Annotated in this window: 48 protein-coding genes and 6 tRNA genes (2 of these 54 only partly in view); 15 read left to right on the forward strand and 39 right to left on the reverse strand. The window is 42.8% G+C overall.

All coding sequences use genetic code 11. The features are described from left to right. A protein-coding gene (locus tag ACLD71_RS16845) for an efflux RND transporter periplasmic adaptor subunit (protein ID WP_411991421.1) crosses the window boundary here: on the reverse strand, nucleotides 1–108 show its start. 1,056 nt of this gene lie to the left of the window's left edge; the window shows 108 of its 1,164 coding nt (coding positions 1–108); it begins with the start codon at nucleotides 106–108; its stop codon lies off the left edge, out of view. Between the two features lie 213 nt (nucleotides 109–321). On the opposite strand from ACLD71_RS16845, the gene ACLD71_RS16850 reads away from it, so the two are divergent. After that, nucleotides 322–825, forward strand: coding sequence for a DUF3087 family protein (locus tag ACLD71_RS16850; RefSeq protein WP_137674568.1), 504 nt, complete (start codon nucleotides 322–324; stop codon nucleotides 823–825). On the opposite strand, the gene ACLD71_RS16855 is transcribed toward ACLD71_RS16850, so the two are convergent. Next, nucleotides 822–1,436: a single-stranded DNA-binding protein gene (locus ACLD71_RS16855; RefSeq protein ID WP_137674567.1), complete on the reverse strand. Its 615-nt coding sequence runs from the start codon at nucleotides 1,434–1,436 to the stop codon at nucleotides 822–824. The genes ACLD71_RS16850 and ACLD71_RS16855 overlap by 4 nt on opposite strands. A gap of 86 nt (nucleotides 1,437–1,522) precedes the next feature. Here ACLD71_RS16855 and ACLD71_RS16860 point away from each other — a divergent pair, with 86 nt between their 5' ends. Beyond that, nucleotides 1,523–2,221, forward strand: coding sequence for a pseudouridine synthase (locus tag ACLD71_RS16860; protein ID WP_411991422.1), 699 nt, complete (start codon nucleotides 1,523–1,525; stop codon nucleotides 2,219–2,221). On the opposite strand, the gene ACLD71_RS16865 is transcribed toward ACLD71_RS16860, so the two are convergent. Next, on the reverse strand, nucleotides 2,208–4,070 hold the full coding sequence (locus tag ACLD71_RS16865; protein WP_411991423.1) for a diguanylate cyclase: 1,863 nt from the start codon (nucleotides 4,068–4,070) through the stop codon (nucleotides 2,208–2,210). The genes ACLD71_RS16860 and ACLD71_RS16865 overlap by 14 nt on opposite strands. A 186-nt stretch (nucleotides 4,071–4,256) precedes the next feature. Between ACLD71_RS16865 and malZ the strand changes: the two genes are divergently transcribed. Next, on the forward strand, nucleotides 4,257–6,089 hold the full coding sequence (gene malZ, locus ACLD71_RS16870) for a maltodextrin glucosidase (RefSeq protein WP_411991424.1): 1,833 nt from the start codon (nucleotides 4,257–4,259) through the stop codon (nucleotides 6,087–6,089). Here malZ and rmuC read toward each other — a convergent pair. After that, the gene (gene rmuC / locus ACLD71_RS16875) at nucleotides 6,086–7,501 is read right to left on the reverse strand and encodes a DNA recombination protein RmuC (RefSeq protein WP_411991425.1); all 1,416 of its coding nucleotides are present in this window, start codon (nucleotides 7,499–7,501) and stop codon (nucleotides 6,086–6,088) included. The genes malZ and rmuC overlap by 4 nt on opposite strands. 116 nt (nucleotides 7,502–7,617) lie before the next feature. Between rmuC and ACLD71_RS16880 the strand changes: the two genes are divergently transcribed. Beyond that, nucleotides 7,618–7,902 (forward strand): HlyU family transcriptional regulator, encoded by a 285-nt coding sequence (locus ACLD71_RS16880; protein ID WP_303516483.1) that lies wholly within the window; start codon nucleotides 7,618–7,620, stop codon nucleotides 7,900–7,902. A 2-nt stretch (nucleotides 7,903–7,904) separates the two neighbouring features. On the opposite strand, the gene ACLD71_RS16885 is transcribed toward ACLD71_RS16880, so the two are convergent. Beyond that, nucleotides 7,905–8,705: a response regulator gene (locus ACLD71_RS16885; RefSeq protein ID WP_137674561.1), complete on the reverse strand. Its 801-nt coding sequence runs from the start codon at nucleotides 8,703–8,705 to the stop codon at nucleotides 7,905–7,907. Between the two features lie 146 nt (nucleotides 8,706–8,851). Between ACLD71_RS16885 and ACLD71_RS16890 the strand changes: the two genes are divergently transcribed. Further along, nucleotides 8,852–9,709 carry a tetratricopeptide repeat protein gene (locus ACLD71_RS16890; protein WP_411991426.1) on the forward strand — a complete coding sequence of 286 codons (858 nt, stop codon included), beginning with the start codon at nucleotides 8,852–8,854 and terminating at the stop codon, nucleotides 9,707–9,709. 74 nt (nucleotides 9,710–9,783) lie between these two features. On the opposite strand, the gene ACLD71_RS16895 is transcribed toward ACLD71_RS16890, so the two are convergent. The 4 genes from ACLD71_RS16895 to ACLD71_RS16910 all read right to left on the reverse strand — a co-directional run bounded on the left by ACLD71_RS16895 (nucleotide 9,784) and on the right by ACLD71_RS16910 (nucleotide 17,362). Next, complete coding sequence (locus ACLD71_RS16895; protein ID WP_411991427.1) at nucleotides 9,784–11,154, reverse strand: glycoside-pentoside-hexuronide (GPH):cation symporter; 1,371 nt, start codon at nucleotides 11,152–11,154, stop codon at nucleotides 9,784–9,786. Nucleotides 11,155–11,381: 227 nt separating this feature from the next. Next, nucleotides 11,382–11,783: a nitrate/nitrite transporter NrtS gene (gene nrtS / locus ACLD71_RS16900; RefSeq protein ID WP_137674558.1), complete on the reverse strand. Its 402-nt coding sequence runs from the start codon at nucleotides 11,781–11,783 to the stop codon at nucleotides 11,382–11,384. A gap of 51 nt (nucleotides 11,784–11,834) precedes the next feature. Next, on the reverse strand, nucleotides 11,835–15,647 hold the full coding sequence (locus tag ACLD71_RS16905; protein ID WP_411991428.1) for a translocation/assembly module TamB domain-containing protein: 3,813 nt from the start codon (nucleotides 15,645–15,647) through the stop codon (nucleotides 11,835–11,837). Next, nucleotides 15,644–17,362 carry an autotransporter assembly complex protein TamA gene (locus tag ACLD71_RS16910; RefSeq protein WP_137674556.1) on the reverse strand — a complete coding sequence of 573 codons (1,719 nt, stop codon included), beginning with the start codon at nucleotides 17,360–17,362 and terminating at the stop codon, nucleotides 15,644–15,646. Before ACLD71_RS16910 ends, ACLD71_RS16905 begins: the two co-directional genes overlap by 4 nt. 98 nt (nucleotides 17,363–17,460) lie before the next feature. Between ACLD71_RS16910 and mobB the strand changes: the two genes are divergently transcribed. Beyond that, nucleotides 17,461–17,985: a molybdopterin-guanine dinucleotide biosynthesis protein B gene (gene mobB, locus ACLD71_RS16915; RefSeq protein WP_411991429.1), complete on the forward strand. Its 525-nt coding sequence runs from the start codon at nucleotides 17,461–17,463 to the stop codon at nucleotides 17,983–17,985. A gap of 52 nt (nucleotides 17,986–18,037) precedes the next feature. Continuing rightward, on the forward strand, nucleotides 18,038–20,176 hold the full coding sequence (locus ACLD71_RS16920) for an FAD-dependent oxidoreductase (RefSeq protein WP_411991430.1): 2,139 nt from the start codon (nucleotides 18,038–18,040) through the stop codon (nucleotides 20,174–20,176). A 23-nt stretch (nucleotides 20,177–20,199) separates the two neighbouring features. Here ACLD71_RS16920 and ACLD71_RS16925 read toward each other — a convergent pair whose 3' ends face one another. The 7 genes from ACLD71_RS16925 to bioB all read right to left on the reverse strand — a co-directional run bounded on the left by ACLD71_RS16925 (nucleotide 20,200) and on the right by bioB (nucleotide 28,508). After that, entirely contained in the window at nucleotides 20,200–22,692 is a 2,493-nt protein-coding gene (locus ACLD71_RS16925; RefSeq protein WP_137674553.1) for an EAL domain-containing protein, read from the reverse strand. Then, a complete protein-coding gene (locus tag ACLD71_RS16930; protein WP_137674552.1) occupies nucleotides 22,685–23,662 on the reverse strand; it encodes an ABC transporter substrate-binding protein in 978 nt (325 codons plus the stop codon). Before ACLD71_RS16930 ends, ACLD71_RS16925 begins: the two co-directional genes overlap by 8 nt. A gap of 211 nt (nucleotides 23,663–23,873) precedes the next feature. Next, nucleotides 23,874–24,746 carry a protease HtpX gene (htpX, locus tag ACLD71_RS16935; protein WP_137674551.1) on the reverse strand — a complete coding sequence of 291 codons (873 nt, stop codon included), beginning with the start codon at nucleotides 24,744–24,746 and terminating at the stop codon, nucleotides 23,874–23,876. Nucleotides 24,747–24,837: 91 nt separating this feature from the next. After that, nucleotides 24,838–25,533 carry a dethiobiotin synthase gene (gene bioD / locus ACLD71_RS16940; RefSeq protein WP_411991431.1) on the reverse strand — a complete coding sequence of 232 codons (696 nt, stop codon included), beginning with the start codon at nucleotides 25,531–25,533 and terminating at the stop codon, nucleotides 24,838–24,840. Next, complete coding sequence (gene bioC / locus ACLD71_RS16945) at nucleotides 25,526–26,302, reverse strand: malonyl-ACP O-methyltransferase BioC (protein ID WP_137674549.1); 777 nt, start codon at nucleotides 26,300–26,302, stop codon at nucleotides 25,526–25,528. Before bioC ends, bioD begins: the two co-directional genes overlap by 8 nt. Then, complete coding sequence (bioF, locus tag ACLD71_RS16950) at nucleotides 26,299–27,462, reverse strand: 8-amino-7-oxononanoate synthase (protein ID WP_411991432.1); 1,164 nt, start codon at nucleotides 27,460–27,462, stop codon at nucleotides 26,299–26,301. Before bioF ends, bioC begins: the two co-directional genes overlap by 4 nt. Continuing rightward, complete coding sequence (bioB, locus tag ACLD71_RS16955) at nucleotides 27,462–28,508, reverse strand: biotin synthase BioB (protein ID WP_137674547.1); 1,047 nt, start codon at nucleotides 28,506–28,508, stop codon at nucleotides 27,462–27,464. Before bioB ends, bioF begins: the two co-directional genes overlap by 1 nt. Before the next feature lie 97 nt (nucleotides 28,509–28,605). On the opposite strand from bioB, the gene bioA reads away from it, so the two are divergent. After that, nucleotides 28,606–29,874 carry an adenosylmethionine--8-amino-7-oxononanoate transaminase gene (gene bioA, locus ACLD71_RS16960; RefSeq protein ID WP_411991433.1) on the forward strand — a complete coding sequence of 423 codons (1,269 nt, stop codon included), beginning with the start codon at nucleotides 28,606–28,608 and terminating at the stop codon, nucleotides 29,872–29,874. On the opposite strand, the gene ACLD71_RS16965 is transcribed toward bioA, so the two are convergent. Then, nucleotides 29,875–30,243, reverse strand: a complete 369-nt coding sequence (locus ACLD71_RS16965; protein ID WP_411991434.1) for a hypothetical protein — start codon at nucleotides 30,241–30,243, stop codon at nucleotides 29,875–29,877. Nucleotides 30,244–30,398: 155 nt separating this feature from the next. On the opposite strand from ACLD71_RS16965, the gene asnS reads away from it, so the two are divergent. Further along, the gene (asnS, locus tag ACLD71_RS16970; RefSeq protein WP_411991435.1) at nucleotides 30,399–31,799 is read left to right on the forward strand and encodes an asparagine--tRNA ligase; all 1,401 of its coding nucleotides are present in this window, start codon (nucleotides 30,399–30,401) and stop codon (nucleotides 31,797–31,799) included. Between the two features lie 190 nt (nucleotides 31,800–31,989). Then, entirely contained in the window at nucleotides 31,990–32,670 is a 681-nt protein-coding gene (locus ACLD71_RS16975) for a DUF3334 family protein (RefSeq protein ID WP_137674543.1), read from the forward strand. On the opposite strand, the gene ACLD71_RS16980 is transcribed toward ACLD71_RS16975, so the two are convergent. The 3 genes from ACLD71_RS16980 to ACLD71_RS16990 all read right to left on the reverse strand — a co-directional run bounded on the left by ACLD71_RS16980 (nucleotide 32,667) and on the right by ACLD71_RS16990 (nucleotide 36,066). Beyond that, the gene (locus ACLD71_RS16980; protein ID WP_411991436.1) at nucleotides 32,667–33,287 is read right to left on the reverse strand and encodes a DsbA family protein; all 621 of its coding nucleotides are present in this window, start codon (nucleotides 33,285–33,287) and stop codon (nucleotides 32,667–32,669) included. The two genes, ACLD71_RS16975 and ACLD71_RS16980, sit on opposite strands and share 4 nt — an antisense overlap. A gap of 1 nt (nucleotide 33,288) precedes the next feature. Beyond that, a complete protein-coding gene (locus ACLD71_RS16985) occupies nucleotides 33,289–33,828 on the reverse strand; it encodes an NAD(P)H nitroreductase (RefSeq protein WP_303554093.1) in 540 nt (179 codons plus the stop codon). A gap of 216 nt (nucleotides 33,829–34,044) precedes the next feature. Next, nucleotides 34,045–36,066 (reverse strand): FAD-dependent oxidoreductase, encoded by a 2,022-nt coding sequence (locus tag ACLD71_RS16990; protein WP_411991437.1) that lies wholly within the window; start codon nucleotides 36,064–36,066, stop codon nucleotides 34,045–34,047. Nucleotides 36,067–36,222: 156 nt separating this feature from the next. On the opposite strand from ACLD71_RS16990, the gene sppA reads away from it, so the two are divergent. Together sppA and ansA are read left to right on the forward strand one after the other, a co-directional pair. Further along, nucleotides 36,223–38,049 carry a signal peptide peptidase SppA gene (sppA, locus tag ACLD71_RS16995; protein ID WP_411991438.1) on the forward strand — a complete coding sequence of 609 codons (1,827 nt, stop codon included), beginning with the start codon at nucleotides 36,223–36,225 and terminating at the stop codon, nucleotides 38,047–38,049. Nucleotides 38,050–38,133: 84 nt separating this feature from the next. Continuing rightward, nucleotides 38,134–39,144 (forward strand): asparaginase, encoded by a 1,011-nt coding sequence (gene ansA / locus ACLD71_RS17000; RefSeq protein WP_411991439.1) that lies wholly within the window; start codon nucleotides 38,134–38,136, stop codon nucleotides 39,142–39,144. Here the strand turns inward: ansA and ACLD71_RS17005 are convergent. After that, nucleotides 39,141–39,422 (reverse strand): YeaC family protein, encoded by a 282-nt coding sequence (locus ACLD71_RS17005; RefSeq protein ID WP_137674537.1) that lies wholly within the window; start codon nucleotides 39,420–39,422, stop codon nucleotides 39,141–39,143. The genes ansA and ACLD71_RS17005 overlap by 4 nt on opposite strands. Before the next feature lie 171 nt (nucleotides 39,423–39,593). Between ACLD71_RS17005 and ACLD71_RS17010 the strand changes: the two genes are divergently transcribed. Beyond that, nucleotides 39,594–40,421 (forward strand): DUF2989 domain-containing protein, encoded by an 828-nt coding sequence (locus tag ACLD71_RS17010; RefSeq protein ID WP_411991440.1) that lies wholly within the window; start codon nucleotides 39,594–39,596, stop codon nucleotides 40,419–40,421. A gap of 10 nt (nucleotides 40,422–40,431) precedes the next feature. On the opposite strand, the gene msrB is transcribed toward ACLD71_RS17010, so the two are convergent. The 4 genes from msrB to malQ form a co-directional block, all read right to left on the reverse strand. Then, nucleotides 40,432–40,824, reverse strand: a complete 393-nt coding sequence (gene msrB / locus ACLD71_RS17015) for a peptide-methionine (R)-S-oxide reductase MsrB (RefSeq protein ID WP_137674535.1) — start codon at nucleotides 40,822–40,824, stop codon at nucleotides 40,432–40,434. Then, nucleotides 40,821–42,920, reverse strand: coding sequence for a glycogen debranching protein GlgX (glgX, locus tag ACLD71_RS17020; protein ID WP_411991441.1), 2,100 nt, complete (start codon nucleotides 42,918–42,920; stop codon nucleotides 40,821–40,823). Before glgX ends, msrB begins: the two co-directional genes overlap by 4 nt. Before the next feature lie 47 nt (nucleotides 42,921–42,967). Continuing rightward, nucleotides 42,968–45,178: a 1,4-alpha-glucan branching protein GlgB gene (glgB, locus tag ACLD71_RS17025; RefSeq protein WP_411991442.1), complete on the reverse strand. Its 2,211-nt coding sequence runs from the start codon at nucleotides 45,176–45,178 to the stop codon at nucleotides 42,968–42,970. A gap of 170 nt (nucleotides 45,179–45,348) precedes the next feature. Next, nucleotides 45,349–47,547: a 4-alpha-glucanotransferase gene (malQ, locus tag ACLD71_RS17030; RefSeq protein WP_303554082.1), complete on the reverse strand. Its 2,199-nt coding sequence runs from the start codon at nucleotides 47,545–47,547 to the stop codon at nucleotides 45,349–45,351. 316 nt (nucleotides 47,548–47,863) lie between these two features. Here malQ and gap point away from each other — a divergent pair, with 316 nt between their 5' ends. Together gap and ACLD71_RS17040 are read left to right on the forward strand one after the other, a co-directional pair. Then, complete coding sequence (gene gap / locus ACLD71_RS17035) at nucleotides 47,864–48,859, forward strand: type I glyceraldehyde-3-phosphate dehydrogenase (RefSeq protein WP_303516520.1); 996 nt, start codon at nucleotides 47,864–47,866, stop codon at nucleotides 48,857–48,859. A gap of 65 nt (nucleotides 48,860–48,924) precedes the next feature. Then, nucleotides 48,925–49,773, forward strand: coding sequence for a D-hexose-6-phosphate mutarotase (locus tag ACLD71_RS17040; protein WP_411991443.1), 849 nt, complete (start codon nucleotides 48,925–48,927; stop codon nucleotides 49,771–49,773). 57 nt (nucleotides 49,774–49,830) lie between these two features. On the opposite strand, the gene ACLD71_RS17045 is transcribed toward ACLD71_RS17040, so the two are convergent. The 14 genes from ACLD71_RS17045 to tolQ all read right to left on the reverse strand — a co-directional run. Continuing rightward, complete coding sequence (locus ACLD71_RS17045; protein WP_411991444.1) at nucleotides 49,831–50,880, reverse strand: GMP reductase; 1,050 nt, start codon at nucleotides 50,878–50,880, stop codon at nucleotides 49,831–49,833. Nucleotides 50,881–51,030: 150 nt separating this feature from the next. Then, complete coding sequence (gene nadA / locus ACLD71_RS17050) at nucleotides 51,031–52,089, reverse strand: quinolinate synthase NadA (RefSeq protein WP_411991445.1); 1,059 nt, start codon at nucleotides 52,087–52,089, stop codon at nucleotides 51,031–51,033. Between the two features lie 109 nt (nucleotides 52,090–52,198). Then, nucleotides 52,199–52,274 (reverse strand) — tRNA-Lys (locus ACLD71_RS17055). A 24-nt stretch (nucleotides 52,275–52,298) separates the two neighbouring features. Further along, nucleotides 52,299–52,374 (reverse strand) — tRNA-Lys (locus ACLD71_RS17060). 30 nt (nucleotides 52,375–52,404) lie between these two features. Next, nucleotides 52,405–52,480 (reverse strand) — tRNA-Lys (locus ACLD71_RS17065). Between the two features lie 17 nt (nucleotides 52,481–52,497). Further along, nucleotides 52,498–52,573 (reverse strand) — tRNA-Lys (locus ACLD71_RS17070). Nucleotides 52,574–52,593: 20 nt separating this feature from the next. Next, a tRNA-Lys gene (locus ACLD71_RS17075) sits at nucleotides 52,594–52,669 on the reverse strand. A gap of 28 nt (nucleotides 52,670–52,697) precedes the next feature. Next, nucleotides 52,698–52,773, reverse strand: a tRNA-Lys gene (locus tag ACLD71_RS17080). Nucleotides 52,774–52,970: 197 nt separating this feature from the next. Then, nucleotides 52,971–53,738: a tol-pal system protein YbgF gene (ybgF, locus tag ACLD71_RS17085; RefSeq protein ID WP_411991446.1), complete on the reverse strand. Its 768-nt coding sequence runs from the start codon at nucleotides 53,736–53,738 to the stop codon at nucleotides 52,971–52,973. 25 nt (nucleotides 53,739–53,763) lie between these two features. Next, nucleotides 53,764–54,327: a peptidoglycan-associated lipoprotein Pal gene (gene pal / locus ACLD71_RS17090; protein WP_411991447.1), complete on the reverse strand. Its 564-nt coding sequence runs from the start codon at nucleotides 54,325–54,327 to the stop codon at nucleotides 53,764–53,766. Between the two features lie 30 nt (nucleotides 54,328–54,357). Further along, nucleotides 54,358–55,704: a Tol-Pal system beta propeller repeat protein TolB gene (gene tolB, locus ACLD71_RS17095; protein ID WP_411994874.1), complete on the reverse strand. Its 1,347-nt coding sequence runs from the start codon at nucleotides 55,702–55,704 to the stop codon at nucleotides 54,358–54,360. 8 nt (nucleotides 55,705–55,712) lie between these two features. After that, nucleotides 55,713–56,690, reverse strand: coding sequence for a cell envelope integrity protein TolA (gene tolA, locus ACLD71_RS17100; protein ID WP_411991448.1), 978 nt, complete (start codon nucleotides 56,688–56,690; stop codon nucleotides 55,713–55,715). 13 nt (nucleotides 56,691–56,703) lie between these two features. Beyond that, complete coding sequence (gene tolR / locus ACLD71_RS17105; protein ID WP_137674524.1) at nucleotides 56,704–57,141, reverse strand: protein TolR; 438 nt, start codon at nucleotides 57,139–57,141, stop codon at nucleotides 56,704–56,706. A 12-nt stretch (nucleotides 57,142–57,153) separates the two neighbouring features. Further along, nucleotides 57,154–57,671, reverse strand: partial view of a protein TolQ gene (tolQ, locus tag ACLD71_RS17110; protein WP_411991449.1) — the 3' portion only. The gene runs 166 nt beyond the window's last position; 518 of the gene's 684 nt are visible here — the last part of the coding sequence; the start codon falls outside the window, past its right edge; its stop codon occupies nucleotides 57,154–57,156.

Genomic DNA, 57,671 nt, shown 5'->3' on the forward strand with positions numbered 1-57,671 from the left:
TTCTGGAGGAGGTGGTGGTGCAGTGTCACACGCACTTAATAATGAAAGTGAGGCTAGCGTCAATCCTAACGCTTTAGCCACACGAGCTACAACAGGTGTGCGGTTCATAAACGATCCTTGTGTTTATTAATGTGTACCTAGTTAAATCAATTGTAATGATAGACCGTAAACAGTTACATGAAAACCAATAGTCTAGTTTTAACTGTACATTTTTTTAAATAGTAAACAACAGCTTACTTTACATACAATCATGCTGTTTTCATTTACCCACATTAATACACTTTGTTACTATTACTCCACTTGTTTTAGCTAGGCAGCAATATGCAACTCAAACCCGTAAATAAAGACATTTATCAAACACGCTCTCGTTACAGCTATATTGGTATTTCAGCCTTGTTGATCCTATTCACCTTAGCATGGTCAACATTTTTCATAGCCCTATTCTCTATAGGTTCAGATAACTTTTACCTCAATTTAATGGGCGTTGTAGCGGCAGTATTGTCGATTGTGCCTGTAGTACTTTTTTGTAAAACAAAGCCATGGTTTGCTGAAGTCATTTATGTCTGGGAGCTGAAACAAGAATTAAACAAAATTAACCGTAAAATGGCTGCGCTATCAACAGCCACAAAACACGGTGATGCGATAGCGTTCAGTATTATTAAATTTAGCTATTTAGGCAGCAGGCAGATATGGGAATTAGATGACAACACCTTAATGCTGAGTGAACTGGCGCTAAGTGAACAAAAGCTAGATGAACTAGCTCAAGCTCAAGGGCTTGTTATTGACACAAGCCAATACCATCAGACTCAACTAGCAAAGTATTAGTCGAGAAAGTGTAAGCAGGTGTGCCCATCTACCAATATAGGTGAGACTTTCTGGTCATCGGCAAAAGCCTTTTTTAGGCTCCCTTCAACCACCAGCTTATCGCCTAACTTTGCTTTTTTAGCTATTAGCTCTGCTGGGTAAGCCCATAAGTTACAGTTTACTCGATGCTGGGTGTCACTAAGGTCTGTAGCAAGTTGCAGTTTAATATAGCTTTGGTCGTTGACACTTTTACGTAAAGTAGAAGCATGAGCGATTTCACCAATTAATGTGACTTTATTCCAATAAAGCTGAGTTGGTCGACCTACAAAACTAAGTTGTTCAGCGTCTATAGCGCTAACAATCTCCCCAGCGGAATCTCTCTGATTTCTTAGCCGACCATTAATTACCACGCCATCCCCAGCTTTTGCGTAGCGTTTAAGTCGCTCAGCTTGCTCCCCCCGAACAGTAATTTGAAACACTTCAACCTGTTCTTTCGCTGATGATTTGGTTTTCTTTTTTACTAATACTTCAAACTGAGTGATCGCAGTTCCATCACTAAAATAGCGAAGCGTGACATCTTTAGTCACAAGGTTGCCAAGTATTTCAATATTTGAACGACAAATTACCTGCAAAAATCTTACTCCACACTGCTATATAGGGTTTGTTGAAGCATTCAGATAACGTTACTATCTGTTTTTACCTTCTGTACTAGGCCATTATGAAATACCCTTGTCGATTAGACAAATACCTTTCGAAAGCAAAACTGATTTCTCGTAGCGATGCCAAAAAGCTAATAAAAAGCAATAGACTTAAAGTAAATCAACAACTTGCTAAAAATGCACAGTTAGCCATAAAGCAAGATGACAGCGTATTTCTAGACGACCAACTACTTAGTCTACAAGAGCACTGTTACTTTATGCTAAATAAACCCAGTGGGTATTTAAGTACAGAAGCAGAAGCTAACCACCCTAGCGCATTATCGTTAATTACAGAGTTAAGCAATCCACTACATTCTGCCGGAAGGCTCGATGTTGATACGACCGGATTATTACTGCTAACCAACGACGGCCAATGGTCACACCGAGTGACTAGCCCTCGCGCAAATAAATTTAAGCAATACAGAGTGGATTTAGCGGATGCAATCGGCGAACAAGAACTACAGCAATTACGCGATGGTTTAATGCTACGCGGCGAAGACAAACCAACTAAACCGGCTCTGGTTGAGTACATAAACGCCACCCAAATAGTTTTGCAGATTAGTGAAGGGCGCTATCACCAAGTAAAACGCATGCTGGCCGCAGTGGGTAACAAAGTTGTGGGTTTACACAGAGAAAAGATAGGCGACATAGGCATAGACGCTTCGCTAAAGCCAGGTGAATATCGCGCTTTAAGGGCCGAAGAAATTAGCTGTTTTTAGCTTCCTCTACATACAACACAACTTGATTTCGACCCTGTGATTTAGCTTGATAAAGGGCACTGTCTGCTTGCTTATACAGTTTTGCAAAACTACTGTCTTTTTGATTTTCACTTAAGCCAAAACTACAGGTAAAACTCGGCTCATTGCGATCATTTTCAAAAGACAATCGTAAACGTTCTGCCAAATTCAATGCTTGAGAAACGTCAGTTTCAGGCAATAACATAATGAACTCTTCTCCCCCCCAGCGAGCCAGCAAGTCTGTCTCGCGTTTCAGTTCATTTACTTTCTCTACCAATCTAATCAAACACAAATCACCCACGTCATGACCATGTTTATCGTTTAGTTGTTTAAAGTGGTCTACATCCAACATCAAGATGGTAAAGCGCGAACCATTGCGATCGCTGCGACTTTGTTCTAAATATACTGAGTGTTCAAAGTGTCTACGGTTCGACACACCCGTTAACGGGTCAGTATTCGCTAGGCGCTGCAATTTTCGTTCTAAAGACTTTTGCGCACTAATGTCGATACTAGAGCAAACATAATTTTTTATTTCTTGATCGGCATATACCGCAGTAACCGTCATTTGCTGAATAGAAGTTACACCGTTTGAATCATGAATAGATATCTCACCTAACCAACTACCTTGTTTTTTGGCCGATTGTAAAATGGATTCAAAGCTAGGAGAGGAATGACCAAAATCAGTCATCTTTTTACCCACCATGTATTCAGCAGAAAGGCCTATTTTTCCAGCTAGGTAGCGATTCACCTTTACAATAACACCGTCAACATCAGTAATAAGCTGAGAAAACTCCCCTTCAAAAGCAGCCTGCCTCAGAGCATTAAGTTTTCGAACCACTGCTTTTTCACGGCGAATGACCTCGGTGAGGTAAGAGCCAATAAAACAACTAAACAGCGCGGCAATGTATACAACAGCGAAAAACACTAACCAATACTTACTATCTGTTATCAAATCGCGGTAGGAAATGTAGAGGAACGTTAAGTTGGGATCGTCTTCTTCTATTCCCGTTTCTTTGGTGAACATTAGCCCACCACTCACGGAGTAAGGGTCTTTTTTGTTAACAAAATCGCCTCTTAAGAAATAACTTTGTGTCAACTCATAATCGATACGGCCAACCAATTCGATTAACTTATTGTAAGTAGGTTTACTATAGTCTCCCTCAATGATGACACCTTCTTCGGTTAAGATTATCGCTCTCTCTACAAGCTGTGGTCGCCCTACAAAATGAACCGTTTGATTGATTGCTTGCTGGTCGTATTCGTTTACCATCCAACCCACCAATTTTGACCATTTATCAAACACCGGTATATAAAGAAGGTAGAAGTAAGTATTAGAAGACCTATCTAGCAATGCTTTTGAAGAAATCACACCCTCGCCGCGCCATACCAACTCTTTAAAGTAATGAGTAATGAGAGGGTTAACTTCGCTATTCCATTTTAGTTCGTGGCCTTGCTTATTTTGGTCTAAAACTAAATCAACGCGACCGTCTCGATGAATATAATAGAAATTACCTTCTAGATTAACGTCTTTAGCAATACGCTGCCATTCAGTTGCTAAAGACACCAAAGTGAGCTCATTTTCATCGTTAACGTAGTTAAGCAAACCTAAGGTACGAGTGAGTAAAGATAAACGTTGAGATAACAAACTCACCAAATGTTTGTTTGCTGTACTAAAGCCACGAAAAGACAGCTCTACCTCTTCGTCGATTTGATGCTTAACGGTGTGATAGCGATGAGAAACGACAGCAGAGAACAACAAAGTCACCAATAGTGCCCATAATGAGGCGCGTTTTTTCCATGACCAGCTATTTAGAAGAGTTGATTGCTTCAATTGCACACTTTAAGAAAATGTTTTAGTTACAACCTATTATTAAACATTTAAACAGTTTTTGCTGTTTTTTTAACTTCCACCAATGCACATAATTGCACATTAAAACAAATAATGGCTTTTTCAGTTTTCATACTTGAATGCCACAACTGAGCCAACGATACTGGTGAAAAACATAAAGGTAAATTCATGACTGATTTTCGTTTCCATCCACAAAGTCAGGTTGTTCAACAGCAAGACAGCTATTTAATTACTCTATACACCGCTATTAATCACCCTTACTCTCAAATTTTTGTGCGTGTAGAGCCTGATCATGAAGAATGGTTAATTGAGCTAAAAAAGCCTAAACAAGAAGGAAACTGGTTAAAGTGGCAAACCAAAATCCCCGTTAGCCCTCATAGCCCGTTAACCTTGTATTGCTTCAAGTTCTTATGCCAAGACCAGCAAGTGTTTTTGCATGCCGCTGGCGAATCATCTAGGCTTCCTCAAAAACATTTCCATTTTAAGATTAACCACAATGCAAAACCGCCAGCGTGGGTAAAACAGCAAGTATTTTATCAAATATTTCCAGAGCGTTTCGCTAATGGAGACCCAAATCTAACGCCAACAGATGACAGTTATAGCTACCATCGCGATGGCCGTGCGGTGGTTCAAAAGAAATGGGGGGAACCGTTAGCCAAATCTCATTCAGGAACCGGAGCAACAGAGTTTTATGGTGGTGATTTAATAGGTATCGAACAAAAGCTCGATTATTTAGACGAGCTAGGGGTTACCGCCATCTACCTCAACCCCATTTTTTGCTCGCCAAGTAATCACAAGTACGACTGTAGTAACTACTTTAAAGTAGAACCTCATTTTGGCGGGGACGATGCGCTAATTAGCTTATCTGCGAACATGAAGCAACGTGGTATGAAGTTAATGTTAGATGCGGTAGTAAACCACACTTCTAATCAACACCATTGGATGGACTACTACCAGCAAGGAATGGGCGGTGCTTATCACAACAGTGACTCTTTGTTTAAAGATTGGTACCACTTTGACAACAGCGGTAACTATTGGTCTTGGAAAGGTGTAGAGACCCTGCCTAAACTTAACTTTGCCAACCTAGAAGTACAAAAAGCGATTTACTCAAGTGAGCAATCGGTACTTAAACATTGGTTAAAGCCCCCCTTCTCTATCGATGCATGGCGCTTTGATGTGATTCATATGCTGGGTGAACATAACAGTGCACAAAATAATGCCCATTACGTAGCAGAATTTAGAAAGTCGATTAAAGAAACTAACCCTGACGCATACATGATTGGCGAGCACTTTGCCGAAGCAACTCAATGGTTACAGGGTGACCAAGAAGATGCGGCAATGAACTATTACGGTTTTAACCAACCAATTGTTGCCTTTTTAGCCAAAATGGATGTTCCGCGTTATTCGCCAATTAAACTTGATGCAAAAGGATTAGCAGAGTGGTTAGCCGAGTCTCGCGGTTCAATTCCTTTTGCTAATCAACTAGCCCAATATAACCTCTTAGACAGTCACGATACTCCCCGCTTTAGTCACTTAGTTAATGATGGCATAGATCTCAATAAAGTGGCCGCCACGCTATTACTCACCTACGTAGGCGTACCGTCAATTTATTATGGTGATGAGGTGGGTGTAACCGGCGCTAACGATCCAGATTGTCGTCGTTGTTTCCCATGGGATGAATCGCAGTGGCAGCAACCATTGTTAGCTCATTACCAGCAGTTAATCGCGTTGCGCAAACACCGAAAAGAGTTTCAAGAAGGCGATATCATTAGTTTGCTTGAAAGTGATGATGTGTGGGCATTTATACGTTGGTTACCAAAACACCATTCTATTGTGGTAATCAATCGCGGAGATGCTGCCAATATCACCTTAAACCTAAGCAATATGCAGCAATTGGCGCGTTATAGATTGATGGGAAGTATTGAAGAACTGCAGCCCAACCAACAACAACTTTCATTGTCGTTGGAAGCGCAATCGTCGTTGATATTAAGCAGTATCTAAACTGGCTCATGTTGCTGGCTATCAGCCAGCAACTTATTGTCTAAAGATTTGCTGGTATTAACCTGCAGATCTTTTAACTGCTGGGCTTGTCTAACTAAATTCCCTTTGCCAGTACTCAGTTTGTTCATCGCGCTATTGTAGCTATCAGTTGACCGCTGCAACTGTTGACCGTGATTCTGCAAATCTTCAGTAAATGCCACAAACTTATCAAACAACTTACCAGCGCGTTGCGCGATAACTTGCGCGTTTTGCTGCTGATGTTCGCTTCTCCACAAATTTTGAATCGTTCGCAATGCCACCATTAAACTACTTGGGCTAACCAGCAAAATATTCGCTTCTACACCAAACTGAACTAAAGAGGGATCTTGCTCCAGCGCACTCAAGTATGCACCTTCAATCGGCACAAATAACAGTACATAATCTAAAGACTCTAGTTGATAAAGAGTGTGGTAATCTTTCTTGCCTAAACCAATGATTTGATTACGTAAACTTTTTGCGTGCTCTTTTAGGGCAGTTTTCTTAACTTCTGTATCGTCACTGTTGAAGTAACGCTCGTAAGCCACCAAATTCACTTTAGAATCAACAATTACTGCCTTATCACCTGGCAGTTTAACCACTACATCTGGCTTTATTGTTTGTCCATGCTGATTCACACCCACTACTTGAGTTTGATATTCATGCCCTTCTCTCAATCCAGAAGATTGAAGGATTTGCTCTAGGATTAACTCGCCCCAATCCCCTTGTTGCTTGTTGTCACCTTTTAGAGCCTTAGTTAAACGCAACGCGTCATCACTCATCTGTTGGTTGAGCTGTTGTAAGGTCACTATTTGATCTTTTAGAGAGTGTCTCTGTTTAGCTTCGTTCTCATAACTCTGTTGAACTTGCTGTTTAAATCCGTCTAATTGCTGCTTTAACGGCTGCAACACAGTTTCTATGCTTTGTTTACTTTGTTGCTGTAGTTCCAAGCCTTTTTCAGAAAAAATTCGGTTAGCCAATAATTCAAACTGGGCATTTACCCGTTCTTCACTTTTTTCTAGGTAAGTAATGCGCTCTTGCAAGGTAAGATCTTTTTGTTGAAGCAACGCGCACCGCTGTTGCTCACGTTGTAACAATTGCTGGCTAGTTTCAAATTGCTCTTTAATTTCACGTAAGTATTCAACTTCATTCCGTAAACCAGCATTGCTGATCAGCTGCTCTTGCAAACTTTGTTGAGTATTGTCGAGGTTTAGTTTTAGCTCAGCTTGCTCTTGCTGTATCCGGTCAATCTGCATATCAAGCGCGGCCTTTTGCTTGTTTGCTTGACTGCCCTTTATGCTATTTATCAGCAACAGTAATAAAATAAGAATAGCGAGAGATAAGGTAATTAAAGCGCTAACTTGGTTAAATTGAGAAGAAATAAGCTCTAAGTTCACAGTAATTCCATTGCGGTTAGGGTGTTTTGCTCGTTATCATGCATCATACCGTAAACAGCTCGTTAAGCTCGTGGCTGTTTCGCATGTTTTAGCTTAAATTTAGGAAAATCATTAAGATGAGTATCTTTTCAGCTTTAAAGAAAATGTTTCAAGCCGCGCCTGTTCAGGCAAAAAGCTATCCAGAAGAGTTATACAATGAGTTTACTATTACCCCTAGCCCTCAGTCGTCAAATGGCCAGTACCGAGTGGCAGCGGTAATTAGTAAAACAATAAATGGCGAGTTAAAAGAACATACATTTATTCGTTCAGACACTTGCGCTAGCTCAGACGATGCCGCCGAGCTAGCAATGCATAAGTGCAAAACCTTTATTGATCAGATGGGCGATCAAATCTTCGACTAAATTTACACGTTTTCAAACAGTCGAGTAAGCACCTGTTTCACTGCGTCAATATCAAAGGGTTTATCCACTAAAGCAGAAACACCGCTTTGGCGAACCCCATCTAACTTGGCGCAGTTATTTTCCGATGTCACCATCAAGGCTGGAATATCACAAAATTTAGGGTGTTGCCTTAAGGCTTCGATTAACGCTGCACCATCCATAACCGGCATGTTGTAGTCGGTAATGACCAAATCAACTTCATTCTGCTCCAAAATAGCTAGCGCTTCTTGGCCATGTTCAGCCACTAGCAAATTAACCAATCCAATATTTTCAAGCACCTTAGAGATGTGTCGACGCGCAGTTTGGCTGTCGTCAACGACCAAAATGGTTTTATCGGAAATGTCCAGATTATTAATCACTTGGCTGTCTGGCTCAATGTAACTAATCGTAGCCTGTAAAGCCGCTAACAAGTGAGTAAACTCAAAAGGCTTTGGCAGCATGGCAATTACACCAGCTTGCTTTATCGCGTCTAGAGTATGGTGACAAGCCTCACTAGAAATAAGCATAAATGCAATATCTCGGCTTAAGTCGTTTGCGCGAAGTTGTTGCACTAAATCCGTAGCGGTACCATCGCTAAAGTACATCGAACTTACCACCAAATCTGGTGCCGTTTTAATCGCGAGTTCCAGCGCTTGTTGGCAGTTCTCTGCCATTAAGAAGTTATCAATGCCTGCTTCGTGTAAGCGAGTGCGAATGATATTACGCTGCATGTTTGAAGGCTCTACCAATAAGATCGTAAGATCTGCTAACGACAATGATTCCATAACACCCTGTTTGAACTTTCAAATGATGATGTAGTTTACTCCTTTAAAGCCCGCTTTTTTATCGCTAATTTGCTAATCTAGAACTCTTACTTGAAAAACATGCATTTAGTCACCAAATTAAGGCTAAACAATTAACGGAAAACACTATGCAGCCTACACCGTCTGTTATCGATATTAGTTTTGAGAATGCCCAACAGGTACTTATTGAAGGTTCACTAAACCAACCTGTGGTCGTCCACTTTTGGTCTCCTTCTAGTCCGCAATGTGAACCGCTATTTGGCTTGTTGCAGCAAATCCACCAGCAAACCGGTGGTAGTTTTGTTCTTGCTAGAGTGAATATGGATGAGCTTGCGCCCTTAGCGCAGCAACTTGGCGTGACTCAAGCGCCAGCCGTCGTCATTCTTAAAGAAGGTCGCCCAGTTGACGGATTTGCCGACATCCCATCTCCTGAAGACGTGATGCAAACTATTGTGCGCCATTTACCGCCACCAGAAGAGCAACTTTTTGCTAAAGCAAAAGCCTTGCTGGAAGCTGACCAACAAAGTGAAGCCTTAAGTGCCATTAAAGAAGCACACCAACTAGCACCGCAACGCAACGATATTATTTTGGTGCTGATCCAGGCCTTGTTAAATAACCAACAAGCCGCTGAAGCAGAAACTTTGCTTAATGCCTTGCCACTTGAAGAACAACAAGCTGATTACCATGAGCTGAAAAGCCAATTAGAGTTATTACAAGCTGCTGCTGAAAGCCCAGAGATTAAGGCTTTGGAAGAAAAGCTTAATGGCAGTGAAGATAGCCCAGAGCTACGCGTAAGTTTAGCCATCCAATACTCACAAGCAGGCCGTAATCAAGAAGCTTTAGAGTTGCTGTATGCGATTTTACAAAGCAACCTAGAGGCTGCAGACGGCCAAGTTAAGAAAAACTTCTTAGATATACTGGCGACCTTAAACGGTGACCCACTGTCTTCGCAATTTAGACGTAAGTACTTTAGCTTACTGTATTAAGCGAACATCAAAGCGCGCCAAACTAAAAAAGCCAATATCACTGATATTGGCTTTTTTTGGATACTCAAAACAGATTAAACAACTTGAGCTTGTAACTTGGTTTCCGCTTGTTCATTTTGTTGTTTTATCAATTGCAGTTTATTCTCGTCTAAACGATAAAAGTGCATAACAAAAACTAACGAGATAAAGAACACACCAGGGATAAAGGTATACAATAAGTTGATCCATGTAATTGCTTGGTTAGATTGTAATTCCGCTCCGCCAACGTAACCGGCTCCAGCTAGTATCCAACCTACCATTGCGCCACCTACTGCAATACCGGCTTTAATCGCAAACAAGTTAGTTGAAAATACCATTCCACTTAGCGAGCGACCGCTGCGCGATTTCTCGTAATCAACAACATCACTCATCATGCTCCATAACAATGGCGTGGTACTCATTTGAACCACACTTAGCACAATCATCACCACAAAGATCAACATGATGTTAGTGGGTTCAATAAAGAACATCGACGCCGATAAAATACCAGAAATGCCAATCAGCACTTTATAGGTTTTTATTTTGTCAAAACGCCCTAGTACTGGTGCAGAAGCCAGCGCACCAACAATATTAGCGAGCATACCCGCCACCATCATCATTGTCGCCAGATCAGGGCGCCCCATTACACTATTTACGTAATACATAGTTGAAGCTGCTTTAAGCACAATGCCAGTTAGCAGCACAATATTTAAAATAAATAATACTCGCCATTGGGTGTTTTTCCACAGCAGTTTTACATCGCTAAACGTTGAACCTTTCTTCGCTTCACTAAGCTCTGTTGTGTGGTGTTCTTTTGTATTGGCAAAGCAATAGAAAAATAACAACATTGCGCCAATGCCCATTATGATCATGGCGCCTAAATAGCCTTTCTGCTCATCTCCTTGCCCAATGTAGTCAACCAAAGGTAAGGCCACTAATGCCACTACTAAACCGCCCGCAGTGCTTAATCCAAAACGATAAGACTGCAATGAAACTCGCTGCTTAGGGTCGTTAGTCATAGCGTTAGCCATAGCGCAATAAGGCACGTTAATCGCGGTGTACATTAAGGTAAGCAGAATATACGAGCAGTATGCGTAAATAATTTTGCCAGTAGAGCCTAAATCAGGCGTGTAGAAAGTGATCATGCACGCCACGCCAAACGGCACCGCCATCCAAAGAATATAAGGACGAAATTGTCCGTGTTTGGTTCGAGTGCGGTCAACCAACGAGCCCATTAAGGGATCAGTGACAGCGTCGATAAACCGAACCAATAAAAACATAGTTCCCATATGGATAGGTGATAAACCATAAACATCGGTGTAGTAATAAGCCAAAAATAGCATGACAGTTTGCCATACAAAGTTACATCCCGTGTCGCCCAAGCCGTAGGCAATTTTTTCCTTAACCGTTAGGTTAATTGTGCTCATAAAATCTCCGCAATAAAACATGTTGTGTCGAGTGGTATTCTCTTTTACGAACAATTAGCAGACTATTATGTTAAGGGTTGCGGATATTACGATATATATCTAGTGTGAGGTACAGCAAGCTATAAAAAAGTTTTTGTTATTTAATAAACTGAAACACAAGGTCAAATTAGCGACTTTGGTTAAAGCGAGCAGCTTGTTAGATGAATAAGAGGTTTCAAGAAGTTACTTTATTGTGACGGCTTAGACGACTTAATGACCGCTAACAGCGCTTGTTGTTGGGTTTGTAAGTCTTCAATGGTTTCTTTAGCATTGTTGGCGAGTGTTTCGTAATCACCGGTATCGTTGATAGAACAACGTAATTTTTGACCAATTTCAGACAACGACTGGTTAATTTGGATTAATGCAGTTTCTGCTGGTGGCTGTTTAGAGATATTACTATTAGCAGCAGGTGCTTGATTAGCCATAACACCACTAAAGTAAGAAACGATAAATGGTACACAGTAAGTAAATAGCAACGCTCCCCAGTTAGCCGCAGCGCCATTAATAACATCCCACTGGTTTATTAGGTTTAATAAAGACCCGACTATTAACGCTACCAACAGCGCCCGTTTAGCAATTTTTTTGTTCATGTGCTCTTCATCCCTCACCCGATATAACCGAGACCACGCTAATGCTAACACTTAATCTAAATAGAACTCGTAATAAACATCTAACGCACTATGCAAGCCAGAAAATGCCTCAATAAACAGTTTAGGTAAAATCTCATATTTCACGGTTAATTCATTAACCGGATCAAATACCCCCATGCCATAACGAACTTGTACGCCAGGTAATACATAGGCACTCACCTCAACTTGAGTCGTGCTGCCAGAACCCGCGGTACTTAAGGCCAAATCGTTTAAACCTAGGGTACTTCCCACGTTACCGACTAACCCTTCTGCCCTGCCTATTCCCGCGCTAAGTAACATAGAAGAAAGTGCATTATCATCCTGTTCGCTGTCGCTTAAGGCCCGGCCGCGCAATAAGTAAGACAACATTTCGTTTTGCGACATAGATGGGTCTGAAAATAACGTTACCTGAGGGGCATCAGCTAAACCTACAACTTTAACGCCCACAGTTACACTGTCTGAAATAGTATCTGGGTTTCTTACCGCTTCAAAATCTAAATAGGGTTGCTCTAAAGGTCCGGTAAACATTAACCAACCTTTTTCTATCAATAAGTTTTGTCCGTAGGCTTTAAAGCTACCATCAACCAATTCAATCCGACCATTGGCGCGCAACGGCTCTAAAGGTTGTTGTTTTAAGTTTAAATGGCCTTTAAGGTTAGTATTAAGGCCTAAGGCTTCTAAGGTGATGGTTTCCGATAATGTGACATTTAGGTCAATCTTGGTTTTCTGTAAGGCAACCGTTTCCGATTGCTCTTCAATCACAATGGCGTCAGATGATTCTGATACGGCTGACTCGGGTAGCGACTTCACTACGATAGCTCCGTCTTCTACCGCAATGGTGCCACTTACATCAATCAGATTATCAGCAAACTTAATACTCACATCTGGAGAAACGGATAAACTGGCATAAGGGTCTACGTTAATGGGGAGTTGACTAGCATCTATATCTAGTTGACCAAACAACTGATTATTAGGCCAACTAAACTCACCAGTCCACTGAGCAGTTTTCCCATCGCTATTAAAGCCACCGTTTAAACGTGCTAATTGGTTATCGAAACTCAACTCGGTGTGCAATTGCTCTATCGTAAGGGGCACATCTGGACCCGATACCAAACCATTTTCCAATTTAACTTCGCCGAGCAATACCGGTGTCTTTAGCTTGCCCGATACCTTTACCAAACCATTTATGTCACCATCCAGCTCATCTAACACATTAACAAAAGGCAGTAACGGCGATAAGGTAAGATTATTTAACTGTAACTCACCATCTATACTTCCCCCTTTATCAATTGAAGCGGCTCCAGAAGTGCGTAATTCACCCAGTTGCTTTGAGCTAAACAAAGCCTGCCAATGTAGTTTTTCATTTTTAATATCTGCGTTTAAATCAAGGGATTCGTAAGCCAAGGTTATCTCGCCGCTCTCGGCATCTTGGGTAAGTGAACCAGGGCTTAATTTAAGCGCTAAACGGGCTTTTTCAGGGGACCACTGATTTAGTTTTGCAAAAATCTCTGCCGATGCTTGCCCATCTAGATGAAGGTCCTCTGGAATGAGCTTGTTTAACACAGTAAAATCGAATTGTTTAACGGTAAGAGCTACCTCGCTGTTTCCGTCACTCACAAATGGAGATAACAAACAGAATTCGCTCTGCTCTCTAGACCAACAGTGTGTTCCGATAGTGGCTACCGCTTGCTCATAATCTATATCGACGGCGTTAGACAGCGACCAATTGCCTAGCTCGGCGTTAAGGTCAGCTTTGGCTAACTGCCCTTGCCAGCTTTCTAAACCGCCACTACCCGCAAGTTTAACATGGGCACTTCGTTGAGCTTGTTCAACGTTAATCGCTAACTGTTGTTTTGTATCTTTGCTGAAATAGTTCAAATCAGCTGTTTGAATAGTTTCTCCGGCCACCAATAATTGCGCTACCGCTAAATCAATTTGACCAGTAAAAGCCTCGTCCAAGGATAGATTTCCCTGGGTATTGAGCTTAACTAAAGTGAAATCTTGGTTAGTTAACTCGTCACCCGCAATACGCCAAGTGAATACTGGATTGTCAACTACGCCAGTTACGCCTATGTCCGCATCCAACAAACCGCTGTCTAGCCAAGGGAGCTCTGCCAAGTTCTTAGCGTCAACATTAACAGTTACTTCTACATTTTCAGCATTCGTGTTTGCGTCTGCCTTAACTTGAGTATTAGCCAGATTGAGGTTTAACTTCGCTTGGTGAGCCTGCTTATCTAAATCCCCCTTGCCCACTAGCTCGATGTTAAGCGGCAAGTTTAACCACTCTCCGCTTAAATTAGCTTGCTGTAATTCCCAGAGGTTAGCCACTAGTTTGGCTTTAATGTCACCGTCTAAATCAGGCAACGCCATTTCCTCACCTAAGTCTGCCCAATGACTGAGTTGTAAGTTATCTAAACTGATAGTGATCTCAGCGTTCAACTCAGGTTGCCATGCCGCAGAACCGGAAATATTAAATCCACCAATCGCTTGTTGGTCGCGAACTGCTGTTTGCTCGACAACTAAAGCGGTAGCTTCAATTTCATTTACTTTGCTAGCCTTTTCTTCACCATTCTTTTGACTACTGTCCAATAGGGTCTTGGGTTTTAGCAGTTCACCCTGAATGGCCAGTTGCTCAATTTGCGATAAATCGCCATTAAGTTGTGCGTTTAACCATAGATCTTGCAAGCCAGATAAATCACTTTGCAGCTGCATTTGGTAACTAGACAAATCTCCATCGGCATGCAAGTTAAGCGCATTAACCGAAAGCTGTTCAGGTAAAACATTAAAAGCTTGCTTTAGCTCTGTGGTTATTTCGAAGGGAATGTTGGTTTTCTGCCAAGCTATATTTAACGCGATTTCTGAAGCGATGAATCCGTCGCTCGACAGCTCGGCATCTAGCTGCTTGCCATCACCTATCAGTTGGAAGTCTAAACCTAAGGGCTGCTCGTCAACTTTCATATCCCAACGACCAACTAAATCAGACGCGTAAAGCTTTTGGAAACCTTGGCTCCCCTTTAGTGCTAACTCTCCCCAAGGAGTTATTGCATTTAGCTTTTCTAATTCCAGATAAGAAAAATCTAACTTACCTATTAGCTCTAATGAAGGAAACGCCAAGGCAGCCTCACTTAGTGCTAATTCCCCTTGAGTAAGTACTAAGTCATTTACCATCACTTGATAAGGCATAGTCACATCTGGCACCTCGATAAGCAGAGGAACCAGTGACTCAGATTCAGATGTCTCGTTAGACGCTTGAGCAGAGCTATCTTGATAAAATAGCGCTAGTTTCCATTTATCCAAATACAACTGGTCAACACTAATAGTACTTTGCTGCCAGTTAGCTTGAACTTGTAGGCTTTGCCATGAAATATCAATACCATCAATGGTAACTACTGCGTTATCTACTGCTAAGCGGTTTAACACAAAGGGGAAAGGAGGTGTCCATGGGCCGGTACTGGGTTCTGCTGGTGGTTCAGGGTCGTCAATGTTAGAGGCTGCGGCCATGGCCGCGGTGTCAACGGCAACCAATAACTTTGTGCTTAACAACCTTTCTACACAAAGCCGAGTTTTACTCATACATACCCAATCTAAGGCTAGATCAAGATCGGCTAGCTCTACACGCAACCCGGCTTGTTGCCAAATAACCTGTTTTGCTGAAATGCCTTTATATAAGTTTCCGTCTGGCTGGGTAATGGTCAGTCCATCAACCAAGTTACTCACTTTGCCTAAAATCCACTGAGTACTAGGGGTCAACGATAAACCGAGAATGAGGCAAAACATCAGCGCGCTAATTGATACCAGCAAGTACTTTAAAGCTTTAAAAATCATAAATCAGGCCCTAACGAGAAGTGGACACGCCATGGATCCGATTCATTTTGTAAGCCTTTAGCCACATCTATTCGCAGCGGACCAATTAACGTAAGCCATCGAATACCCATTCCCACGCCAACGGACACCGGTTCTGAGAAATCATTGGTTGCAGTGCCCGCATCGACAAAGGTTGCCCACCGCCATTTTTCAGCAAACTGATAATTGTATTCTATGCTTCCTACAGTGAGGTATTTACCACCAATCAATTGGCCTTCATCATTTTTTGGGCTAATTGTTTTGTAATCATACCCGCGTATACTTTGGTCACCACCGGCAAAGAAACGCATAGACGCAGGAACGTCAGTAATGTCTTCTGCTAATATTCCTCCTACGTCTGCACGCAGTAAAAGTCGATGATTTTGGTAAGAGCGGAGCCATTTTCCAATAGTGGCTAAGCGCAACATTTCAACATCAGAGCCCCAATATGGGTGCCCGACTTCAACACTGGCTTGCAGGTTATCCCCCCAATATGGATCTAATCCACCGCGCGTGCGTAAGCGAGCAAAGTTAAAACCAGGCAGCACCAAATCGGTAACATCAAACTGATCTGCTTGACGATATTCCTCGTGTTGCCATTTGAGGAAAATAGAAGGCTTCCAATCGTTATCCCAGCGCCACTGCCTAGTGGTAGACACTACGGTCTTTTCACTTTCAGTATCGTTAGTTTTTTCGCGAATGTAGCCGGTTTGAATATCAAGGTAATCATCAACCGGATTATTCATGGGAATACGGTATACAAACAACGCACTTTGTTTTGGCTCAGCGGCTTCAATCTCAAAGGCAATGCTATGGCCTTTATCGTTTACCCAAGGTCGAGTCCACTTTAACCGCACCCGCGGGCCAATATCAGTAGTGATACCCCCACCCACTTCAAAGGTGTCTCGAGGTTTTAACGCCAATCCCACTAATAAATCTATCTTGTCGTCGTGGCGATTTTCTAAATCTGGCCTTACTGATATAACTTGGAAGTAGTCAGTCTCACCTAGGCGTTGATTAAACTCACCGACTTTTTTGGAATCATAACGATCTTGCTTATTAAACTCGGCAAGATTAGCAAAAATTGTTTTAGGTAAATCGGGGTTGGTAAATATGATGTCACCGAAACGATAACGATGACCAGAATCATAACTTAAATGAATACTGGCTGTGTTTTCTTTAATACTGATTTTTACTTCGGATTGGTGGTACTCAGCGTCAAAATATCCATATCGAGCGGCCAGTCGATTAAACTCTGACTTTAAGCCATCATAAGCAGCGTGTGAGAACACTTGCCCATCAGCTAGCCCACTCTTTGTTACAGCGCTAGTGAATCGACTGTCTTTGTTGGCTTCGCCTTCAAATGTAAAGTCGAATTTGCTTATCACTAAGCGTTCGCCTAGTTCCACCTCAACTAAGTAAACATCTTTTTCTTTCTCGCTAACATCTATTTTGCTTTGGTAATAACCCAACGCGCGCAAGGCACGTTTAGTTTGCTCGGCACTGGCAGATGAGATGCGACGCACGCTACTGTTATCTGGAAAAGTTTGTGCTTCCAAATACACTTTTACGTTATCTTTGGTTTCGCCTGATAATCCTTGGTAATCAAAATCAATCGCTGTTACCGAAGTGGTAAACAAAACTAGCAATATCGGCCACAAGCGAAAAAACAATTGCACTCTTCCTCGAATAAACATCCATGAATGCTTAAGTTTAAAGATTTTTTTACAGTTTAAAACTACTTATCTAGGTAAGCTCTAATAATCGAGCTAAAAACGTATAAAGGTGTTTCTAAATGGATAAAAAATGGCCAAAACCGGTGTTAGGTTTAGCGGGATATAGCGGAAGTGGAAAAACCACCTTACTAAGCGCCCTCATTCCTCTTCTTAAACAACGAGGGCTTGAGGTATCGGTGATCAAGCACAGCCACCACCAATTAGAATTAGATGAACCAGGTAAAGATAGCCACCAGTTTGTTACTGCAGGCGCGAGCGAAGTGATTTTGGCTTGCCCTCACAAGCGCTACCACTTTAGCAAACAGCAACAACACGACGAGATACAAGAGCAACTACATTGGGTTAACTGGCAGACTTGTGATCTTGTACTAGTAGAAGGTTATCGTCATAGCCAAATACCCAAAATTGAAGTACATAGATCTGCGCTAAACAAACCTTTGCTGTCTTTAAACGATGCTCAAATTATTGCCATTGCTAGTACCGACGAACTAAGTAGCCATCTGCCAAAATTTGATTTAAATGATCCCAAGGCAATATGTGATTTTATTGTGACCTATACTAACAGTGAAAAAATAGTGAAATAGAATCATTCACTTAAAGGTCTATAAACTGACACTACCGTTCAGAGAATTAAATATGAAACCAAATAAACTGATTGTTGTTGCGGTGCTTGCCGTTGTTGTCTGCCTGATATGGTGGTTTGATTTAGGACAATGGCTTAATTTCGACACAATTAAGCAAAGCCAAGCAAGCTTGCAGGCTAACGTAGAACAACATTTCCTTATTTCGATTATCGGTTACTTTTTCCTATATGTATTTGTAACTGCCTTCTCCATCCCCGGAGCTGCTCTATTAACACTGTTAGCCGGCGCTTTATTTGGCGTTGTAAATGGTGTGATTATGGTGTCTTTCGCCAGTACCATTGGTGCTAGCTTAGCGTTTATTGTGGCGCGTTATTTAGTTAGAGACAGTTTAGAGCAACGCTATGCTGAAAAACTAAAAAGCATTAACAGCGGTATAGAAAAAGAAGGCGCGTTTTATCTATTAAGCTTACGTTTAATCCCAATTTTTCCGTTCTTTCTTATTAACTTAGTAATGGCATTAACTAAGCTTCCATTAAAAACTTTTTACTGGGTAAGCCAATTAGGTATGTTTCCGGCCACTGTTGTTTATGTAAATGCCGGCACCGAATTAGCGAAGCTAGACAGTTTATCTGGAATCTTATCTCCTTCATTATTGCTTGCCTTTACCCTACTAGGCATTCTGCCTTATATCAGCAAAGCCATCCTAAATGGCATTAAGCAGCGTAAAGTGTATGCGCCTTTTAACAAACCCAAAACCTTTGACAATAACCTATTGGTAATTGGCGCTGGCGCTGGCGGGCTGGTGAGTTCATACATTGCTGCCGCGGTTAAAGCTAAAGTCACCTTAGTAGAAAAACACTTAATGGGAGGTGACTGTCTAAACACAGGATGTGTCCCTTCTAAAGCCTTAATCCGCAGCGCAAAGTTTGCATATGAAGCGAAAAATGCTGAAAACTTTGGCTACGAGAAAGTGGACGCTCAAGCAAACTTTACAAAAGTAATGGAGCGAGTACATCAAGTAATTAAGCAAGTAGAACCACATGACTCTGTAGAGCGTTACACAAAGCTGGGCGTTAACTGTGTACAGGGAACAGCCCATATTCGTAGCCCATGGGAAGTTGAAATAGATGGTAAAACAGTAACCACGCAAAATATTGTTATTGCTACCGGTGCTCGCCCTCTCGTGCCCCCTATTCCCGGCTTACAAGATGTTGACTTCTTAACCTCTGATACCTTATGGCAACTAAGTGAACTGCCTAATAAACTATTGGTGTTAGGCGGCGGTCCAATTGGTTGTGAACTAACCCAAAGTTTTGCACGATTGGGGGCTCAAGTAACCCAAATAGAAATGGCTGACCACTTATTGATCCGCGAAGATCTTGAAGTGAGTAAGCTGCTTGAAGAACAGTTTACTAAAGAAGGTATTGAACTGATGTTGGGCTGGAAAGCCATTAGCTTCCACAATAACAACCAAGTACAAAGCGTTAAGCTGACTAAAGGTGAAGAACAACAAGAAATAGAGTTTGATAAGGTCATTCTCGCGCTAGGTCGCGTAGCAAATACCAAAGGATTCGGTCTAGAAGAGCTCGGCGTTGAAAACTCTGAACGCGGCACGGTAGCGGTTAATGCTCACCTGCAAACAAACTTTCCTAACATATACGCTGTAGGCGATGTGGCAGGCCCTTACCAATTTACGCACTTTGCGGCACACCAAGCGTGGTACGCTGCAGTTAATGCGCTATTTGGACGTTTTAAGAAGTTTAAGGCTGACTACTCGGTAATACCTGCGGCAACTTACACCTACCCTGAAGTTGCTCGCGTAGGGATCAATGAACAAGACGCGAAACTACAAGGAACTGCTTACGAGGTAACAGAGTTTCAGCTAGAAGAGTTAGACAGAGCAATTGCAGAGGGTGCAACTAATGGCTTTATTAAAGTACTCACCGTACCAGGTAAAGACAAAATATTGGGTGCGACAATTGTAGCTGAACACGCCGGCGAATTATTAGCAGAGTTTACCTTGGCAATGAAACACGGTTTAGGCTTAAACAAAATATTGGGTACGATTCACGCTTACCCGACGATGATGGAAGCCAATAAATATGTAGCCGGTGAATGGAAGCGCAATCACGCTCCAGAGAAGGTGTTATCGTATTTAGAGAAGTTTCATAAATGGACAAGAGAGGCCTAAGCGTTAGGCCTTGATAATATTGGTCAGGCTATTTCTGTTTCAGCCTGGCCAACAAACAATCTCTCTTCAAATATCTCCGGCTCAAGCGCTTCGCTAAAATAGAATCCCTGATACACAGTACAACGACGATATTTAAGAAATTCTAGTTGGTACTCCGTTTCTACCCCTTCAGCAATCACTTCTAAGTCTAAGTTTTCCGCCATAGAGATAATGGTAGTAATAATGGCACACTCACTACCACCGCTTTGCAGCTCACTAACAAATGATTTATCAATTTTCAAACAGTTAATTGGCAGCTTGTTAAGGTAAGCCAGCGATGAGTACCCGGTACCAAAATCATCTACTGAGAACCGTACACCAATATCGCGCAAAGCTTGAATCTTCTCTACGGTATCTTGAACATTATCTACCAATACACCTTCGGTAATTTCTAATTCAATTAACTTAGGATCACAGCCCGAGGCATGAATAATCGCTAAACTTTCTTTAACAAAGGTATCTCGGTGGAACTGATTAGGACTTACATTGATCGACAAGGTTTTAAAATTATCGGGTAAGCCGCGGTCTTGCCAGGTTTTAAGGGTTTCGCAAGCACTGCGCATTACCCATTCACCTAGCGTAACGATAAGGCCTGTTTCTTCGGCAAGAGGAATGAAGCGGCCTGGCGAAATCCAGCCCATTTTGGCATCAAACCAACGTAGCAATGTTTCTGCGCCCACCATTTCATAATTGTCGTTATAACGCGGTTGAAAGTAAGCCACCATGTCTTCGTTTTCTAAGGCTTCTCGCATCATTCGTGTAAGTACGTGGCGCTCTTGAATTTCGTCAGCCATTTTGTCTGAAAATACGTGCACGCTTGAACGTTCATTATCTTTACCGTGGTAAAGTGCAATATCCGCTTGGCGTAAAATCTCAGTAGCGTTGTTGTCATGATTAGGAAATAGCGCAACACCAGTAGTCAAATTTAACGAAATTTGGTTACCTTTTATCACGAACTCTTTATGAATAACCCTACCGAGATGCTCAGCCATTTTTCTGGCAAGCTCTTGAGCTTCTTCTCTATTACTAGACAGATTAGGAACTAATAAGGCAAATTCATCGCCACCTAAGCGCGCCACAGTTTCTGAACTACTGCGCCCTTCGCGTAAGCGGTGGGCAATTAATCGTAGCAGTAAGTCTCCGGCGGCATGACCAAGCATATCGTTAACATTTTTAAAGTGGTCGATATCTAAGTAAATTAACGCGCCAACTTTATTACTCTTGCGACCACGCTCAATTTCTAAATCTAAGTTTTCAAGTAACTTACGGCGATTCGACAAACGAGTAATATCGTCATGTGATGACTGGAAACGCACAAGCTCTTGCGCCGAACGTACTTCGGAGATATTGGTTTGAGTACTAATGACCCGCGATGGCAGTCCACGCTCGCTACGTTCTACTACCATGCCTCGAGATAGTACCCACAGGTAATGGCCATCTTTATGTTTTACCCTGTGCATCGTTTCATAAACTTTGTTTTTCTTTTTAAGATGTTTACGAAGTTCATTTAAGGTTTTGTCTAGATCATCGGGGTGAATGCGAGATTCCCACTCTTCAATCTTTTCACCAATTTCACGCTCTTGATAACCAAGCATGGCTTTCCACTGAGGTGAATAATAAACAGTGTTTGTTATCAGGTTCCAATCCCAAATACCGTCGCCAGATCCACTTAAGGCGAACTGCCAGCGCTGTTCACTGCGTTGCAATTGCGCAAAACTAGTGTGAATGCCATTGGCCATTTTTCCAATAGCGTTTTCTAAAGCACCAATTTCGCCCTGACTCTTAGCGTTAATATTAGCGTTGTTATGCGTTTGAATTTGCTTAGTGCGCCCTACTAACTTGTTAATTGGCTTAACCAGCATTCTATTTAGCATCAATACCAATAGCAGCATGGCGACTGCCATATAGACAAAGGTTTTTACTGCTTCGTCTAAAATAATTTGGCGCTTAACTAACCAGGTGTTTTTAAGATTATAACTAACAAAGATGGCACCTTGATCAGCTCTGCGTAAGCTGTCTTCTCTTGGTCCCATATCTAGCGGTAAATACAAATTAACCTGCCATTGCTCAGGCAAAACTTGAGTCACTGGAGAACGTTTGGTTTTAACTTGATTAAACAACTCGCTGTTAAAGTAGTTGGCGTTATCGGCAGCAAACAAGCTTTTTTCTGCTCGTTTATTCGAAAGCTGCACTAAGCCTTGTGGATCAATAACTTGTAAGGAATCTAGCTGTTGATTGAGTGCGACTAAGGTAAGCTGCCGTTCAGCAATATCCCACTGATGACGGGACAAACTGTCAGACAAACTTTGTTGCAATTGATAACCAATATGCAGCAAGCGTTGGCTTGCGTGATCAGCCATTTTATTCTGTTGCTCGTTTAAGGTTCCCAGCAATAACAAACCTTGGGCAATAAGCAATAATACCAACGCCAAAATGGGTATCACTACACTGAGAGATATACGTTTAAACTTAAACACCGGTTAACTCCATCAACCACTGACTGTTGAAGTTACGAGACAAATCAGGGGCTCGATGAATTAATTCTAGCTCAGCCATTCGTTGCGCTTTTTCTTGGGCATGCCCTAAGATAAATTTGCTAGAAAACAAGGCGATACTTTGTTGAGCGTTAAGCACTTGAATCTTGCTGTAGGCTTGCCTTACTTCTTTGCTATATAACTGAGTGCGTTTAGCAATTAATTTAAACCCTTCTCGAGAGTGCTCTTCTAGCCAATTATTTGCAGCATAGAAATTAGTCAGCAGTTTTGAAACCTGTTGGCGTTTATTTTGTAATACCGCCGTTCTTACAACTAACACACGATAGTAAGGTTGGCCCTGAGCGGCACTTTGATAAAGGACATTGGCCGATAAATTGTCTACTAAGCGGCTTTGTATGGGTCCAGAGGTCATTACTGCACTTATTTCACCTCGGCGGAACAAGCCTAATTGCTCATCCAGCTTTGCTTCAACGAGAACAAAATCATCGGCATTTACGTCAGTATCTTTTAGCCAATCGTCCATCACTAGAGAGGCTACCGATAGGCTTTCATAGCCGATGCGTTTACCCTTAAGTTGAGTTATGTCGTTAATAGGCTGTTGAGTGACTAAGGCATCCCCGCCTACACTGCGATCAATTACCGCAACCACAGTTAAATCTACACGTTCAGCTAAAAGGCTAATCACTTCAGTGAGGCTTAAAAATGCAGCATCTACTTGTGCACTTTTTAAAGCATGCATTACATGACTTGGAGTGGTGAGTTCATTAACTTGATACTCGTCTGAACCGGGATAAGCCAGTTGTTTAGACAGGTAAATGGGTTCGAAACCCAACCACGGCGATACGGCAACACGAAGTTGTTGGGTTTGATTTTGACAAGCAACCAACAAGTAGCCGAGTACAAATAACAGCCCTTGTTTGAAATAACTATTTAATAAAAGCGAAAGTTTCATATCCCTGCGCAGTGCTTAACTCGTCCTGAGTACACAACCAAAACTGATGCAACCATTCTGCTTGCGCTTAGCCTAAAAAGAAAGCGAACAGTGTAAAAATTTACGCTGATATTACAAACTTAAATGTTTACGCTCAAAAATTAAGCTTAAGATCAAAAAAGTGCCGTTAAAACGGCACTTTTACTAAAGTTTACGGTCTTCCTGCAGAGGCTTATCTCGCTTTCAAAGCAGCAATACGTTTTTCAAGTGGAGGGTGGCTTAAAAACAGTTCGCTCATTGCGCGTTTACCATTAATACCAAACGCCATCATTGAACCTTCCATCTCGGGCTCTCGACTTCCGCCTAAACGCTGTAAGGCGTTAATCATTTTCTCTTTACCAACTAACTTAGCCGAGCCTTCATCTGCCCGATACTCTCGCTGACGAGAAAACCACATAACAATAATGCTAGCTAAAATACCAAATACCATTTCTAACACAAACACAGTAGCAATATAGGCTAAAGTACCCATACCTTGGCCATTTTCATTGTTGTTACTCATTGATGAGCTAATGAGATTGGCAATAATTCGGGCGAAGAACATCACAAAGGTATTCACTACACCTTGAATTAAGGTAAGGGTAACCATGTCACCGTTAGCAATATGACTCACTTCATGAGCCAGAACCGCTTCTATTTCATCACGGTTCATATTTTCTAATAGACCTGTACTTACTGCCACCAAAGCTGCATCGCGTTTAGCACCTGTAGCAAAAGCGTTCATATCTGGAGCGTGGTAAATGGCCACTTCAGGCATGCCAATACCGGCAGCTTTTGCTTGCTTGGCTACAGTGTTAACTAACCAAGACTCTATTTCGTTTCTTGGCGTGGTAATGACTTGAGCGCCAGTAGAACGCTTAGCCATCCACTTAGATATAAGTAAGGAAATAATTGAGCCACCAAAACCAAAAATGGCACAAAATACTAATAGCCCACCAATACTTTGAGTAGAAATACCCAAAGCAGAGAATACTATGTTCATCACTATACCTAGCACTAAAACTACTGCTAAGTTAGTACCTAAAAACAACAATATACGTTTCATCGTCTTCCTCTAAAAACGTGGAAAAGCCCAACCACTATAATATTGGGCATAGCTCACAATTTTCAATGGTTTAACAACTACTTTTTTTGATTTACATTTCACCAATAAGTTTATTGATATTGAAATATTTTTCTATTGATTGAGGCTTGAGGTCAGTTTTATAAGGAATGGTGGCCACGCATGGTGCCTCAATAGCACCTTGTAAATACTCAATGTTAAGCGTAGAGATTTGCTCATCATCGTTTAGCACGTTCGCAACCCAACCTATCAAGCGCACGCCACTGGCTTTAATTGCTTGGACACTCAGCAGAGCATGATTTAAACAACCGAGCTTTACCCCTACCACCAACAACACCGGAAGCTGTTGATTAGCCACCCATTGAGACATGGTGCCAGCGTTATCGTTTAATGGCACATGCCAACCGCCAGCGCCTTCTACAACGACACAATCAGATAAGGCTTTAAGCTCATTCAAGCCTCTATCCATTAAGTGGGTGTCTATCGGTTTTTTGGCAAACCGAGCAGCGATATGGGGGGCAATAGCCTGCTCCAACACAACTGGGTTGAAGGTTTGATAGCTTAGCGAAGAAGACGATACTGCTTGAATGGCTAAGCCATCTTCATTGACTAAACCTTGCTCACTCTGCTCGGCCCCCGCTGCTATCGGCTTAAAGCCATTAACCACCAGTCCAGAAGAGTGTTTTTGTAAGGCCTTAATAAGCCCACAACTCACCACTGTTTTACCTACTTCTGTATCAGTGCCAGTGACAAAAATAGCCTTAGTCATTAATTAATACTCCGTAACACACCTTGTAAGTCGCGCTTACTCGATTACCCTTGGCAGGATTAGCAAATTGCTGTTTATAGCTGCTCACCATTTTCTTCAACTGAGTGGCGTTACTGGCATTGGGTTTACCATCAATCACATAATTCGCGCCAATACCTTTTAACTCAGCCAGTAAACTTAGTGCTTGTTGGTACCAAAGCGTCTCGGTTTCAAATATCAATCGAGAATTCTTGAATCTCGATAATTGAATACAAGCTGCGACGTCATCAGCACTTATAAAGTGATTCACATGTCTGTACTGGTTAAGTTCAGACCAACTTTGTTTGAGTTCATACAACGTTCCGTCTAGCAAAGTTGAAAAAACTGCTACCCCACCAGGTTTTAGAACGCGCTTAATTTCGCTTAATGCAGTACTTAAATCGTTGCACCACTGCAGCGCTAAATTAGAAAAAACCAAATCTACGCTATCGTTCGCTAAACTTAGTTGCTCTGCATCAGCAACCACCGCAGCGATCCCAGTGTTAACCCGTTTAGCTTGGGAGGCCATGGCGTGGGACAAATCAATACCAATGACCTGACTACTGCTACTTTGCAGTGCTTTAGCAAAAAAACCCGTACCGCAACCAAGATCCATTGCTAGCGGATAGTGCTTATTTGGCACTTCTTGCAACAAGCGATGGCCAATATCACGTTGTAATCCCGCAAAATCATTGTAGGTATCTACTGCTTTAGAAAAGTGCCGAGCAACTTGCTCTTTATCGATAATCATTTTTCACCGCTTAATAAATCAACCAACACCGTCAATAAATCGCTAATGTCTTGCGTTGAGTGGTGACTACTTAAGGTAATACGCAAACGCGCGGTGTTTTTGGGGACTGTAGGCGGCCTTATAGCGCTAACAAAAAAGCCTTTTTCTTGTAATTGTTGGCTGATCGCCAAGGCTTTCTCACTTGAACCTAACAATATGGGTTGAATGGCAGTACTAGAATTAGCTAGCGTTAAACCAAGTTGTTCAGCCAAGCGTTTAAACAAACCAATATTATTTTTTAACTTAGCTTGAAACTCAGGCTCTGTGCGCACTACCTCAATAGCAGCACTTACCGCACAAGCTTGTGCTGCAGGCATAGCGGTGGAATACACATAACTCTTACTAAAATTAACCAAGTAATCTTTAAGTTCTTCATCACATAATACAGCCGCGCCAGATACGCCCAGTGCTTTACCAAAAGTGAGCATATGTATTTGAGCAGCTTCGGCGCGCAAGCTGGCCTCACTAATACTGCCCCGACCTTGATCACTTAGGCAGCCTACGCCATGTGCGTCATCTACCATCAACCAAGCATTGTGATGTTTACACAGTGAGCTAATTTCTTTTAAAGGAGAAAGATCACCGTCCATGCTGAATACACCTTCGGTGACCACTAACTTGTTGTTTTCTTGAGAAGACAATCGATGATTCAATTGATCCATATCGTTATGAGCGAAGCGTTTTTGCTGTGCCTCACACAGCATACCCGCTTCAAGCAACGATGCATGATTGAGCTTATCCTGAACTAATAAGTCACCCTTTTTTAACAAAGATTTGATCACCGCTTGGTTAGCGGAAAAACCACTGTTGAATAGTAACGCACCAGCACGCCCCTGCCATTCGCACAGTTGTTGCTCTAATGCATAATGTGGCGTTTGGAATCCGGTGACCAAGGGCGAACCACCACTGCCCACGCCATACTTTTCTGCACCTTTTTTCCAAGCGTCAATCACCTTAGGGTGATGAGACAAACCCAAATAGTCATTACTAGAAAAATTTAATAAACGCTCGCTAGCAATGTCAATAACCCTGCCCTGTGCGCTACTTTGGCAGCGCCTGGCTCGCAATAACTGTTGCTGTTTACGGCTTACTAGCTGTTCTTTAATAAACTCAAAGGCCATTAAGATGCGTCATAAAACTGGGAGCTTTGCTGTTGTTGCTTCACTAAGGTTTGATAAAGCGCTTCTTCCTGCTCTTCAGTACCGTTTTTAAGTGCCGCAGGCTCTGGGCGGATACCCAGTTTTTTAAATAGCTGCATATCTTGGTTTTCGTCAGGGTTTGGTGTGGTAAGCAGTTTACAACCATAAAATATTGAATTAGCACCGGCCATAAAACACAAGGCTTGCACTTGTTCATTCATTTCCTCGCGCCCTGCAGACAAGCGCACATGTGAACGAGGCATCATGATGCGAGCAACGGCAATACAACGAATGAACTCAAATTGGTCCATGTCATCAACATCTTCTAGCAGGGTGCCTTTTACCTTAACTAACATGTTAATCGGCACACTTTCTGGGTGACGTGGCAGATTAGCCAGTTGCACCAACAAACCACTGCGGTCTGTGGCCGTTTCACCCATGCCCATAATTCCGCCCGAACATACTTTCATTCCGGCTGAACGCACGTTATCAAGCGTGTCTAAACGCTGATCATAAGTCCGTGTAGTAATGATTTCTTGGTAGTACTCACGCGAAGTATCAAGGTTATGGTTGTAATAGTCTAAGCCCGCTACTGCCAACTCATCGGCTTGTTGTTTTTCTAACATGCCTAAAGTCATACAAGTTTCCATCCCCATCTCTTTTACACCTTCTACCATCTTTACTAGGTAAGGCATATCTCGTTGTTTGGGGTTTTTCCAAGCAGCGCCCATACAAAAACGGGTTGAGCCGTTTGCTTTGGCTTTTTCTGCTTCTTTTAACACATGTTCTACTTCTAGCAAGCGTTCTGTTTTTAAATCGGTTTTATGGTGTGCACTTTGTGGGCAGTATTTACAGTCTTCTGGGCACGCGCCCGTTTTAATAGAAAGCAGTGTTGAAACTTGCACTTGGTTTGGATCAAAATTCGCGCGATGAGCGCACTGGGCTTGAAACAACAAATCATTAAATGGCAAAGCAAACAAGTCGTTTACTTCCTGTACGGTCCAATCGTGGCGGAGTGCTTGAGTCATTGGTTAAGCTTTCTTTAGAAAAAATATTCCGTTAGTCTATCCACAGCCACCTCGCTGTCAACTTTTTAAAACCTCCAACTTTACTAGCGGTTATTAAATGAGCATAGATTTACATTACGACCAACAACATCTTTGGCATCCGTATACTTCTTCAATCAATCCTATTCCTTGTTATCCAGTGGCATCGGCCGAAGGGTGTGAGATTGAATTAGAAAACGGTCAACGCTTGGTAGACGGCATGGCCTCTTGGTGGGCGTGCATTCATGGTTATAAAGTTGCGCAACTTGATAAGGCCGCCAGCGAGCAACTAAGTAAAATGTCTCATGTAATGTTTGGTGGCTTAACCCACCAACCCGCTGTAGATTTAGCCAAACACCTTGTCGCCTTGAGTCCTGGCAGTTTAGAACAAGTTTTTATTAGCGATTCAGGGTCAGTGGCCGTAGAAGTTGCCTTAAAAATGGCTTTGCAGTATTGGCATGCCAAAGGTGAAAAACGCACTAAGTTTGCCACTGTAAGAAATGGCTATCACGGTGATACCTTTGGCGCGATGTCGGTGTGTGATCCACAAGGGGGAATGCATCAACTTTACCAAGGATTTTTGCCTGAGCATTTATTTTGTGAAGCACCGCAAACAGGTTTTAATCAAACCTGGCAAGAACAAGATATCGCCCCCATGAAAACCATGTTGGATAAGCATCATAAAGACATCGCAGCGGTAATTATCGAGCCTGTTGTTCAAGGTGCAGGCGGAATGAGGATTTATCATCCACAGTATCTGAGCGAGTTAAGAGCCCTATGCGACCACTATGGTTTGCTATTAATCGCCGATGAGATTGCAACTGGGTTTGGCAGAACCGGTAAGCTGTTTGCTTGCGAGCATGCCAACATTACCCCAGATATTTTGTGTTTAGGTAAAGGCCTTACCGGCGGCTATATGAGCTTAGCGGCTACCCTCACCTCGAAACATGTTGCAGATACAATATGTGGCGGCGAAGCGGGTGTGTTTATGCATGGTCCCACCTTTATGGGTAACCCTTTAGCTTGTGCGGTAGCTAACGCCAGCATAAAGCTACTGCTAGACAGTAATTGGCAAGCTCGCGTAGCTGAAATTGAGCAACAACTTAAACAACAACTAAGCGCATGTAGGCAATTAAGCACCGTCGCTGATGTTAGGGTACTAGGCGCGATAGGAGTGGTTGAAACCAAAACCGCTAATGATTTAGCCAGTATACAAGCTAAATTTGTTGAATTAGGTGTTTGGATTAGGCCATTTGGTAAGTTGGTTTACATTATGCCGCCCTACACTATTAGCGAAACTCAATTAGCCAAGCTTTGCTCGGCCATTTACCAAGTACTGAGTGACTAATTAGTTGAACAGTTTTAAGTAATAAGAAAGCAGCACAGTAATCACAATCATCGCCAATAAACCCATATTGATTTTAAAATGGTCAGTTTTGCGGCGAGAGCGGCTCCAGTTAATAAAAATCCCCACAAGGGTAATTCCACAGCAGCCCCACAACAAATAAACAAATATTTGGCGTAAGTCTTCATGCCAATGGTCGCGATACCCCTGCCCGTCTGATGGCTGAAAGGCGCTATAGGCAATTTCTGGTCTAGCATAGTGATAAACGATGAGCGAACCGAGAAACATTGTCCAAGCGAGTAGCGAGAACAACACAAACAATTTTTGTAAACCGTCGGGGCCTTTTCTTCGTTCTTTTCTATTTTGTGGCATTTCCTACCCTAATTAATCCCGTTGTTAGTCCTTTTCATTAACATAACTTATAGATTTCCTGTGTTTTATCAATTTTTACTTGAGTCTTTAGCCTCAAGAAGTAACATTGGTTCCCTTACAATATTAGCACTATCAGATTGGAGCAGTTGTTTGCTATGACGCATTCCTCAGTGACAGACGTTTTGGGCGGTAAGTTCAGCGTTGGTCAACAAGTTACTATCAAGGGTTGGATCCGTACTCGTCGTGATTCAAAAGCCGGTCTTTCATTTTTAGCGGTACACGACGGCTCGTGTTTTGACGCCGTGCAAGCCGTAGCGCCTAATACCCTTTCCAATTATGAGAATGATGTTCTTAAGCTAACCGCTGGTTGTTCTGTGATCGTGACTGGCGAAGTTGTTGAATCTCCAGGGCAAGGGCAATCTTTTGAAATTCAAGCAAAAAATGTTGAAGTGGTTGGTTGGGTAGAAAACCCTGATAGCTACCCAATGTCGGCTAAACGCCACAGCATTGAATACTTACGCGAACACGCTCACCTGCGCCCACGTACTAACGTGATTGGCGCTGTAGCCCGTGTACGTACCTGTTTATCGCAAGCTATTCACCGTTTCTACCACGAACAAGGTTACATTTGGGCAAGCACCCCTATTATCACCGGTAGTGATACGGAAGGTGCAGGCGAAATGTTCCGCGTATCAACCTTGGATATGAATAACCTGCCAATGGCCGACAATGGCGAAGTTGATTTTCAGCAGGACTTTTTCGGTAAAGAAACCTTCTTAACCGTATCGGGCCAATTAAACGCTGAAACATACGCCTGTGCACTATCAAAAGTATATACTTTTGGCCCAACCTTCCGCGCCGAAAATTCTAATACCAGCCGCCACTTGGCTGAGTTTTGGATGGTAGAGCCAGAAGTAGCCTTCGCTGATTTAGACGACGCGGCAAAGCTAGCTGAAGACATGCTTAAATATGTATTCAAAGCTGTGCTTGAAGAACGTATGGACGACATGAACTTCTTCGCTCAACGTATCAACAAAGAAGCCATAAGCCGCTTAGAGAAGTTTGTTAGCGCAGACTTTGCGCAAGTTGATTACACAGACGCCATTCAAATTCTTAAAGATTCAGGCCGCAAGTTTGAATACGATGTTGAATGGGGCATTGATATGTCGTCTGAGCACGAGCGTTTCTTAGCTGAAGAACACTTTAAAGCACCGGTAGTTGTTAAGAACTACCCTAAAGACATTAAAGCATTCTACATGCGTCTTAATGATGATGGGAAAACCGTAGCTGCAATGGACGTACTTGCACCAGGTATTGGCGAAATCATTGGTGGCGCGCAACGTGAAGAGCGTTTAGACGTGCTTGACGCACGCTTGCTTGAGTTAAACTTAGACAAAGATGATTACTCTTGGTACCGCGACTTACGCCGCTACGGCACAGTTCCACACGCTGGCTTTGGTTTAGGTTTCGAACGTTTAGTGTCTTACGTAACTGGCATGACCAACATCCGCGACGTGATTCCTTTCCCACGCGCACCTAAAAACGCCGAGTACTAAGCAACAGCTATAGTTAAGCAACAAGTTAAAGCCTCAACCTAGTTGAGGCTTTTTTATTTGCCGATCCCCCTCACACTCAAGTTAATTGCCAGTTAAACCCTATCAATCAAAGCTATACAGCTTTCAGTTCATCATCCATACTTGTTTCAATTGCTAATGCAAAGTCATCATGATTTTAAGAAGGAACTGCATGAAAAAATTGAAAGTTGTTACCACTGAAGACGTATTACTCACTCTTTGTAACTCTGTCACCACAGTACTTAGCAAAGCCACGACTAGCGAAATCAGATATTCGGCGATGGTACAGAAAATAAACAAAACCTGTTTAAAACCAGACATTGGTTGTTTTGTTTTATTTGATGGTGGGTTTTCAGGCTTGGTTGTTATTAACTTTACCTCAGATGCTGCCATGGAAATCTATCGTGATTACATGCTTCATATGGGTATTCCTGAGGCCGAGCTCGCTCAACAGCACACAGCAGATGAAGTGGGTAACGTGATGGGCGAGTTAATGAACCAAATGGTCGGTTACTTCACTGGTGTAATCGGTAAAGAGTTACAAACCTCACTAACTCAAAACCAACCTAAGATGTTAGCTTTAAACAAGCAGGTATTGATTTCTATTGATACCAACCTAGACCGTCCGCAAGCGCGTCGCGTGACCTTTACAACCGCTAAAAACAACATCTTTTATCTTGAGTTAGCGATGGATAAAACTGAATTCATCAAGCTTCATGAATTTGAAACAGAAGATGATGTAGATCCAGATGATCTTATCGACCAAGCCGCGGCACAAAAGAAAGCAGAGCAGAAACCTGCCGAGTCAGCGCAAACCATTGATCAAGATTTACTTGATGAGTTAGGTATCTAGGCCAACAACTCAGCAACATGCTCAAGACTCACTTGAGCATGTTTATAATCTAACTGGACAGGGTAATAACTAGCGCCCACCGCTAGTATTAACGAAGGGAATCCTTGAATAGGTAAGCTTCGAGCAAATTGTATTTGCTGCATTAACAGTTCATTCAGTGCTTCACTCGATATGTCTTCCACAAAAGTTTTTTTATCTAAGCCAAGCTTTTCTGCCAATACAAGCAAATTATTTAAGTCTGAAGGATTAATCGCCTGTAAATAATAAGCGTTCTGTATTTGCTTTATCATCGCTTTACCAGCCCCCTGCTTTTCAGCAGCAAGCACTGCTCGGTTTGCAGGATAAGTAGAACGACGAGGTGTGTTTACTTGCCAAAAATCATGGTTGAACTCGGTGCCTAGTTGCGCATTAATTTTATGCCATGTTTGCTGCAAAAACTGCTGCATATCATCAGGCATCGCTAATGCAGAATCTGGCGCTAGGCCACCCAACAAATACACCATTTCTATACTACTAGGCAATGACGATTCAAGCGCCTCTAAAGTAGGTTTATAGCCCCAACACCAAGAGCACATAGGGTCATGTACATAGTATAAACGCGCTTGAGTCTCAGTCATCTTACAGCCAAGTTACATAGTCTTTAAAGGTTAACTCTCGCGCTTTGTTCGATTTGGTTTGTGGACTGCCTAAATACAAATACCCAACAACAGACTCGTGTTCAGCTAAGCCTAACTCATGATTTACAATTGAACTATAAGCCATGGGGCCGGTGCGCCAAATACCATTATAACCTTGTGCAAAGGCAGCCATTTGCATTGCATGAACAGCGCAGCCAGCAGAAAGTACTTGTTCAATTTCTGGTACTTTTGAATGGGTTTTAGGCGAAGCAATCACGATAGTGATAAGTGGTGCACGAAAGGGCATCGCTTTTGCTTTTTCATGGTCGCCTTCTTCAGCCAGCGCGGCTTGTTCAAAAATGTCTGCTAATTTACTTAAACCTTCACCACTAACATGGATAAACCGCCAAGGAGTAAGGCCTCCGTGATCTGGCGCTCTAAGGCCGGCATTCCATATTGTTTCTAGTTCTGCGCCTTCAGGCGCGGGAGCAGCCAAGCGAGCGCATGACTGACGATTGAGTAACAAATCTAAAGCTTTCATTGTTATCCTTAACGAGCTAAATATAGCGCCATTGTGCGTGAATTATGCTAAAAGTAAAGTAAGCTAGATCGCTGTTTGGAGCTTAAACTATGCCGGAAGGAAAACATCATCAAATATCCACGCAAAGACAGAAAAACCTAAAGCAACTGCAAGCTTGGGTTAAACAAAACCCCCAACGTACAGCCGCTTTAATTAAGCAGTGGCTAAAAACAAAAACTAAATAGTGGCCGCCAGTTCAGCACCTTGTCTTATGGCGCGTTTTGCATCCAATTCAGCGGCTACATATGCGCCGCCAATTAAATGAGAATTTACGCCCAAGGCGGTTAAGTCGTCATGTAGACTTCTCAATGGTTCTTGCCCTGCACACACCACTACATGATCAACATCTAGGACAGATTGTTTGCCATCCACCGAAATATGCAGCCCTTGGTCATCTACTTTTAAGTACTCTACACCCGCGAGCATTTCTACCTGATTTTTCTTTAAAGTCTCACGGTGGATCCAACCTGTGGTTTTACCTAGATCTTTGCCCACTTTAGTGGTTTTACGTTGACACAGATACACCTTACGCAAGGCTTGATGTTGTTGATGTTCTTTCAAGCCACCGGCTTGGGCCATAGTGTTATCGATGCCCCAGTTATCTAGCCAACGGCCTACGTTGGTAGATAGCGACGGCTTTTGCTCTACCAAGTATTCAGCAACATCGAAACCAATACCTCCAGCTCCAATGATCGCAACTTTACCGCCAACTTCTTTATGATCTCGTAATACATCTAAATAGTTATAAACTTTGTCGTGTTCTATGCCTTCAATTGGTGGGGTTCGCGGTAAAATACCCGTAGCAATTACAATTTCATCAGCTTTTAACTCAGCCAGCATTGGGGCATCAACTCTGGTATTTAACGCGAGTTTAATACCTAATTGGTTGATGCGATTAGCAAAATAGCGAAGCGTTTCGTAGAACTCCTCTTTACCAGGAATTTGCTTCGCATAGTTAAACTGGCCACCTATTTTGTCTCCAGCATCATAAATTGTTACTTTGTGACCGCGTTCTGCGGCATAACATGAAAAGGCTAACCCTGCTGGGCCAGCCCCCACTACAGCAATTTCTTTGGTTTGCTTACAGTCTTTAAACTCTAGTTCTGTTTCATAGCAGGCTTGCGGATTAACTAAGCAACTTGCACGTTGTTGTTTAAAAACGTGGTCTAAACAAGCTTGATTACAACCAATACATGTATTTATAAGCTCAGCTTGGTTGTTTCGCGCCTTTTCAACAAACATAGGATCTGCCAGCAACGGCCGAGCCATAGACACCATATCCGCTTGTCCGGAGCGTAAAATGTTTTCTGCTACATCAGGAGTGTTAATTCGGTTAACCGCCACCATTGGGATACTAACGTGCTGTTTTATTTTTTCGGTTACCCACGCAAATGCGGCTCTAGGAACACTGGTAGCAATAGTAGGTACTCTAGCTTCGTGCCATCCAATACCAGTATTAAGAATAGTTACTCCAGCGTGTTCTAAGGCTTTTGCTAATGTTACAACCTCTTCGTAAGTACTGCCTTTTTCAACTAGATCCAGCATAGATAAACGAAATACAATGATGAAATCTTCGCCAACTAAGGCGCGGGTTTGTTTAACTATTTCTAAAGGAAGCTTAATTCGATTTTGGTAACTACCGCCCCACCCGTCTTTTCGTTGGTTGGTGCGCGCACAAATAAACTGGTTGATGAGGTAACCTTCTGAGCCCATTATTTCAACGCCGTCGTAGCCTGCACGTTTGGCTAACTTTGCACTATTCGCAAAGTCTTTAATGGTTGAGCGAATTTGGCGGTCACTCATGGCTTTAGGTTTGAAAGGAGATATCGGTGCTTTAATTTTACTGGCACTAACATTAAATGGGTGATAACCGTAACGCCCTGCATGCAATATCTGTAAGGCGATTTTTCCACCTTCTTTATGCACGGCATTAGTGATAATTCGATGTTTTTTCACCTGCCAAGGAAAACTAAGCTGGCATCCGTTAGGGGCTAAGCGCCCTCTAAAGTTAGGCGCTATTCCACCCGTAACAATAAGACCTACTCCACCCTTAGCGCGTAACGCATAAAAAGCAGCCAGTTTCTCAAAACCACCCTTTTCTTCTTCTAAACCGGTGTGCATAGAGCCCATTAATACTCGGCTTTGTAGCTGAGTAAAACCTAAATCAAGTGGCGCTAATAAGTGCGGGTACTTGGTCATCTTTGTAACCTCAATCCATTGGGAATGTTATTAAAGTGTTAATAGAGTATACAAACCAAACTTTTGTTTCAAACATTTGTTTTAATAATTGCAGATGCCTGATTTATATGACTATGGTAACGTTTAGCTATTGTTGACTTTTATAAGTAGATCCCAGTGTTTAAATTGATTAAGAGTATCTTCCGCTTCTTTTGGCGAACCCTTAACTTTATTCGTTCACTAATCGTTAATTTATTTCTATTGTTTATGGTGGTAATGGTCATCATTGCCCTCAGCAGTGTTAGCCCTGAACCCACAGAGCCCCCTACAGCGGCAGCCTTGCATTTAGTCCTTGATGGACAAATAGTAGAGCAGCGCCAGCGAGTAAACCCTATGGCCGAGTTTACTAACGAAATGTTAGGAAACACTGTAGAGAAAGAGTTCGACCTACACACAATAGTGAAAGCGATTGATGAAGCGAGAACCGATTCAAATATTACCGGCATCGTTTTAGATGTTGGCAGCATGCCAAGTACAAGCCAAACTAAACTTGCGACTATCGGCCAAGCTCTGCTTCATTTTAAAGACAGTGGCAAACCAATCATCGCTTACGCAGATTACTACGACCAACACCAATACTATTTAGCGAGCTTTGCCGACAGCCTACTGCTTAACCCTAAAGGTGCAGTATTAATGCGCGGCATGAACTCTCGACGTTTGTTCTTTAAAGATGCCATCGACAATTTAGACGTTACTACGCACATTTTTCGTGTAGGCACGCATAAGTCATTTGTAGAACCCTACCTTAGAAATGACATGTCGGAAGAGGCAAAACAAGATTTAGCTCACTGGATGGATCAACTTTGGCAATCATACTTAACGACTGTTTCAACTAACCGCGAGTTAGCGGCTGATCATTTGATGCCAGAACCAGCAGCATTGTTGTCGCGTTTAAAAGAAGTTGATGGTGATGGCGCCCGCTACGCAGAAAAATTTGGCCTCGTTGACCAACTCACCACGCGTACCCAAGCCAAACAATTGTTAATTGATACCTTTGGTGAATCAGATGACGGTTCGAGCTACAACAACAGAAGCTATGGCGAGTATGCACAAGGCCTAAGTAATGATGAACCAAGCGACAACACAATTGCAGTTATTGTTGCTCAAGGTGCCATTGTTGGTGGTAGTGGCCAAGAAAACGTGATTGCTGCTGACACCGTTATTGCTCAGCTTAATCAAGCGCTTGAAGACGAACAGGTAAAAGCCATAGTGGTACGAGTAGACAGCCCTGGTGGTAGCGCATTTGCTTCAGAACTGATTCGTGAAAAGTTTCAACAGTTCCAGGAAAAAGATATACCGGTAATCGTATCTATGGGCAGCGTTGCCGCAAGTGGCGGATATTGGATTTCATCAACGGCTGACTACATTTTTGCTAGCCCTACTACGATTACTGGCTCTATAGGTATTTTTGGAATGTTTGCTACTTTGGAAAATGCTTTGGCTAAATTGGGCATTAACAGTGACGGCTATGCAACGTCTACCCTCGCTGAAGTAAGCCCGTTCCAAGCTTTGCCAAATGAAGTGAAACAGATCATTCAACTCAATGTTGAACACGGGTATAAAGATTTTGTATCACTGGTATCAAGTGGCAGAGACATTGCGCTTGAAGATATGGATAGCATTGCTGAAGGCAGAATTTGGACCGGCCAAGACGCCGTTGATAATGGCCTTGTCGATCAATTAGGCGGCCTGAACGATGCTATAGAATACGCCGCCAACTTAAACAATCTAGATGATTACCAAGTTAAGCGTTTAACCCCACCACTTAGCTCACGAGACCGCTTTATTGCCCAGTTGTTTGATTCGCAAATCGGTGGTGCATTAGAGTCTGCGATACCAAACTGGGCTTTATTGAAAACAGTGGCGGAGCAAGCGCCTGCTGTAGATAAGTTTAATGATCCTCTTGGCCAGTACAGTTTCTGCGCAGTTTGTGATCAAATGTAAGCACTATTCAGTTAATCTTAAACGGTTGATTGCTTTGAACTAACATCAGACTATAATTTCAAAAAACTTTTGAACTATAGTCTGATGAATCGAAAATCTATCTATATTGCCTACACAGGCGGCACCATTGGCATGCAACGTAGTGAAAGAGGCTACGTGCCAGTTGCTGGTTTCATGCGCGACTGTTTAGACGCTATGCCAGAATTTCAGCGTGATGAAATGCCTGAATTCACCGTTCACGAATTTTCCCCACTGATCGATTCTGCGGATATGGACCCACAGCATTGGCAGCTAATTGCTGAAGACATTCAAGCAAATTATGAAAAGTATGACGGCTTTGTAGTCCTGCACGGCACAGACACCATGGCTTACACCGCTTCCGCACTTTCATTTATGTTAGAGAACCTAAGTAAGCCAGTAATTGTAACAGGCTCGCAAATTCCACTGAGTGAACTTCGTTCTGACGGCCAAACCAATTTACTCAATTCATTATACCTTGCGGCCTACTACCCAGTTCATGAAGTCTGTTTGTTTTTCAACAACAAGCTCCTGCGCGGGAATCGCAGTACTAAAGCCCATGCAGATGGCTTTGACGCGTTTATGTCACCCAATTTCCCCCCCTTGCTTAAGGCTGGAATAGACATAGAAATTATTGCCGGAGAGATTCGTCCAACGGGTATCAGCGCCTTACAAATTAGTCCTATCATTCCCCAACCTATTGGGGTTGTGAGTCTTTATCCAGGCATTTCCACTGAGGTCATCGCAAACCTACTTCAACAGCCCGTAAAAGCCTTGATACTGTTAAGTTATGGTGTAGGAAATGCCCCGCAACATCAAAAAATGACCGAATTATTAGAGCACGCCTGTGACCGTGGCATTATCGTGCTCAACTTAAGCCAATGTTTAACTGGCAAGGTGAATATGGACGGATATGCCACAGGCAACGCCTTAGCAAAAGCGGGTGTTGTTAGTGGTGGGGATATGACTACCGAAGCGGCGCTGGCCAAACTACATTACTTGCTAAGCAAAAACTTGCCTAGCAAGCGGATCCGTGACCTACTTTGCCAAGATATTCGCGGCGAGATAAGTATCTAATCGTTGTGTTGAGGAACACTAATAATGGTTTGTTCTTCTCGATATTGACGTTTTAGTTCTTGTTTAGATTTCATCACTAACTCGCCATCGGTACCCACAGTAAAATGCTGGGGCTGATGGTTGTGCTTAGCTTGATACAAGATAACCATTTGTTGAGTATGATCGCGTTGTTCATCTGTTAGTTTGTTGCCGTCGGGCCATCGCCCGGTTTCAACAGCACTTAACATATTTTGATAAATATCGGGGCTCATTGCCGCCAACAACTTCTCTACATCCATTTATCACTCCTATAATGTTACTGAAACATTACCAAACCATTGATCCAGTGCCAAGCTATAAACTAAGCACTTAGGAAACAATGCTGATTTTTGAATGGACTAAATCAAAAAAATCTATGATAGTCTTACCTTTATCAACATCTGCTAATGATATTTATTCAGGAAAATGATTTGTCTTTTTTAAAGCCACTAGGCTGCAGTTTATGTTTAGTTGTACCACTTGTACTTAGTGGATGTGATGCAGGGTTTGATTTGTTCGGCTTTGGTAGTCGCTCGGTAAAAAGCATTTGTAAAAGTAACCCAGAGCTTTGTGAAGATTTAAATCGCGACGGCTGGTGTAAAAAGGAACGCTCTGCTGTCATTCTAAGTCGCTTCGATGAAATGACCGAAGTTACTGAACAACACCAGTATGAGCTGATAAAGAACTATCAGGCTTATAATTTTTGCATAGAACTTGCGGCCAGTATTGAACCTAAATACGACAAATCTCGTAAAACTCAGCGCGTAATTGGCTTGCTTACCTCTTTAGAAGAATTACAACGTCTAGAAAACGATACGCGTGATTCTAGTCATCCCTATTTGTCGATGTATCACTGGACCCAATATCGCGATCTTGAGGCGCGAGACCGATTTTTGGCATTGGAAGGCCAAGCCGTGTTAAATCAACCTGATTTACAATGGACCTTAGCAATTCATTACAGCGGAAAAGATGCTAAAAAAACCATTAACATTTTGCAAAACGCCTTCAAGTTGTTTCCAGAAAATGCGGTTATTCCAGCTAAGTATGCTGAAGCGATTACGTCTCAGTATATGAATTTAAAAGACTACCGCCATGCCTATTTATGGGCACAAATCGCCAGTCACTTTGATGATCATAGTAGGCAAGATTATTCTGGTTTGAATCACAAGTTGAAGTTGTCTGAAGAACAGCAAAAAATGTTAAAAGATGAAGCGGCAATTATCTACGAGCAAATAGACACAAGACAATACCGCTTATAAGCAAGGTTATTTACTCAGCAGTGAAACCTAAGGCTGCTGAGTTTATACAGTAGCGTTCGCCAGTGTCAGTGGGACCGTCATTAAAGACATGGCCCAAATGCGCATCACATTGGCTACAACGCACCTCAATACGCTCCATGTTATGACTTTGGTCTCGTACAAAGGTGACCACACGGCTTTCAGCAATTTTGTCAAAACTCGGCCAACCGCATCCCGAGTCAAATTTAGACACCGAGCTAAACAGTGGTAAATCACAACATACGCAGTGATACATGCCCTGCTCTTTATTATGTAACAGAGTGCCGGTAAACGGACGCTCTGTTGCTCCTTTCCTTGTCACTTGAAACGCAAGTTCGGTAAGCAAGCCTTGCCATTCTTGTTCATCTTTTACTATTTTAGTCACGATTTTGTTTGTTCCAATAACAGCATTGAACGGGCATTTAGTTTGACACTTTTAGTGTCTCTAAGTTGCTTAACGAAAATAGCTTGTTCATGCGCTGTATCCATTTGCTGAGTCCAATGTTGCGATGTTTCTACTGCAGGCAATATAAAATCAATAGCGTGAGAACTAGCGTTAATAATCCATAACCAACGCTCTTTCGATTGTCTTAGGTTTCGTATCTCTACTGCTACAGCCCACCCATGCGACTCATGCCAATCCTCTTGGTGCATAAAGTCACCGTCGTGGCGATACCAACGAACACTATGATGCTGGGAGTGACATTTTTCGTAACTGTCGTTTTCCAGCTGAAGATAATGAAAAACTCGTGAGCGTTTACGCAGTGCAATAAGCTGCTGACAAAACTCTAAAAATTGTTGCTCATGCGTATCTAACTCCCAATTAAACCAACTCATTTTGTTGTTTTGGCAGTACGCGTTGTTATTGCCTTGCTGAGTGCGGCTTAGTTCATCCCCACCAAGAAAATGCGGTACGCCTTGCGAAAGCATTAAAGTGGCTAATAAATTACGCTTTTGTTTACGCCTAGTCGCAAGTACCTTTTTGTCTTTAGTATCGCCTTCTTCGCCATAGTTAGCAGAGATATTATGACCATGGCCGTCACGGTTATCTTCGCCGTTAGCATGATTATGACGTTGCTCGTAGCTAACCAAATCGTCTAAAGTAAAACCATCGTGGTAACAAATGTAGTTCACACTGGTGTGGATACTACGTCGACTCGCAAGAAATAAGTCGCGAGAGCCCATAATTCGGGTGGCCATTTCACCAAGCAAACCGTGTTCACCTTTCCAAAATGCGCGGCTTGTATCTCGGAACCGGTCGTTACACTCCATCCACCGCTCTGGGAAATGCCCTAGCTGGTAGCCATTTGGGCCAATATCCCAAGGCTCTGCTATCATTTTAGCCCGCGACAAAATAGGGTCTTGCGCCACGGCTTTAAAGAATGCAGCATGACTTGAAAAGTGATTATCTTCTCGGCCTAAACTGACCGCTAAGTCGAAACGAAAACCGTCAACTTGCATTACGTCAACCCAATAACGCAGGCTGTCTAGTACTAAACGTAAACTGATTGAATGATCTAAGCTCACGCTATTGCCACAACCAGTATTATTGGCGTATTGACTGTAATTTGGGCTGTCACCAATTTGATCAAACAAATAATAATTTTTGTTATCAAGTCCACGGTAACAAAGAGTTGGGCCATCAGATCCCGATTCTGCTGTGTGATTAAAAACCACGTCCAAAATCACTTCAATGCCATTGCGATGAAATTCACGCACCATGGTCTTAAATTCTGTTAAAGCATCAGATTTGGCGTAACGCGGTTCGGGCGCCATAAACAGAATGGGGTTGTAACCCCAATAGTTACTTAAGCCTAATGATTTTAAACGCGGCTCCGACATAAACACTGCGGTAGGCAGTAACTGTACCGACGTAATACCCAAGCTCTTTAAATGATGGATACTGTAGCTATCCACCAAACCTAAGTAACTGCCACGGTCGTCGCTATTTACTTTGGCGTTGAGCTTACTAAAACCACGAACGTGAGTTTCATACATGACCATATCTTGGCGGTCGATGTTAGGTTTAGCTACGCCCTGCCAATCAAAATCGTCATCTCGAACAATACACTTAGGTATAAGGTCTGCGTCATCTTCCTGGTAAGCTTTACTATCCCAGATAAGTGGTCGAGAAATGGCTTTTGCGTAAGGGTCTAGAATTAACTTTCGTGGGTCATACCAACAGCCATGTTCAGGCTGGTATTTGCCGAACACCCGATAAGCATAAAATTGACTGGATTTAATACCCTCCACATACCCATAGCGAATACCGCCTTGCTTGCCGGGCAACACTAAACGAGAGATTTCGTTTTCTTGCTCATCAAACAAACATAACTCTATGTGTTTGGCATCACCGGCATGAATGGCGAAGTTACATCCATTGGCATCAAGCGTAGCGCCTAAGGGGAAATCTCTTCCAGGGGACACCTGATATTGACTCAGGCTAAAAGGTAAAGGCTTTAGTTGACTTCTTGTTGACATGTAAACCTTAGGTCCCCCTGCTTTGGACAGGGGGAGTTATCAATTATTTAATCTACTTTGATTAAATACAATGTTGATAGTGGTGGCAAGTTTAATATCAGTGAATTTTCGCGACCATGGCTGGCAACCGCTTCAGATTGGAATTCAATTCCCGCATCGTAGTTACTGCCCCAATACATTTCTGAGTCAGTATTTAGAATAATGCGGTAACGCCCTTGCTCAGGTAAGGCTAAGCGGTAGTTGTTACGAGGTACAGGTGTAAAGTTACTCACTACAACAACTTTTTCTTGGCTATTAAGAGCATTACGCTGGAATACAAGTACGCTTTTTTCCCAATCATCATGGTCAATCCATTCAAAGCCATTGGTATCGTAATCACCCTCAAACATTGCCGGATGGCCACGGTAGACTTTGTTTAGCTGCTTAACTAGCTCTTGCTGGCCTCTGTGCTTAGGAAACTCCAGCACATTCCACTCTAGACTAGTATCATGGTTCCACTCACTGGCTTGAGCAATTTCGTTACCCATAAAGTTCAACTTCTTGCCCGGGTGAGCATACATAAATGCGGTATAGGCACGCAAGTTAGCGGCTTGTTGCCATTCATCTCCGGGCATTTTACCCAGCAACGAACCTTTGCCATGTACCACCTCATCGTGAGAAATGGGCAACACAAAGTTTTCGTCATAGTTGTACACCATGGCAAAAGTAATTTCGTTATGATGATATTTTCTAAACGCAGGGTCTTTCTGCATGTAGTCCAAAGAATCATGCATCCAACCCATGTTCCACTTAAAACCAAAGCCTAATCCACCGGTAAAGGTTGGCCGAGAAACGCCGGCAAAAGCGGTAGACTCTTCAGCAATGGTCATTGCATGTGGATATTGGCGATACACTTCTTCGTTAAACCATTTTAGTAGGCTAATTGCTTCGTAGTTGTGGTTGCCACCGTCTACATTAGGCACCCACTCGCCTTCTTCGCGCGAATAATCCCAGTAAAGCATTGAGGCAACAGCATCAACTCGAAGACCATCTACATGGAACTTATCTAACCAGATGAGTGCGCTGGCCACCAAGAACTGACGAACCGTATCCCGACCGAAGTCGTAGATGTAAGAGTTCCAGTCATTATGCCAACCGCGGCGAGGATCTTCGTACTCGTAAAGGTGAGTTCCATCGAACTGAGCCAAGCCGTGTGAATCACTAGGGAAATGCGCCGGTACCCAATCTACAATCACACCTATGCCATTTTGGTGGCACTGGTCGACTAAGAATTTAAAGTCATCAGGATTACCGAAACGGCTAGTAGGCGCAAACAGGCCAATAGGTTGATAACCCCAAGAGCCATCAAATGGGAACTCTGAAATAGGCAATACCTCAATATGGGTGTAACCCATTTCTTTGATGTATTCCACAAGCTCTACAGCAAGCTCTCTGTAGCTTAAATAGTTATTACCTGTGTCTTCAATCTTACGACGCCAAGATCCTAAATGAACTTCGTACACGCTCATTGGTTGATGGCGTTTATCATTATTCTGCGAATCAATCCAAGCCTGATCATTCCATTGGTATTGGTCGTGATCCCAAACTACAGAAGCAAACGAAGGATATTGCTCAGAGCTGAAACCTACTGGGTCAGTTTTGTGTGGGAGAGAATGTCCGTGGCGATCTTTTAATTCGTATTTGTATTTAGTGCCCGCGTCTAAGCCTGGTACAAACAATACCCAGTGGCCGTCTAGCGAGCGCTGCATAGGTAAACGACGACCATCCCAGTGATTAAAATCACCGATTAAACTAACCGCTGAAGCGCTAGGCGCATACACCCCAAAACGCACACCTTTAACCGCGACGCCATCAACCTCAATGGTTTTAACTTGGGCACCCAATACCTGATAAAGGTTTTGCGGTGCATGAGACATAGTCGCTAAGCCTTCGTAGGCAACTTCAGTAAACTGATAAGGGTCGATAACTTTAATTTTGTTATCACCAAAATCGACTTCAAGTTGATATGCAAAGGCTTGGTCTGTGTCAAACTCTAATTCGAATAACCCTTGCGGCGATAGCTGACTCATGGTCCCCAGCACATCGCCTTTAAGGGACAATACAGAGACCGATTTAGCGTCTGGTTGCCAAGCTCGCAACACTAAACCCTTACCGCTTTTTACAGCGTTTAAACCCAGTGAGTTAAATGGTTCGCTTAAGCGAACGCTAGACAATTGTTGAACTAATTGAGAAACCTGAGAAGACAAAGATCGTTTCATTATTATAGTTACCTTAAGGTCCTGAGAATAAGGGGATTTGGTCATTTAAGCTTAGGTTAGCGCAAGTCTCCAAGCTTTTCTCAATTAATAGGGATTAAAGTGAGATAGAAAACATTTTCATAGGCAAAAAAAAGCGCTCCTAGGAGCGCTTGATTACAATTTCGTCAATGTTACTTGCTAACTTTAGCGCGAGCGTCAGATAGTGAGTACATTAAGTGTTGAACATCGTGATTATTAAATAAGTCACTTAAGTTCCAAGACAACTTACGGCGCCAGTTTGGATACTCACTTGACGTACCAGGTACGTTAACTGGTTTGTCCATTTCCATCCAATCTTCTAATTGAACAGATAACAAATTACAGCTACCTTTTGCCATATGAACTTGGATACCGTAGTTCAGGCCTTTATCCATTCCCACCCAATTCACATCACGTGAGATGTAGTCTGGAATGCTCTGGTGACCGTGTAAGGTATCAAGCAATTTCTGCTTGTTCTCATGACGATCTTGGTAAAGGCTTTGCAATACTTCTTCGTCTGGGTAGATACCTAGTTCGCGACCTAAGGCTAAATCATCACAATGCCAGAAACCGCGAAGTGTAGGCATATCATGCGTGGTTACCGCAGACATTGCTTGCTCTGGGTAATGCGCTGGAGAAATAAAACCACCGTCTTCCGCTTGCTCGAAGAAGAAAATTCGGTAAGAGTGCACACCGTTTTCTTGCAGCACTTCGAAAATGCCGTCAGGTACAGTACCTAGATCTTCACCAATAATCAGACACTGATTACGGTGACTTTCTAGTACCAAAATACCTAACAGGTCTTGGATTGGGTAGTAAAGGTAAGCACCTTTATCAGCAGAGTCTTCTACAGGCACTAACCATAAACGTAATAATGCCATGGCGTGGTCAATACGCAATGAACCACAAGAGCGCATGTTAGAGCGGAACAAATCAACCATTGGTTGGTATTGCTGTTCTTCTAGAACCGATGGATCCATTGGAGGTAAACCCCACTTTTGACCTAAAGGACCTAGGATGTCTGGTGGTGCGCCAACACTAGCATCTAGCGAGTAAAGATCGCCATTTGCCCAAATCTCAACACTGCCTTCACTTACGCCTACTGCTAAATCTCGGTATAGGCCCATGGCCATACCCGAATCTTTAGCCACTTGGTCAACAGCAGCTAATTGCTCATCGGCAATCCACTGTAACCATAAGTAGAAATCAACATCGTCTTGGTTGGCTTTAACCCATTCGGCTACTGCAGGTAAATGATACTCTTTGTACTCATCAGGCCAAGCTGGCCAACCCCATGCATTGCCAATGGTGTCGTATAAATGTGCTTGTAGTGCATCGTAAGTTGCTTGAGCTGCTAAGCTCTCGCCACCTTCTTTGATAAAACTACGGAAAGCATTAGCACGCTTAGTGCGGCCTTTTTGAATGGTTTGGAACTGCTTAAAGACTAGTTTAAGTGCTTCAATTTTAGCTTCAGTAACACCGGTGTAGTCTACCCACTCGCTACTACGTAGCTGTTCTAAGCGGTTTTGGAAAACACTACTTGCTACTAACGCAGCTGCGTCTGACTCAGCAAACTCACTAATCGCTTCAACATCGATGTAAACAACATTCAACCAGCGACGAGACGATGGGCTGTAAGGGCTAGCCGCTTCTGGATTGGCGGGATATAAAGAATGGATTGGATTTAGACCAACAAAATCACCGCCTTTTTCAGCAATGTTTTTAACCAATACCTGTAGGTCTGAGAAGTCACCAATGCCCCAGTTGGTTTCGGTGCGAAGACAATAAAGCTGTACGCTTGGGCCCCATACCTTTTTACCGTTGGCAATATCTGGCTGAATGTATGCTGCTTGAGGCGCAACAATATAACGAGTTTCAGCTAATACCTTACGACCACCTTTTAACGAGATACTTAAATTGTGGTAACCAATAGGTAATTCTAGACTTAGGCTAACGGTGTAAGCTTGATACTCAACTTCGTTTATAGCGTGAGCTTCAATTAGCTCGCCATCAACAGGGGTAATTTGCCCTTTAAACTGTTCACCCTGCTCCGTGCTTAACTTCCAAGTAAACTCTTGGTTAGCTAATTCAATAGGAACACGGATTTCAAGTGGATATTCTGAAGCAACACGAACCACTTTTACCACTGGCATTACTTGCTGCCAATAGTTAAGCACGTCTTCTTCATAACGCTGTGCTAATTGCTCTGCATTATCTACTGGATAACCTAGCGCCTTTAACAGTTTTAATTTGCTTTCAGGTACGACTTGCGCCGGATTTCCCCAAGCATCAACGTAGCTGGTTTCAATGCCGCGAAGCTTTACCAACTGTTCAATGATTTGATCTGACATAACATTTCCCGAGTTATTGCTTTTATCTAACTAATTATTGTTTTTTTAGCGCGTGTATTGTACTCATCCTAACGCTCGATTTTTCGATCTAGCACAAATTTCGCTAAATTAATTTTATCTGAGATTGAGTGATATTGATTGTTTTTTTTTACTTCTGAGCTAATACTTCTTCCTGCAAATGTTAGCTTGCTCATTTTTAAGGCATTAATTGATGTCGCGCAAATTAATCGCCGATTCGACTTGAAGAAATTTGAAAATGTTGTAAGTTTACAACCAAATTATACATCTGTTAACACTAGGAACATTAGGTATCACTATGACAATTAAAGTTGGTATTAACGGTTTTGGCCGTATTGGACGTTTCGTATTCCGTGCTTCTGTTGAGCGCAACGACATCGAAGTTGTAGGCATTAACGACTTAATCGACGTTGAATACATGGCTTACATGCTTAAGTATGACTCAACTCACGGTCGCTTCAACGGTAGCGTAGAAGTAGTTGACGGTAACTTAGTAGTAAACGGCAACGTTGTTCGCGTTACTGCTGAGCGCAACCCAGAAGATCTAAAATGGGATGCTATCAGTGTAGATGTAGTTGCTGAAGCAACTGGTATCTTCCTAACTGACGAGACTGCTCGTAAGCACATCACTGCTGGCGCAAAAAAAGTAGTTCTTACTGGTCCTTCTAAAGACGCTACTCCTATGTTCGTAATGGGTGTAAACCAAGCTTCTTACGCTGGTCAAGACATCGTTTCTAACGCTTCTTGTACTACTAACTGTTTAGCGCCTATCGCTAAAGTACTAAACGACAAGTGGGGCATCGAATCTGGTCTTATGACTACTGTTCACGCTACTACTGCTACTCAAAAAACTGTTGACGGTCCTTCTGCTAAAGACTGGCGCGGTGGTCGTGGTGCTTCTCAAAACATCATCCCTTCTTCAACTGGTGCTGCTAAAGCTGTAGGTGTTGTACTTCCTGAGCTAAACGGCAAACTAACAGGTATGGCTTTCCGCGTACCTACTGCTAACGTTTCTGTAGTTGACCTAACAGTTAACCTTAAAGAAGCTGCTAGCTACGAAGAAATTTGTGCTGCTATGAAAGCTGCTTCTGCAGGCGAAATGGCTGGCGTACTTGGTTACACTGAAGACCAAGTTGTTTCTCAAGACTTCATTGGCGAAACTCAAACATCTGTATTTGATGCAAAAGCTGGTGTTGCTCTAACTGACAAATTCGTTAAAGTTGTATCTTGGTACGACAACGAAATCGGTTACTCAAACAAAGTTCTAGACCTAATCGCTCACATCTCTAAATAAGAAATGTAGCTTTAAGCTAGAATATTAAAGCGACCTTAGGGTCGCTTTTTTTATAGGTAAAATTTATGATCCTAGAAAAGCTCCAACTCAAAGTCGTCAAGCAGCTAGATAATGCCGTGTTCGAAGTACATAACAACGAAGGAATGGTGTTCTATTGGGTTGACCACCCTGCTGCAAAGGCTCTTATTGCCCAACAAGGTGCCCATTTAGTGAGTTACCGGCCTAACCCTGACGAAGAAAAGCTTTGGTTAAGTGATGATAGCTTATTTACCAAAGGGGCAGCGATACGAGGCGGTATACCTATTTGTTGGCCAAATTTCGGTAATCTAGGTAACGAAAACAACACTAAGCATGGTTACGCAAGAACCAGCTTGTGGACGCTAGACACCATTACCACAAGCCAAGAGCATTGCTACCTAAGCTTTTCGCTACCAAGCAGCTCTAACTCAGGAGTCGCGTTAAGCTGTAATTTTACTTTAGGGGCAGAAGCTAGAATCGAATTAGTCACCACTAATTACAGCGAAAAAAGCTTCGAATATACTGGCGCCTTACATAGTTATTTCATTACTGATGTAAAAAAACTACACATCGGATCACTTGGCGATCAATATATTGATTCAGTATCAAGCACAAAAGTAGATAATGTCGCTAGTTTTACCTTAAGTGACGAAACAGATCGCATCTATTTGCAGCCTCAATCGGTCAGTCAGCTAATTTGGGGGGCATCTAAAACAACCATAGAACATCGTGGTCACGACAGTGTAGTGGTATGGAATCCTGGCGATAAACTCGCAAACAAAATGCCAGATGTAAGCAGTGCGGAGTACTTTATTTGTGTAGAAACAGCGATAACCCAGCAACCACAAACAGTGAAACCACAGCATTCACATAAGCTGGTTCAAATTATACGCTAAAAAACAAAGCCCCAACGCTTGCGATTGGGGCTTTATGTCGTTATTGGCTGTAAAGACTTATACCTTAGTAATGCCAAACACTTGATTTTCTTGCTCTTGTACTCGGATAAACGTCGTCCGTTTAGTCAGCTCTTTAAGTTCAGACGCACCAACATAAGTACACGCCGAACGTACGCCGCCTAACACATCTTGAACAGTTAACTGAACGCTGCCTTTATAAGGAAGCAATACTGTTTTACCTTCAGATGCACGATACTCGGCTACACCGCCGGTATGCTTATCCATTGCAGTTTGTGAGCTCATACCGTAGAACTTCATGAACTTCTTGCCATCTTGCTCTACAACTTCGCCGCCATTCTCTTCGTGAGCTGCTAACATACCGCCTAACATCACAAAGTCTGCCCCACCGCCAAATGCTTTGGCTACGTCACCAGCTTGGGTACAGCCGCCATCACCAACAATTTGTCCACCTAAACCATGAGCAGCGTCAGCACACTCAATAATGGCCGACAACTGAGGGTAACCAACCCCTGTTTTAACGCGAGTAGTACAAACACTGCCAGGGCCAATACCCACTTTTACGATATCAGCACCGCTAAGTATCAATTCTTCTACCATCTCACCAGTAACTACGTTACCCGCTACAATCACTTTATCTTGGAAAGTGTCTCGCATCTTGCGAACAAAGCTTACAAAATACTCAGAGTAGCCATTTGCAACGTCTACACAGATGAACTTTAGGTTTTTATTTAGCGCTAAAATTTGCTTCGTTTTTTCAAAGTCAGCATCCGAGGTGCCACAACTGACCATTAAGTACTTTATCTTGTCTGCCGGCATAGCAGATAAGAACTTAGACCATTGCTCAATACTGTAGTGCTTATGAACCGCCGTCATCATTCGGTGCTCAGCTAAGGCTTTTGCTAAACCAAATGTTCCTACCGTATCCATATTGGCAGCAATAACAGGTACACCTTCCCATTGACTGCCAGTATGTTTGAAGGTAAAATTTCGATCTAGTACAACCTGCGAACGGCTCTTTAATGTTGAACGCTTTGGTTTGATTAAAACGTCTTTAAAACCCAGCTTTATATCTGTTTCAACTCTCATCTACTTCTCTGCTAGTTATTAGGCACAAAACCCGAAGAGTATAGCAAATCTTTATTGATGATAAAAACATTAATAATATCCCTCTTCGCTCTCTCAAGCAGGCACAAAAAAGCCAGCACTTAGGCTGGCTTGAGATATGATGATTAACGCTTAAGCGTTTCCCTTCACCTTTATCTGATTGTTTTTTGCAAAACCTAACATACGATCTAGCGGTACCAATGCCCGTTCGATAAGGGCTTCATCTACAAACACTTCTTTACCAGTACCGTCTAACAAAGCTTCCTCAATAGCCTTTAAGCCATTCATCGCCATCCACGGACAATGCGCACAAGAGCGACAAGTAGCACCGTTGCCACCGGTTGGCGCTTCAATCATTTCTTTATCTGGGCAAGCTTGCTGCATCTTGTAGAAGATGCCTTTGTCTGTGGCCACTATTAGCTTCTTATGTGGCAAAGACTGTGCAGAAGCGATCAACTGGCTAGTCGAGCCTACTGCATCAGCCATCGCTACAACGCTTTCTGGAGACTCAGGGTGCACCAATACTGCTGCGTCTGGGTATTGCTGTTTTAACTGTTGTAAGGCTTTTGCTTTGAACTCGTCATGCACGATACAGGCGCCCTGCCATAACAACATATCGGCGCCTGTTTGCTTAGCAACATACCCACCAAGGTGTTTATCTGGCGCCCATATAATCTTATGACCTTCAGCGTCTAAGTGCTCTACCACATCAACAGCAATGCTAGAGGTAACTACCCAGTCAGCACGTGCTTTTACCGCCGCAGACGTATTAGCGTAAACCACTACAGTATGGTCAGGGTGAGCATCACAAAACGCGGCAAACTCTTTTTCAGGACACCCTAAATCCAAAGAACAGGTTGCCTCTAAGGTCGGCATGATGACTTTCTTTTCTGGGGTAAGGATCTTTGCAGTCTCCCCCATAAAGCGCACGCCAGCAACCAGGAGAGTTTTTGCAGGATGGTTATTACCAAAGCGAGCCATTTCCAATGAGTCGGCGACACAGCCACCAGTTTCCTCGGCCAAAGCTTGAATCTCAGGGTCGGTATAATAATGCGCCACCAATACCGCATCTTCTTCTACGAGCAGTTGCTTAATACGCGCTTTATGCGCTGCACGTTGCTCATCATCAAGCGGAGCTGGTTTAGGAGGAAATGGGTAAATGGTTTCGTTAAAATATTCGAGCTGCTGCATAACTACATCTGAGATAAAATAATTCGAGTATTATACACAGTGAGCTAAGCGAATGGCAGTTATTGGACTAAAGAATTAGTGGCTATTTCAGTGAAAAACTAGAAGAGATTGGTGGGTTGTGAAGGATTTGAACCTTCGACCAATTGATTAAAAGTCAACTGCTCTACCAACTGAGCTAACAACCCGTAGATATGTAGCAACAACAGCAGTGGTGGGTTGTGAAGGATTTGAACCTTCGACCAATTGATTAAAAGTCAACTGCTCTACCAACTGAGCTAACAACCCGATACTGTTACGGCTTATTTTAAAACGAAGTGGTGGGTTGTGAAGGATTTGAACCTTCGACCAATTGATTAAAAGTCAACTGCTCTACCAACTGAGCTAACAACCCATAACGTTTCAAAATAGTGGTGGGTCGTGAAGGATTTGAACCTTCGACCAATTGATTAAAAGTCAACTGCTCTACCAACTGAGCTAACGACCCACTAAAAGTGGTAATAGAATTGGTGGGTTGTGAAGGATTTGAACCTTCGACCAATTGATTAAAAGTCAACTGCTCTACCAACTGAGCTAACAACCCATAAATCTATTACAGTGAAGTGTCAAAGTGGTGGGTTGTGAAGGATTTGAACCTTCGACCAATTGATTAAAAGTCAACTGCTCTACCAACTGAGCTAACAACCCGCTCTGAACTTCAGTTAAATCCGGCTCAAAATTGCCTCTGCAATTGCCCCGACTCAACGGCGGCCTATGATACGGATTTAAGACTGTTGTGCAATAGTATTTTGAATCTTTTTTTCTAAGCGTTCAGCAATTAAGCAACCAGCTTCATGTTTGTACAGAATTTTGAATTTGCTGAACTTTATTCGCTTAAAAGCGCGTTAAAACTGCGCTAAGCGATTCTGTGCCAATCCTGCTGCTGCAGTATTTGGATGCTCTTTTACGACGCGAGCAAACAAGCTTTTTGCCTCTTCATTGTTATTTTGAAATTGTGCAATGATACCCAATTTTAACAATGACTCAGCAACCTTATTAGATTGCGGATAATCGTTAACAACTTTATTAAACTGTTCTGAAGCCGCATCACGTTGTCCACGTGTATATTGTAGCTGGCCTAACCAATAATGCGCGTTAGGTGCATAATTGGATTTAGGGTAGTCAGCAATAAAGTCTTGAAAAGCCGGTATGGCAGCGTCGTAATCTTTATCTTGCATAACCAAAGCCACAGCGGCGTCGTAAGCTTGGTCTTCACCAGCAGCGGTTGGCGCAGCAGAATCGGTGGTTGATTTTGCGGTCACAGGCGAACTTTGTACTTGAGCGAATCTGCGATCCATTTCTTGATAGATTTCGCGTTGGCGCTCAATCATTTGTTCAATTTGATAATTACTCTGCTCTAGCTGACCCACTAAGGTAGACATGCTGTTAGACATATCTTCTACTTGATTTTGTAAGTCGAGTTGGACTTGATTACGCGCTTGCAACATACGCTCTAAGCGCTCAATGCGTTGCTCTAAACTTAAGCTAGACGCGGTTGACGTAACAGCTACAGCTTTTGACGAGCTACCGGCTTCCTCTACAGGGGCGGCAGCATAAATACTAGCGGAAAATAAAACGGCTACAGAAGTAGCCGTAATCATATTAAGTTTCATAAATTACTCTACACGATTAAGCGTATTAATAAACTAACACAGCACGACGATTCTTAGCCATAGCTGCTTCGGTATGAGAATTATCTACAGGCTTCTCTTCGCCGTAACTTACGATTGAGATCTGCGATGCTAACACACCCAAACTTTGCAAATATTTTGAAACGGCTTTACCACGACGTTCGCCCAACGCGATGTTGTACTCTGGCGTGCCTTTTTCATCAGTATGGCCTTCAATTAGCACTGATACCGATGGGTTATCACGTAAGTAGCTAGCGTGAGCCTCAAGAATTTCGGCGTATTCACCGCCGATGTCTGAACGGTCAAACTCAAAGTAAACCACTTGGCTTTGACGTAATTCAGCAGCCTTTTGGCGCTCTTCTTCTTCAGCACTCAACACTGGATCAACTGAACCAACTTCTACACCGCCAGCTATTTCATCATTAGTGGTATCTTCGATAATAACGGTTTCTCCACCGGCTTTATCTGTTTCGCTCACATCACTATCGCTAGTGTTGTTTGAGCTACACGCTGCTAAACCCGCAAAGGCTAAACCTAAAAATATTGTTTTTACTACTCTTTCGAATTGCATTATGGATTCCTTGTAATCACATAGTTTTTTCTAGTTTAAAAAAGGAGACCAAGCTGGAGCGCGTACACTGCCCTCTTTAGCTGGTAGAGTTGCTTTAAATCTTCCGTCCATGGACACCAATGCCAACACTTGGCGGCCGCCAGCCACTGTGCTGTACATAATCATGCTTCCGTTCGGTGCAATTGTTGGCGACTCATCTAATTGAGTGCGCGTTAATACTTGTACATAACCCGTATCAAAATCTTGGCGAGCAATGCGATATTGGCCGTTAACACGACTCACCATCACCAGTGCTGAACCGTCAGGTGTTACCGAGCCACCTAAGTTCATTTCACCTTCCCAGGTAACGCGGTTGATTTTGTTAGTGTCTAAGTTAACTTTATATATTTGTGGTTTACCGCCACGCTCCGAAGAAAACAGTAAATCGTTGCCACTTGGCAACCAGGTAGGCTCGGTATCGATTCGACGGTTTTTAGTGATACGTTTTAACTTTTTACTGGCAACTTCAATCACGTAAATATCTGGTTGGCCATCTTTTGATAATACCAAGGCGATTTTGGAACCGTCTGGTGACCATTCTGGCGCCCCATTAATACCGCTAAAAGAAGTGAGTTTGGTGCGTTGTGACGTATAGATATCTTGAACGTAAATCTCTGCAGTACGGTTCTCAAAGCTTACGTAGGCCAGTTGACGGCCGTCTGGTGACCAAGACGGTGACATAAGCGGTTCTTGAGAGCGCAATAAGGTTTTTTCATTGTGACCGTCATAATCAGCAATGCGTAATTGATATGGGTAGGTAGCTTCATTGTTCACCACTACGTAAGCGATACGAGTGAGAAATGCACCCCGCTCACCAGTCAATGACTGATAAACACCATCAGAGATCAAATGCGACATTTGGCGCAACTGAGCGCGCGCAACACTTTTGAAACGGTCGAGCAAAATATGATCTTGGCTGGTCACTAACTGGCCATCTTTTAGCTCTTGTTTATTACCCGCGGTTATTTGCCCTCGTAATACATCTACCAAGGTGTAACTCACTTTGAACTTACCCGCCTCTAGCGCTTCTACTTTCCCGGTCAGTACCGCTTCTACGCCTAATGCTGCCCACGCTTCATAATCAATTTGTTCTATTGATTGTGGGGTCTGCGGCATGTCACTAATCGCGACAGGGTTAAACTTACCCGAGCGCCGCAAATCATCCGCGACTACTTTCGCTAAATCTAGAGGGACGTCTCCATGTCCTTGCCATACAAACGGTACTACCCCAACAGGGCGAGCACTGTCTACACCTTCCGTGATTACAATTTCTAGGTTAGCTTGCGCAGCGTTCATAAATGCAAACAACAAGCTCACACTCACCAAGAGTTTTTTCATCATCACAGCTATTCCGGTATAATAGTTAAAGTAATTGTCTTCATTTCAGCAAACACATCAGGGTCCGTTGAGACTGGTAATTCTCGAGCTCGTAAAATAGCTCTTTCAGCTGAAGCACATAAAGCCTTGTCACCTTGTTCGATAAATTTTGTACTAATAACAAAGCCACTCGACGCTAAAGTAATTTCAATCCTACATGACTTACCGTACATACTAGGATCAGTTAATAGGTTTCGTTGAATAGTAGACATAATCATCGCTTTATATTTGTCCACTTCTCCTAGCACTTGACGCTGACGCCTTGCATTGACTTCGGCAGCTCCTTGCTCAAGCATTAGCTTTTCAAACTCTGCCTCTTGACGAGCCATTTCAGCTTGGCGTTTACGTTCAGCTTCAGCTTTAGCCGCCTTCTCAGAAGCAACTCTCGCCTCTTCTTCTTTACGTTTGCGAGTTTCTTCTGCTTTACGTGCCGCTTCTTCAGCTTTCTTTTGCTGTTCCACTTTACGCACTCGCTCGGCTTCTGCAGCCACGGCGGCAGCTTCTGCTACTTTGCGTTGTTCTTCTTTCTTAACTCGTTCAGCCTCGGCTTTAGCTGCCTTTTGCTGCTCTAGTTTTTGTTTTTCTTTGGCTCGGCGGGCTTGTTCGTCCGCTTTTTTCTTAGCGTTTTCCTGCTGGCGTTTTTCCAATTCCAGTTGCTTAATTCTCTTTTCCTCAGCTAAGCGCTTTTTACGCGCTTGCTCGGCGTCTTTCTCGGCCTTGGCAATACGTTGCTTTTCTTTATCTACCTTGGCTTGTTGCTGATTCTTTAAACGTTCAACTTGCTGAGTCACTTGATTAATGTCTACAGCCGTTGCGTTAATAATCGGTGCACTCGGTGTTGGCTCTAGCTTCACCCGCTCAAAATCTACCGACCATACCAAAGCGATAAACAACCCGGCATGCAGCACAATTGAAATAATAACCGATAGGCTAAATGGCGACTTCAATGCTATTCCTATTCTAATTATTGTCGGGTTGGGTCATTAAACCCACAGAAGGTACACCTGCACTTTGCAGCAATACCATTAAGTTAATAATTTGCTCATAGCGAACATTTTTGTCGCCACGCACTACCACGGGTAAATCAGGGTCTAACTGCAGATGCGCGATAACCAAAGCTTGAAGATCGTCTCCAGACACCGATTGCTTAGCAGAGTCACTATTATCGCCAGTGTCTAAAAAGTACTGACCACTTTCATCTACAGTAGCAACCAACGGTGGTTTACTGTCTTCGGGCATCGCTTCTGCGCTAGCCTGAGGCAAATCCACTTTTACCCCTTGGGTAATAAGCGGAGCAGTTACCATAAAAATGATCAGTAGCACCAACATCACATCGATATAGGGCACCACATTAATCTCGGCAACTAAGCGTCTTTTAGGACGTTGATAATGGTTCACTCTCGCCCCTTTCTAGTTAGCGCCAGTGTGCGTTTGACGATGTAAAATACTGGAAAACTCTTCCATGAAGTTGGCATAACCATTTTCTAGTTTAGCCACCCCGGTCGAAAAACGGTTGAAGGCAATGACCGCAGGAATAGCAGCAAATAGGCCCATAGCCGTTGCGATAAGCGCTTCGGCAATGCCTGGTGCAACCATATTCAAACTGGCTTGTTGAACTTCGCCTAAGGCAATAAAAGCGTTCATAATGCCCCACACGGTACCAAACAAGCCGATATAAGGGCTAATTGAACCAATTGTTGCTAGCATTGGCAGTTGGTTTTCTAAGGACTCTACTTCGCGAGACAAAGATACCCGCATACTTCGGTAAGTACCGTCCATAACCGCGTCAGCACTTCTGCCGCTGGTTTTATGTAATCGTACATACTCTCTAAAGCCTGAATGGAAGATTTGTTCCATTCCTTGTAAATGGTCAGCACGCGAGTTGCTTTCTTGATACAGTTTGTTGAGATCTACACCAGACCAAAACT

It is taken from the genome of Agarivorans sp. DSG3-1 (genome assembly GCF_046774965.1).
Lineage (GTDB): Bacteria > Pseudomonadota > Gammaproteobacteria > Enterobacterales > Celerinatantimonadaceae > Agarivorans.

Bases quoted from the DNA above. Each gene is read 5' to 3' on its own strand.
- ACLD71_RS16850 (WP_137674568.1), top strand. From the start codon at position 322: ATGCAACTCAAACCCGTAAATAAAGACATTTATCAAACACGCTCTCGT.
- ACLD71_RS16860 (WP_411991422.1), top strand. From the start codon at position 1,523: ATGAAATACCCTTGTCGATTAGACAAATACCTTTCGAAAGCAAAACTG.
- malZ (WP_411991424.1), top strand. From the start codon at position 4,257: ATGACTGATTTTCGTTTCCATCCACAAAGTCAGGTTGTTCAACAGCAA.
- ACLD71_RS16880 (WP_303516483.1), top strand. From the start codon at position 7,618: ATGAGTATCTTTTCAGCTTTAAAGAAAATGTTTCAAGCCGCGCCTGTT.
- ACLD71_RS16885 (WP_137674561.1), bottom strand. From the start codon at position 8,705: ATGGAATCATTGTCGTTAGCAGATCTTACGATCTTATTGGTAGAGCCT.
- ACLD71_RS16890 (WP_411991426.1), top strand. From the start codon at position 8,852: ATGCAGCCTACACCGTCTGTTATCGATATTAGTTTTGAGAATGCCCAA.
- ACLD71_RS16895 (WP_411991427.1), bottom strand. From the start codon at position 11,154: ATGAGCACAATTAACCTAACGGTTAAGGAAAAAATTGCCTACGGCTTG.
- nrtS (WP_137674558.1), bottom strand. From the start codon at position 11,783: ATGAACAAAAAAATTGCTAAACGGGCGCTGTTGGTAGCGTTAATAGTC.
- ACLD71_RS16905 (WP_411991428.1), bottom strand. From the start codon at position 15,647: ATGATTTTTAAAGCTTTAAAGTACTTGCTGGTATCAATTAGCGCGCTG.
- ACLD71_RS16910 (WP_137674556.1), bottom strand. From the start codon at position 17,362: ATGTTTATTCGAGGAAGAGTGCAATTGTTTTTTCGCTTGTGGCCGATA.
- mobB (WP_411991429.1), top strand. From the start codon at position 17,461: ATGGATAAAAAATGGCCAAAACCGGTGTTAGGTTTAGCGGGATATAGC.
- ACLD71_RS16920 (WP_411991430.1), top strand. From the start codon at position 18,038: ATGAAACCAAATAAACTGATTGTTGTTGCGGTGCTTGCCGTTGTTGTC.
- ACLD71_RS16930 (WP_137674552.1), bottom strand. From the start codon at position 23,662: ATGAAACTTTCGCTTTTATTAAATAGTTATTTCAAACAAGGGCTGTTA.
- htpX (WP_137674551.1), bottom strand. From the start codon at position 24,746: ATGAAACGTATATTGTTGTTTTTAGGTACTAACTTAGCAGTAGTTTTA.
- bioD (WP_411991431.1), bottom strand. From the start codon at position 25,533: ATGACTAAGGCTATTTTTGTCACTGGCACTGATACAGAAGTAGGTAAA.
- bioC (WP_137674549.1), bottom strand. From the start codon at position 26,302: ATGATTATCGATAAAGAGCAAGTTGCTCGGCACTTTTCTAAAGCAGTA.
- bioF (WP_411991432.1), bottom strand. From the start codon at position 27,462: ATGGCCTTTGAGTTTATTAAAGAACAGCTAGTAAGCCGTAAACAGCAA.
- bioB (WP_137674547.1), bottom strand. From the start codon at position 28,508: ATGACTCAAGCACTCCGCCACGATTGGACCGTACAGGAAGTAAACGAC.
- bioA (WP_411991433.1), top strand. From the start codon at position 28,606: ATGAGCATAGATTTACATTACGACCAACAACATCTTTGGCATCCGTAT.
- ACLD71_RS16965 (WP_411991434.1), bottom strand. From the start codon at position 30,243: ATGCCACAAAATAGAAAAGAACGAAGAAAAGGCCCCGACGGTTTACAA.
- asnS (WP_411991435.1), top strand. From the start codon at position 30,399: ATGACGCATTCCTCAGTGACAGACGTTTTGGGCGGTAAGTTCAGCGTT.
- ACLD71_RS16975 (WP_137674543.1), top strand. From the start codon at position 31,990: ATGAAAAAATTGAAAGTTGTTACCACTGAAGACGTATTACTCACTCTT.
- ACLD71_RS16980 (WP_411991436.1), bottom strand. From the start codon at position 33,287: ATGACTGAGACTCAAGCGCGTTTATACTATGTACATGACCCTATGTGC.
- ACLD71_RS16985 (WP_303554093.1), bottom strand. From the start codon at position 33,828: ATGAAAGCTTTAGATTTGTTACTCAATCGTCAGTCATGCGCTCGCTTG.
- ACLD71_RS16990 (WP_411991437.1), bottom strand. From the start codon at position 36,066: ATGACCAAGTACCCGCACTTATTAGCGCCACTTGATTTAGGTTTTACT.
- ansA (WP_411991439.1), top strand. From the start codon at position 38,134: ATGAATCGAAAATCTATCTATATTGCCTACACAGGCGGCACCATTGGC.
- ACLD71_RS17005 (WP_137674537.1), bottom strand. From the start codon at position 39,422: ATGGATGTAGAGAAGTTGTTGGCGGCAATGAGCCCCGATATTTATCAA.
- glgX (WP_411991441.1), bottom strand. From the start codon at position 42,920: ATGTCAACAAGAAGTCAACTAAAGCCTTTACCTTTTAGCCTGAGTCAA.
- glgB (WP_411991442.1), bottom strand. From the start codon at position 45,178: ATGAAACGATCTTTGTCTTCTCAGGTTTCTCAATTAGTTCAACAATTG.
- malQ (WP_303554082.1), bottom strand. From the start codon at position 47,547: ATGTCAGATCAAATCATTGAACAGTTGGTAAAGCTTCGCGGCATTGAA.
- gap (WP_303516520.1), top strand. From the start codon at position 47,864: ATGACAATTAAAGTTGGTATTAACGGTTTTGGCCGTATTGGACGTTTC.
- ACLD71_RS17040 (WP_411991443.1), top strand. From the start codon at position 48,925: ATGATCCTAGAAAAGCTCCAACTCAAAGTCGTCAAGCAGCTAGATAAT.
- ACLD71_RS17045 (WP_411991444.1), bottom strand. From the start codon at position 50,880: ATGAGAGTTGAAACAGATATAAAGCTGGGTTTTAAAGACGTTTTAATC.
- nadA (WP_411991445.1), bottom strand. From the start codon at position 52,089: ATGCAGCAGCTCGAATATTTTAACGAAACCATTTACCCATTTCCTCCT.
- ybgF (WP_411991446.1), bottom strand. From the start codon at position 53,738: ATGAAACTTAATATGATTACGGCTACTTCTGTAGCCGTTTTATTTTCC.
- pal (WP_411991447.1), bottom strand. From the start codon at position 54,327: ATGCAATTCGAAAGAGTAGTAAAAACAATATTTTTAGGTTTAGCCTTT.
- tolB (WP_411994874.1), bottom strand. From the start codon at position 55,704: ATGAAAAAACTCTTGGTGAGTGTGAGCTTGTTGTTTGCATTTATGAAC.